Genomic DNA, 56,017 nt, shown 5'->3' with positions numbered 1-56,017 from the left:
AGCAGTCGTCGAGCTTGTCGAAAATGCCGCGCGGTTCGCCGGTGCCGGGAAAGCGGGCAAAGCGAGTGCCGCCCGTTCCAACACCCCACGAGGGTACAGCGACGAAGAATTCCGATACCTTCGCGGTGACCGTCTCGATGTCGATGCCGCGGCGGGCCAGATTGGCGCCGAGCGCCTCATAGTCTGATTTCAGCGCATCAGCGCGCTTGTCGTTTTCCTGCGCAATGACATCCTGCGCGATCTTGGACTCGGCCATGAAATTCCTCCCGAGAATGTGGATGGGATACGGCGGGCAAGGCGCCCGCCGCCTAACTCAACTTAGCGCGGGAAGCTCTGCGCGTTGCCGGCATCGACGTTGATGATGTTGCCGGTGGACTTGGCCGAAAGATCGGACGCCAGGAAGTAGATCGCCTCTGCGATATCTTCCGGGAAGACGTTGAGCTTCAGCATCGAGCGCTTGCGGTAGTGCTCCTCCAGCTCGTTGATTTCGATCTTCGACGACGCTGCACGCTGTTCGCGCCACTCACCGCTCCAGATCTTCGAACCGCGCAAAACGGCATCCGGGTTGACGGTGTTGACGCGGATGCCTGCTTCTGCGCCCTCGAGCGCCAGGCAACGGGCCAGATGGATTTCCGCAGCCTTTGCGGTGCAATAGGCTGCCGCGTTCGGCGAAGAGGCGAGACCGTTCTTGGAGGCGACGAACACGACGTTGCCGCCGAGATCCTGCTTGCGGAACAGGCGGAAGGCTTCACGCGATACCAGGAAATATCCGGTGGCCAGAATGTCGATGTTCTTGTTCCACATCGAAAGCTCGGTGGTTTCGATCGGCGCGGACGAAGCGATACCCGCGTTGGAAACGAGGATATCCACACCGCCGAACTCGACACAGGCTTCGGCGAAGGACGAGATCACCGCGTCTTCCTTGGTGACGTCAAGCTTGACGCCGCGAACGGCATCGGTGCCGAACTGCTTGGCAAAATCGGCCTGCGTGCCGTCGAGGGCCGCCTGGTCGATATCAGCCAGAACCACGCAGGCGCCCTCGCCGATCAAGCGGGCCGCTGTTGCGCGGCCGATGCCGCCGGCGCCACCGGTGACGAAGGCAACGCGACCGGCAAGGCTCTTCGGCTTCGGCATGCGCTGCAGCTTGGCCTCCTCGAGCAGCCAGTACTCGATATCGAAGGCTTCCTGTTCAGGCAGGCCCTGATATTCGGAAACGGTCGACGCGCCGCGCATCACGTTGATGGCATTGACGTAGAACTCGCTTGCGATGCGCGCCGTGGCCTTGTCGCGTGCAAAGGAAAGCATGCCGACGCCCGGAACAAGGAAGATGACCGGATTGGCATCACGCATGGCCGGCGAGTTGTCGTGCTTGCAGTCGTTATAGTAACGCGCGTAGTCAGCGCGGTAGTCCTCAAGCGCCTTGTCGAGCGATGCAATGACAGCGTCGACATCCGGCTTTGCCGGATCGAAATCGACGATCAGCGGGCGGATCTTGGTGCGCAGGAAGTGGTCCGGGCAACTCGTGCCAAGCGCACCGAGCGGACGCAGGTTCTTCGAGTTGGCGAATTCGAGCACGGCATCCTGATCGTCGAAATGACCGAGCTTGCGCTCCGCTTTGCCGATACGCCCGCGGATCTCAGGCATCAGGCGTGCGGCGATGGCGCGACGCTCTTCCAACGGCAGGCTCTGCGTGGCGACGCCGCCGAAGATTGTCTTGCCTTCGGTCTGTTCTGCAAACCAGGTAATTGCCTTGTTGATGACGGCAAGCGTCAGTTCATAGCAGGTCTTGGCATCGTCTGCCCAGGTGAAGAGACCGTGGCTTTCGAGGACGACGCCCTTGGCATTCGGATTTGCCTTGACAAAGGCCTCGAGGTCGAGGCCGAGCTGGAAGCCTGGTCGGCGCCACGGCAGCCAGCCAATCGCGTCGCCGAAGATCTGCCTGGTCAGTTCCTTGGAATTCTTGGAGGCGGCGATCGCGATGATCGCATCCGGGTGCATGTGGTCGACATGGGTGAAAGGCACGAAACCATGTAAAGGGGTGTCGATCGAGGCGGCACGGCTGTTAAGATTGTAGGTGCAGTGCGGCAGGAAGCCGACCATGCGGTCTTCGTCTTCGACGCCCTTGTAGATCCCCTTCAGGGAATCGAGCTTGTCTTGGTAGAGCGTCGCAAAGCCGTCGAGCTTGATGGTCCCGACGTCGCCGCCGGAACCCTTTACCCACAGGATCTTGACCTTCTCGCCGGTCAGCGGATCGGTTTCCGTGACCTTGGCAGAGGTGTTGCCGCCGCCATAGTTGGTGATGCGCTTGTCGGCGCCGAGCAAGTTCGAGCGATACAGCAGCTTGCCGGGCTCATCGAGGCCAGCAGCGTAAGCATCGTCCCAACGGTTATCAAGAAGCCGGACGGTTGCCGCCATGTCATCCTCCCATAAAGAAATTTCTTGAAGACGCGAAACGAAAACCGCGTCTCTTGCGCTGACGGTATCGCTCATCAAAATACGCGTTGTCAATCAAAAACGATCAAACTCGCTTATTGTGCAGTGCAATATGCAAATTCTTGATCGTTTTTGATTGACACATTCTCACAACTGCGAAATAAGCAAGCTAGGAGGAACCCCATGCACGAACGCGAACGCCATCGCATCATATTGAGCGCCGTTCAGGAAAAGTCGGTCGTCACTGTTCAGGATATTTCCGAATTGACCGAGGCTTCCGAGGCGACGATCCGGCGTGATATCGCGGCCCTTCATGTGCAGGGGAAGATCCGGCGTGTCCGGGGCGGCGCCGAGGCGGTTCACCCGCCGCAGCTCGGCAATCTCGCCGGACGGCCCTTCCGGGTTTCGGAATCAGTCAATATCGATAAAAAGCGCTCGATCGCGCGGGCAGCCGTCGACCTGTGCGATCCAGGCGATGCCATCATCATCAATGGTGGGACGACCACCTTCCAAATGGTGCATTTCATGGCCGCCCATCGCATGCAGGTCATGACCAACTCGTTTGCCATCGCCGAGCATCTGGTCAAGCACTCGAAGAATACCGTAACGGTCCCCGGCGGCGTGATTTATCGCGAGCAGAGCCTGATCCTGTCGCCCTTCGACAATGACGCGATCCGCAATTTTTACGCCCGCCGCTTCTTCATCGGCGCCCAGGGCGTCGGTCCGCTGGGCATCATGGAAGCCGACGCCCAAATCATTCAAAGCGAACAGAAGCTCATGCACCAGGCCGATGAGTTGGTCGTCATGGTCGATTCCAGCAAGTTTCACCGCCGGTCGAGCCTCATTCTGTGCCGGCTCGACCGCGTTTCGACGATCATCACCGACGACGGCATTCCAGAGGAGTCGGTGCGAATGATCGAAGATGCGGGCATCAAGCTCGTCATTGCGAGCGTCGCAGTCTCGCAATCGAAGGAGGATTCCTCGTCCGTCGCATGAGTAGCGCCGGCAGGATGTAGTCAAGTCTTATCAACGTGGGAGGAAAGCATGAAACTTGCAAAGACACTCGCAATCGGCGTGGCGTTTGCCGTCGCCATGATGGCCGGCGCCGCAAGCGCCAAGGACGTCAAGATTGGTCTCGTGGTAAAGTCGCTCGGAAACGGTTTCTTCGAAGCCGCCAACAAGGGCGCGCAGGAAGCAGCCAAGGAACTCGGCGGCGTGGAAGTGATCTACACCGGCCCGACCTCGACGACGGCCGAAGGCCAGATCGAAGTCATCAACTCGCTGATCGCTCAAGGTGTTGACGCCATCGCCATCTCCGCCAACGATCCGGATGCTGTTATCCCGGCGCTGAAGAAGGCCAAGCAACGCGGCATCAAGGTCATCTCCTGGGATTCTGGCGTCAACAAGGACGGCCGCATCCTGCAGCTGAACCCGTCGTCCAACGAACTGATCGGCAAGATGTGCCTGACGCTCGCCAAGGACCACCTCGAAGGCGGCAAGGGCGACTTTGCAATCCTGTCGGCCACGACGACCTCGACCAACCAGAACATCTGGATCGACCAGATGAAAAAGCAGCTCAAGGACTTCCCCGGCCTCAACCTCGTCACCACGGTTTACGGCGACGACCTTTCGGACAAGTCCTATCGTGAGGCCGAAGCCCTTTTGAAGTCGAACCCGAACGTCAAGGTCATCGTTGCTCCGACGACGGTCGGTGTTCTGGCCGCTTCCAAGGTTGTCGAAGACAAGGGCCTCGTCGGTAAGGTCTACGTGACGGGCCTCGGCCTGCCCTCGGAGATGGCTGGTGCGATCAAGTCGGGTGCGACGAAGGAATTCGCCATCTGGAACCCGATCGACCTCGGCTACTCCGCAACGCAGATCGCCTATCACCTCGTCAAGGGTGACGCGACCGGCAAGCCGGGCACCGAAATCGAGGCCGGCCGCATGGGTAAGATCAAGATCGGCGACAACGGCGAAGCTGCAATGGCAGATCCCTTCGTCTACAATGCGTCGAACATCGACCAGTTCTCGAAGGTCTTCTGAGCCTGATCTCGCTCCAGAAACAGAACCCGGCGGCTAAAGCCGCCGGGACCTCCCAATTCGACACCGGTAACCGCTGATGAACACTGCCCTTCAACAACCCGTCGCAGGCTTCAAGACCGCCGACGCCGCCATTCTGGAAATGCGTGGCATTTCGCAGATCTTCCCCGGCGTGAAGGCGCTCGATAATGTCAGCATCGCGCTCTATCCTGGCAAAGTGACCGCCCTGATCGGCGAAAATGGCGCCGGCAAATCGACGCTTGTCAAGATCCTGACCGGTATCTATCGGCCGAACGAAGGCGAGATCATCGTCGACGGTAAACTGATAACCTTCGCCAATGCGCAGGCTGCCATCGACGTCGGCGTCACGGCCATCCATCAGGAAACCGTGCTTTTTGATGAACTGACGGTTGGCGAAAACATTTTCCTTGGCCATGCACCGCGCACGAGATTTCGTACGATCGACTGGAAATTGATGAACAGTCGCTCGAAGGAATTGCTGCATTCGCTTGAAAGCAATATCGATCCGACGATCCGCCTCAAGGATCTCTCGATTGCTCAGCGCCATCTCGTCGCCATCGCCCGCGCGCTCTCCATCGAAGCGCGCATCGTCATCATGGACGAGCCGACCGCAGCACTTTCGCGCAAGGAAATCGACGATCTCTTTCGTATCGTCGAGGGCCTGAAGGCACAGGGCAAGGCGATCCTTTTTATCAGCCACAAGTTTGACGAGCTTTACGAGATCGCCGACAACTTCGTGGTTTTCCGCGACGGTCGTGCGGTTGGCCACGGCCAACTCAAGGAGACACCACAAGACGACATCGTCCGGCTCATGGTCGGCCGCGATGTGGAAAATGCATTCCCGAAGATCGACGTGGCCATCGGCGGCCCGGTGCTTCAGGTCGAGAAATACTGTCACCGGACCGAGTTTCGCGACATCTCGTTCACCCTTCGCAAGGGTGAGATCCTCGGTGTTTACGGACTGATCGGCGCCGGTCGCTCCGAGCTCTGCCAGTCACTCTTCGGCATCACCAAGCCTGCATCCGGCAAGTTGAGGCTGGAAGGTCAAGAGCTTGCAATCCACTCCCCGCTCGACGCTATCGGCGCCGGGATCGTCTACGTGCCCGAAGAGCGCGGCCGCCACGGCTTGGCTCTGCCGATGCCGATCTACCAGAACATGACGCTGCCCTCGCTCGCACGCACATCGCGCAAGGGCTTCCTGAAGGCGGCCAATGAATTTGCCCTGGCGCGCAAATATGCCGAGCGCCTCGATCTGCGCGCCGCAGCACTCTCCGTTCCCGTCGGGACGTTGTCGGGCGGCAACCAGCAGAAAGTCGTTATCGGCAAATGGCTGGCAACGAAGCCCAAGGTGATCATTCTCGATGAACCGACCAAGGGCATCGACATCGGGTCTAAGGCCGCCGTGCACGGGTTCATCAGCGAACTCGCAGCCGAGGGTCTATCGATCATCATGATCTCGTCGGAGCTGCCCGAGATCATCGGAATGTCCGACCGGGTCCTCGTGATGAAGGAGGGCCTGATGGCCGGCCTCTTCGAACGCAAGGATCTGACCCCGGAAACGCTGGTTCGCGCCGCAACGGGAAATGCTTGAGGTAATCGGAATGTCCAGACTCCTGAAAAAACGCGAAACCCTGCTCTTCGTCATTATCGCGGTCATGGTCGCGATCTTCGCAACACGAGCCCAGGATTTCGCGACACCCGGCAACCTGGCTGCGATCTTCAACGACACGTCGATCCTGATCATCCTCGCACTCGCCCAGATGACCGTTATTCTGACCAAGTCGATCGACCTGTCCGTTGCTGCAAACCTTGCCTTTACCGGAATGGCGATTGCAATGATGAATGCCGCCTACCCGGACTTGCCTCTTATCGTGCTCATCCTTGCGGCAATCCTGATCGGCGCCTTTCTCGGCGCGATCAACGGATTTCTCGTCTGGGCGCTAGAGATCCCACCGATCGTTGTCACGCTCGGAACCCTGACCATCTATCGAGGCATGGCCTTCGTGCTGTCGGGCGGTGAGTGGGTGAACGCCCATCAGATGACGCCGATCTTCCTCAATGTTCCGCGCACAGTCATCCTCGGCATGCCAGTCCTCAGTTGGGCTGCGATCATCATCGTCGCGATAATCTACATGCTCTTGAAGTATACCCAGTTCGGTCGCTCGACCTACGCTGCCGGGGGCAATGCGACGGCCGCCGTGTATGCCGGCATCGATGTCGGCTGGACGAAGTTCCTCGCCTTCGTGTTGTCAGGTGCACTTGCCGGTCTCGCAAGCTATCTTTGGGTCTCGCGCTACGCCGTCGCCTATGTTGATATCGCCAGCGGATTTGAACTGGACAGCGTGGCTGCCTGCGTCATCGGCGGCATCTCGATTGCCGGTGGCGTCGGCTCCGTCATCGGGACGGTGCTTGGCGCCCTCTTTTTGGGCGTCATCAAGAATGCTTTGCCCGTCATCGGGATTTCGCCTTTCACGCAGATGGCGATCTCGGGCACCGTCATCATTCTCGCCGTCGTCTTCAACGCAAGGCGCGAGCGCAATCGCGGCCGCATCATCCTGCGCGACAAGGCCGCAGCAGAGAGCCCAGCAGAGGTGGCAGCATGAGCACCGTCGTTTCCACCCCGAGCGAAAAGCGCGTCATCCCCGATCGTCTCGGCACGCCGTTCAAGCGCATCATGTCGAGCTGGGAAGTCCTGCTCTTCGGTGTCGCCGTCCTGATCTTCATTTTCAATTCGCTGGCATCACCCTACTTCCTTGATGCCTGGAACCTGTCGGACGCGACCTTTAACTTTACCGAAAAGGCAATGATCGCCTTTGCCATGGCGCTGCTCGTCATTGCTGGCGAGATCGACCTTTCGGTTGCCGCCATCATCGCCCTTGCCTCGACAGCTATGGGAGCGGCAGCGCAAGTCGGTGTGGGGGCGCCCGGCCTCGTGCTGATCGGCATCGGCGTCGGCCTGCTCTGCGGCATGTTCAACGGTTTCCTAGTCTCCGTCATGAAGCTGCCGTCGATCGTCGTCACGATCGGCACGATGAGCCTGTTCCGCGGCATCTCCTACATCGTCCTCGGCGACCAGGCCTATGGCGGCTATCCGGAGGATTTTGCCTTTTTCGGCCAAGGCTATGTGTTCTGGGTTTTCTCTTTCGAATTCGTGCTCTTCATCGCGCTGGCGATCGCATTTGCAATCCTGCTGCATGCCACGAATTTCGGCCGGCAGGTCTACACGATCGGCAACAATGACTTCGCGGCCCGCTTCTCGGGGATTCCCGTCGAGCGCGTGAAATTCATTCTCTTCGTCCTGACCGGCGTCATGAGTGGTGTCGCTGCCGTTTGCCTGACCTCGCGCCTCGGCTCCACCCGCCCATCGATCGCGCAGGGATGGGAGCTCGAAGTCGTCACGATGGTCGTCCTCGGCGGCGTCTCGATCCTCGGCGGCTCCGGCAAGATTGGCGGCGTCGTCATCGCCGCCTTCGTCATGGGCCTCGTCACCTTCGGCCTCGGACTTCTCAACGTGCCGGGCATCGTCATGTCGATCTTCATCGGTCTGCTGCTCATTATCACGATCGCCATCCCGATTATCGCGCGCCGCATCAAAGCCCTGAGCTCGAAATGAACGGGTACCAAATGACGCTCGAAAAACACGCCTTCAAGATGACGCTCAACCCAGGCATGGAAGCCGAGTACAGGAAGCGGCATGACGAAATCTGGCCGGAACTGGTCGAGCTGCTGCACCAATCTGGCGCCAGCGACTACTCGATTCATCTCGACCGGGAAACGAACACGCTGTTCGGCGTTCTGACACGTCCCGCCGATCATACGATGGCAAGCCTGCCCGATCATCCTGTCATGAAGAAGTGGTGGGCGCATATGGCAGACATCATGGCAACCAACCCGGACAATTCTCCCGTCCAGAGTGACCTCGTCACCGTCTTTCATATGCCATGACGCCGAACTACAGCCGCATCGCCGTTCTCGATATCGGCAAGACCAATGCCAAAGTGGTGATCCTGGACAGCGTGACGGGCGTCGAGGTCGCAGTGGCGAGGACCCCGAACACGGTCCTGAAGGACGGTTTCTATCCACACTACGACATCGATAATCTCTGGTCCTTCACGTTGGACGCCCTTCGCTCCTTCGCCAAGGAGCCCGGTTTCGACGCCATCTCGATCACCACCCATGGGGCGTCGGCGGCGCTTCTCGATAGGGCTGGCAATTTGGTCATGCCGGTGCTCGACTACGAGCACGAATATCCCGCCCACATTCGCGATGCCTATGCGCGACTGCGCCCCCCCTTCGAGGAAACCTTTTCGCCGCACCAGAACATGGGCCTGAATATCGGTGCGCAGCTGCACTACCAGAAGACCGCCTTCCCCGCTGACTTTGCCAAGGTGGTAACGATCCTCACCTATCCGCAATACTGGACGGCGCGACTGACCGGTATCGTTTCGAACGAGGTAACCTCGCTCGGCTGCCACACCGACCTCTGGAACCCGCGTGACGGCCGCTACTCCTCGCTTGTCGACACACTTGGCGTCCGCGATCTCATGGCGCCGATCCGCTCCGCCTTCGATCCGCTCGGGCCGGTTCTGCCAGACATCGCCGAAGCGATCGGTTTCACCCGTGAGATCCCTGTCTATTGTGGCATTCACGATTCCAACGCGTCGCTTCTGCCACATCTGATCGATCGCACAGCACCGTTTGCCGTTGTCTCGACAGGCACGTGGGTGATCAATTTCGGGGTCGGTGGAGACCTCGATCATCTCGATCCCAAGCGCGACACACTTGCCAATGTCGATGCCTATGGGCGTGCCGTTCCCTCCTCCCGTTTCATGGGCGGACGCGAATTTGAAGTAGTCTCCGGCGAGATCGGACATGTTGACAAGGAAGTGGTTGCCACAGCAATCGAGCAGGTCATCGTGAAAGGCCTGATGCTGCTTCCGAATGTTGTGCCCGGCTCCGGACCGTTCCCCGGCAAAAGCGCCCGCTGGGTCAACACGCAGGGCGCGACGGCTGAAGAGCGTTACGCGGCGCTGTGCCTCTATCTCGCATTGATGAACCAGGCCTGCCTCGATCTGATCGGTGCGCAAGGCCCGGTAATCGTCGAAGGCCCTTTTGCACTCAACGATTCCTACCTAATGCTGCTTGCGGCGCTCACCAGCCGTGATGTCATCGCCACCCCCGGATCGACCGGCACGAGCCAGGGCGCCGCGCTGCTGAGCGGCATCCAACCGCCTGCCGCCAGCGAGCGTCACATAGCTCCGAGCACCATCCCCGGGCTCGACGCCTACCGCCAGGCTTGGCATGCAGCGATTGCATAGCAATCTTTCCATCAAGGCCCCTCGCCCCATCTTAGGGTTAGCGATAGGCTCGCGACTCAAAGCAAAATGGAGGAGACCTCATGGCAGCTTCAGCCGCCGCCCCCTTTGATCCGCGTGCACTAGCCGCAAAACTACACGGCCTGCGCCGTTCGCAAAGCCAGGCGCCGACGGCGGAATTTGCCCTGCCTGCCGATCTCAGGCACGCAATGGACGCGCAGAATTTTCTTGCCGCTGATGAGGCCATTGCGAGCAACGCCTGGAAGGTAACCGTCTCGCCCGATGGGCAGGCGGTGACAGCGCCCCTGCATCCCTTCGTGCAAGCGGAATCTGGAGCACAGATTCCCTGGCAGCGGGGCACCAAGTTGGAGGCGGAAATCGCCGTGCGCCTCGGTCGGGACCTGCCGGTCCGCCGCGAGGGCAGCTATAGCCGCGCCGACATCGTCGATGCGATCGAAGCGGTTCACCTCGGTGCGGAACTTCTAGCCAGTGCCATCGAGGAGAGCGGCAAGATCTCCTTCCTCCTGTTCCTGGCTGATCGGCTTGGGAACAGCGGATATGTGCTCGGTCCCCGTGTGGAAAAGCCGGCCGTCGACACGGCAAGCGGCACGCCTCTCAAGGTGACGTTCAACGGCAAGCCGATCTACGACGCGCCCGCTCAGCATCCGAAGGGAGACGTACTGACGTGGCTTTTGGAGTATGCCAACGATGGTATGCGACCGAATACGTCGCTCAAGGCCGGCGCCCTTGTCACAACAGGCACGCTCTGTGGCGCGATCGAACTCGTCACGCCTGGAGACATTGAAATCGTCCTTGGCGGATCTACCTGTCTGCGCCTGGCACTCGTCTGATACTGCATGTAGGAAACCACGCAATATGTCCCAACGCCAAAATCTGTCCCAAATACATAATAGGGATGTATTCCTATTATGACGTAAACCACTCGCCGGCAAGCTCTTCGTCGGCGTCGTAAGGGCCGCCGTTATTCCACAGTTCGCCACCCTCACGGCCGTTGTAAGAGGTCTCGTGAACGGGGTCTCGATAATTCGAGTGAAGCCACTGAGCCATAGCCTCAACTTTTCGAGCACGGGACAAGCGCCGAAACTGCGATGGTGTGAAGCGTTCTTCGCGAAGACCCGACGCCAACGGTAGCCTTCATCGATGCGCGAGCAGGCCGTGTAGTGCAGGCAATCGAAACAGCAATGATACTCGGATTGTCTGGACACAGAAGGATCGCCGCTGCGGCTTCCCGCGTCCTTATCTTGGCGTTCGGGAATATAGGGAGCGTTTCAGGCCCCCAGCGGATGGGTAACCGCGACAGCGCTGGTCCTCAGTCAACCAAGCGCCATCGCGTTAGGCTGGACTGCTCGCAGGTCAAACCGCGGCTGTCGCTTTCCGACGAGCGGACACCGCCAACCAGATTGCGGAGATCAAGAAATAGAAAGCACCAAATCCCGCATATGGGGTGATGTCGAGAATTGACGGCGGCGTTCCACCGAGCGATTGGGTGATCATGAAACCGCCAGCCAGGCAGGACTGGCCTCCGCTTAGAATCATGGCCCACTGCGCACCATGGTCGCGCCGCCGGCTGACACCGGTCATCAGTTGGAGTACGCCGGACAGAATCGCCCAAACACCAAACACGGCCAAGACGGCAAAGGTGCTTTTCGTAGCGGCCAAGATCACAGCAGCCGTCGTAACCGTGCTGACGAAGATATTGAGGGTTTGCGAGCTGTTTGCTTTGAAGCCGCCGTTCGAGCGGGCATCGACGACGTTCGCGACGGCGTCCCACGCAGGATAGATTACAAGTAGGACAGAAGTCAGAATCGGGTTGGAGGCGGAGAGAATGGCGACAGCTACCCAAACGATCGAGAAGGCTGCTCGCACGTAGTAGTAGGATCGCAGCCAGTTGGACTGCGCGGATTTTTGGTTGGTCATAGCTCGCTCCGTTTCATTTGCCTACCTTCTAGTAGGTATGTCTGCATGCACTGTCAAGCGATCCCAGCTTTTGGGAAACTTGACAGCCTTCCTATCAATAGGTAGGTGGGGATATGGAGACAATACCTTCGACTTCGAACAAGATCTTGGACATCGCGCAATCCCTCATCGTAAGGGGCGGCTACAATGGCTTTAGCTACGCCGATATCGCGGGTGCCGTTGGAATCCGGAAGGCAAGCATCCATCATCATTTCCCAACCAAGAACGAACTAGTCGTGGTTCTCGTCGATCGATACCGTATGCAAGCTTCAGAAGGCCTCAAGGCTCTGGACGAAAGCTTGCCGAACCCACTAGAGCGACTGAATGCGTATCTCAGCTACTGGCAGCAATGCATCCAGGACGCATCGGCACCAATTTGCGTGTGCGCGATGCTCGCCGGCGAGATGGCGATATTGCCAGAGGAGATAGCCTCAAGAGTGCGTGGGCATTTCCAGAGGTTGGCTCTTTGGTTGAGTGCCGTTTTGAAGTCAGGGGCAGACCAGGGCGTATTCCAGCTTACCAAAAAGCCCGATGACGAAGCCCAATTATTCATGGCGACAGTTCACGGGGCGATGTTGACAGCGCGGGCGCTGGACGATCCCAAGCTGTTCAACGTTATCACGAAACCTTTGCTCGATAGGCTGAAGGCGGTTTGACGTCGGTCGGTATTCGTGAGGGTCTCGACGCCAATCCTCTGCCCGCAGCGCGGTAGCCAGACGGTTAGCGCCATCTATAGGGTCCGACACATTCGCGACGGGGGCCGTAGTAGGGCTGGAAAGTATTGTCGAATGCCCTGTACGTACGATAGCGCCCATAGCACCAACTCACATGGCTGCCACCTTCATAGGCGACCGACGGTTCATACTCGCGATACGGCCGATAATAGCTATATTGCCGACGCTGATATCCGTAAGAAGAGTCGTAATATGCGGCACGGTATGGACCGTAGTGCGGCGGCGTTAACGCGCCGCCTACAATCACACCGTAACCGCCGTAGGAGCCGCCGTCCCGGTCACGCCACTGCACGGGTTCCGCTTGCTGGGGCGGGTTGATCTCGGGCGGGGTAATTGCCGGAAACGCGTGAGCTGACCCAATGGTGAGACCGCTTATGATCAGGTCCAACGCTACCAAGACTAGCTTAACCATGACTGATCTTCTTTTGCTCTCCAGGTGGGAAATAAAGGGCGCTTTTCAGCAGCGCCGCGATCGCGCTCGGCCTGGGCAAGTCGCTTCTTCAGGTCGTCTTGGGAGGTCCCACTCGATTGATCACCGGCCACCACGCTTCTCCTACGCTTGGTGAAAGGTAGCATGATGAAACTATTCCGTCAGCCTAATACCCTGATGTCCACATTGGGCCGGCCGGGGGAAGGGCTTCGCATCGGAATGTCTCCGTCGGTCCGTCAAAGCTGTTGACTAGAACGCCAGCTGGATCTTCATCGACCTGCTGCGATCTCCGGCGGCTTCAAATGCGGCGACAGCGTCTTTCAAGGGGTAAATGCCGCTCAAGAGAGGAGAGAGATCAACCCGTCGTCGGTTGATCAAGTCGACGGCAACACCGAATTCCTCATGGAAGCGGAAGGTGCCCTTCATCTCGATCTCCTTGGCAACAACCATGTTCTGCGGGATCGAGACATCTCCACCGAGCCCGAGCTGAACCAATATCGAGCGAGGCTTGAGGACCTCAAGGCCGGAGCGGACTGCACTGGCGTTGCCGGACGCCTCGAAGTGGATATCGAAGTAGCACTTGTTGGCAGCGTAGCTTGCGAGCTCTTCCGACGCGGTTGCGACGTTGATGGTGCGATCGGCCCCCACCTCGCCCGCTTTGCGAAGCACGGCGTCCATGACGTCGGTGGCGACGATTTCGCGCGCTCCGTTAGCGCGTGCGGCGATGATGGCGAGAGCCCCAATCGGGCCGCAGCCGGTAACCAGTACACGCTTGCCGGCGAGCGAACCGGCGCGAACAACCGCGTGCAAAGTGACCGCCAACGGCTCGGCAAAGGCCGCTTCGTTGATCGAGACCTCATCGCCAACCTTGTGGCACTGCCACGCCTCGGCCACGAGCCGCTGGCGGAAGGCGCCCTGGATGTGCGGCATCGGCATCGCGCTGCCGTAGAAGCGCATGTTGAGACAGTGATTTTGCTGTCCATGCAGGCAGTAGTCACAGGCATTGCACGGGCGGCTGGGGGAGACGGCGACGCGATCGCCGATCGCCAGATCCGACACCCCCTCGCCGACAGTCTTGACAGTCCCCGCGACCTCGTGACCGAGGATCATCGGCTCGCGCACACGCACCGTGCCGAAACCACCATGATGATAGTAGTGCAGGTCGGACCCGCAGATGCCCCCAGCCTCGATGGCAACCTCGACCTGCCCCCGGCCGACAGCCTCCGGCTCTCGATCTTCGATGCGCAGATCCTTGGCGGCATGGATTACGACGGCTTTCATTCGGTCACCTCAAACGACGGGGGTCAAAAGCGGCGCATTGGAAAAGTGCGCGGCGAGATTGTTACGGACAAGCTGTCCCATGGCCTTGCGGGTTTCGACAGTACCGGACGCATGGTGCGGCTGAAGTAGGACATTGTCGAGGGCAAGGAACCGCGGGTTGAGCTTCGGCTCCCCCTCGAAGACGTCGAGGGCGGCCGATCCGAGCACGCCCGTTTCAAGCGCGTCGAGCAGGGCGTCTTCATCGATGTTGGATGCCCGAGAGATGTTGATCAACATTCCCTCCGCACCGAGGGCTTTAATGACGTCGCGCGAGACGATGTGCCGGGTGGCGGCTGAGGCGGAAAGCGTGACGAACAGGAAGTCCGAGCGCTCAGCGAGCGCCACCGGGTCGGCGATATAGGTCATGCCGTCGGCATAGGACTTTTCGGTTACGTCGCTATAGGCAATATCCATGTCGAAGCCACGAAGGCGCTTGGCGACCTCGAAGCCGATACGACCAAGTCCGAGAACGCCGGCCTTGCGGCCCCACACACGCCGGCGCAGGGGATAGAGGCCTTTGGCTGCCCAGCTTCCATCCTTGACCCAGCGCTCCGCCCCAATCATCCCACGTGATTGCGTCAGCATCATCGCGATACCGAGATCGGCCACGTCGTTGGTCAAGACGTCGGGTGTGTTCGTGACCCTGATGCCCTTCTCGCGGCAGGCAGCCAGATCGACAGCATCGTAGCCGACGCCGTAGACGGAGACGACCTCGAGCTTCGGAAGGTTGCCGATCAAGGATGCCGGAGCACCGAGTTCACCGCGCGTCGCCACGGCACGGATGTTCCCGCCATGATTCCGAAAAAATGCGACTGTATCAGATGCTTCGTAGAGTTTATGAACGTGATAGGTCTTTTCCAGCTCCACCATGTCCCATTCCGGGTACGGTCCGACCAGGAGGATTTCGGGTTTCAATATTCTGTCCTCCATTACCTCGATTGCATGCGTTGGCGGGTCGCCATGAACGCGAGTTTTGTCATTGCCAGGGAGACGATCCGCTCCAGCGGTTGGTCGATCTCGATCGTCACGACATCCCCTTCCCTGGTCGGCAGCTCCAGGGTGGCAAGCTGACTGTCCAACAGGGAGGGCGGCATGTAGTGACCCTTGCGGCTGTTCATCCGGGACGCCAGTGTCGTTCTCGTCCCCTGCAGGAATACGAAGGTGATCGGCTTGCCAGCCCTGTCTCTGAAAAGATCGCGGTAGGACTTCTTCAAGGCCGAGCACGAGATCACGGTGTCATCTGCGGCTGCAAGCTCGGCCGCCAGCGTCTCCAGCCACGGCCAACGGTCGTCATCCGACAAAGCGACGCCCGCGGTCATTTTCTCGACATTGGCCGCCGGGTGCCGGCTATCGCCCTCGATGAACCTGTGGCCGAGATAGGAGGCGATCAATTTGCCGACCGAGGTCTTGCCGCAACCCGATACGCCCATGACCACGACCGGCCCAATATGACGAGATAAACTAGAGGCAGGTGGTGATGCCGCCGTCGACATAGAGAGTGTGTCCGTTGACAAAGGATGATCCCTTTCCGGAAAGGAAAACCGCTGCACCGATCAGCTCGTCGACGTCGCCCCAGCGGGCGGCCGGCGTGCGCTTCTCAAGCCAGGAGGAGAATTCCGCGTTATCGACGAGGGCCTGATTGAGCGGTGTCTTGAAGTAGCCCGGTGCAATCGCGTTGATCTGGATGCCGTACTTCGCCCAATCGGCGCACATGCCGCGGGTCAGGTTCTTCACCGCGCCCTTGGTGGCCGTGTAGGGCGCGATACCCGGGCGGGCGAGCTCGCTCTGCACCGAGGCGATGTTGATGATTTTCCCCGCACCGCGCTTGATCATGTGGCGGGCGACGGCCTGGCCGACATAAAAGACGCTGGAGACGTTGGTCTTCAGCAACTGCTCCCAGCGCTCGGCTGGGAAGTCCTCCAGCGGTGTGCGGAACTGCATGCCGGCATTGTTGACGAGAATATCGATTGGACCAATGGCGGCCTCGATTTCGTCGACGCCGCGTTTGACCGCAGAAGCGTCGGTAACGTCAAATACGCCCACAGCAACATCGTAACCAGCACCTCGCAGCGCTCTTGCGGTCGCCTCCAGTTTTGACGTATCGCGCCCATTCAGCACGACGGATGCGCCATGCTGGGCAAGCCCGCTTGCGAGCGCCAAACCGATACCTTGCGACGAGCCCGTCACCAGTGCGCGCCTGCCGCTAAGATCGAAAAGCGGAAAACTCATTGTGTTACTCTCCTTCGTCATATGCAGCCGTCGCCCGGACGAGCTGGCGGGCCGTGACGCTCAATCCTCGACGACAAGGCCCTTCGCCCTGAGTACACCTTCTAGGTTGCTGACTTCGACGACCGACTTCCCGGATTTGTAGGCGGCAATGTAGCCCACCTCCGCGTCTTCCCGTGCCTGCGCCAACTTGGCAACTTCGCGTGCTTCAGACTTTCGGACAACGACCAGCCCATCGGCGTCGCCAACAATGATATCACCGGGATAGATCATCTCGTCGCCAACCATGACAGGATCGTTCGTGGCGCCGAGGGTCTCCTTTACGGTGCCCTTGATACAGACGCTGAGAGAAAACACCGGAAAGCCAAGCTCTCGAAGCTGCAGAGAGTCGCGCACGCCGGTATCCGTGACGAGGCCACCAATTCCCTTGGCGAGACATGCATTTGCCAATACGTCTCCGAACGAGCCTGCTTCTTCATACTCGCCCGCCGACACCACAATGATGTCGCCCGGCTGAGCGTAGTTGATCGCCACCTGCAGCATAATGTTGTCGCGAGGTGCGCACTTGACCGTGAAAGCCGGACCGCACAGCTTCATACGGTAGTCTATCGGCTTCAGCCGCGATGAAAGCGCCCCTCTGCGCCCCTGAGCTTCGTGCAAAGTTGCGGGTGAAAACCTTGAGATCGCAGCAATCTCTTCTTTCGTCGGTCGATCGATCTTTTGTTTGAGCTTGATCATTGGATTCCTCCTGGGGCGTGTGCGCCTTGCATGCTTGTCATATTAGAGGCTTCAGCACAGAGGCTTCAGCCATCAAAGGCCATAAATGTGGGGCATGTTGATGCGGCCCGTTCATTGGCGAGCCGCATCGCGTATCCTCCTGGGACATAGAAGTTTAGGGGATCGGCTCGAACTTCAGTTCACCGATCGGCACGACCTTGTCTTTCCGAGTCATCTTGTACTCAGTGTTCGGGCCGAGCCACTTGTCCCAGATCTGATTGATCTCGCCGGAGGTGTCGAGCTTGACGAGGATCTCGTTGATCTTCGTTGTCAGGGCCGGCTCGTCCTTCTTCATACCAACCCCAATCGGTTGATAGAGCATCGGCTCCTCGATCATGCGCATCTCTGCGCCCTTCGTCTTTGACTCATTGACGATCTTCGTGGTCGTCATCGTATTCGCCACAAGTCCGCGCGCCTTGCCCTGCTGGACGGCAAGATAGGCCGACCCCGTGTCCTGGAACGTCAATGCATCGGACTTGTTCTTACGGATCGCAAGTTCTGACGTCGACCCCTTCGTCGACGCAAGACGCTTGCCCTCGAAGTCGGCCTTCTTCTGACCGGGATCGTTTGCCTTGACGATCAGCATTTCCTTGGCGAGGTAGTAGGGGTCACTGAATTGGATCTGTTCGGCACGGCCTAGGGTGTAGGCAAGGTTTGCGACGGCGATGTCGACGTGACCGAGCTTGACTTCCGGGACTCGTGCTTCGACCGAGACTGGCTTGATCTCTGCATTCACGCCGAGCTCGCGTGCGATTGCACGGCACAGATCGACGTCAAAGCCAACCATTTCTCGGGTCTTTGGGTCCGGCGAAGCGAATGGGGGCACGTCGGCGAAAGTTCCGCAACGCAGAGTCTTGGCTGCCGTAATGTCGGCGAGTTCGTCGGCGTTCGCGTATCCGGCGAGTGCCCCCGCCGCAACAGCCGCTATTACCGCAATTGACCTCATTTTCATTTTTGTATTCTCCTCGGGTGGTTGAGCTGGAATTAGTGCCGCAAGTCGCTCAGGAAGCGCTTTGCCCGACCGGTCTGCGGGTTTGAGAAAAAGTCTTCCGGTGGCGCGGTTTCGATGATTTGGCCGTCATCGATGAACCAGACGCGATCTGCGACGTCGCGGGCAAAGCCCATTTCGTGCGTCACGCACATCATGGTCATGCCGTCAGAGGCAAGGCTCTTCATGACGGCGAGCACCTCCCCGACCATCTCCGGGTCAAGCGCGCTCGTCGGCTCGTCGAAAAGCATGACCGGCGGCTCCATTGCCAGCGCCCTGGCGATAGCGACGCGCTGCTGTTGACCACCCGACAATTGGCCGGGGAACATCTGTGCCTTGTCGGCAAGACCCACACGCTCAAGCAGTTGGGTTGCTTTGCGATAGGCCTCCTCCCGAGCGACCCCCTTCACCCTGATTGGCGACATCGCGATATTGTCGATCGCAGACAGATGCGGGAACAGATTGAAGCTCTGGAACACGAAGCCAATGCGGCTGCGAAGCCGGTTGAGTTCCCTCGCCGCCATCTGGCGGTGGATATTGTTGCCCTCGCACGTGATCGAGCCGCTTTGGATCTCCTCGAGCCGGTTCACCGTGCGTATAAGCGTCGACTTGCCCGACCCCGACGGACCGCAGATGACGACGACCTCTCCTCGGCCGACCTCAGCATTGATCCCCTTGAGGACTTCGTACGTGCCATAGTTCTTCCGGACCTCCGAGAGTTGGATCATGGACGAGTTTCTGGACTGCGCAGGAGTGTTCATGACGGCTGATCCGTAAGTGCTTCGAGTTTGAGAACGTTGGCGCCAATCGGTATGTTGGCCCCGGCGCGTTTGCGGGTAATGTGACGCTCGGTCATTGTGGCCACCAGGGTGAGCGACCAGCAGATGGCGTAGTAGACGGCGGCGAGGATGAAGAAGACCTGGAACGGCTGCGTCAGAAGCTGATTGTTGATCTGGCTTGCCGCGAAGGTCAGATCGGGAACATTGATCACGTATCCGAGCGTCGTATCCTTGATCGTCGAAACAAAGACAGAGATGATGCTCGGGATAACGTTATAGAGGGCTTGCGGTAGAATGACGTAACGCATGGCGCTGAGGTTGCTATGGCCAAGTGCCCGAGCAGCTTCCATCTGGCCCTGCCCGAGCGCGACGATACCACCTCTGACCACTTCGCTCAGAAATGCACCCTGATACACGACCAGCGTGACGAGCATTGTCATGAAGGCGGGAACACTTGCCCCCGTCAAAAGGGGAACGAGGAAGTAGCCCCACAGGATGAGCATCAGGAGCGGCACGCCGCGCGTGAAATAGACCAACGCGGTAACGGGCCAGCTCAGGATCGGCAACTTCGACAGTCGAGCGAGAGCCAGAAAGATGCTGACTGGAAAAGCGAGTGCGATCGCAGACACGGATAGCAGGATCGTCGCCGCCAGTCCGCCAAGCGGACCGTTCGGATACTGGCCGATGAGAAGCAGGAGCCAGTAGTCCTGGACAATCTTGATGATGTCGCCGATCATACGCGTGCGCTCCTTACCGGACTTGCCCTCGACGTCAGATAGGCACCAAAGCCCATGATGATCAGCGAGAATGAGAGATACAGGACGGAAGCGAGAAGGTAGCTTTCAAACGTGCGGAAGGTCAGGTTCTCGATTTCCTTGACCGCGTAGGTGAGCTCGGCAACGCCGATCGCTATCGCCAAACTGCTGTTCTTGAACAGAGACACGCTGTGGTTGATAAGCGAGGGAAGTGCGTTTCGGACGCCCTGTGGCACCATGACAAACCGCATCGCGGAAATATATCCATGGCCCAAAGCCCGGGCGGCTTCCATTTGCCCTGGATTGACAGCACGCAGGCCAGAGCGAAGATCCTCGCTAAAATAGGCTGCCTGACAAAGGCCAAGGCCGATAACCGCAAAGATCGCCTCCGCATTATGGTCGGTCAGCCAATACATGACTGTTTCCGGCATCAGCGTGAAAATGCCGAAGTACCAGAGCATGAGCTGAACGAGGGTCGGAACGTTGCGGTGATAGGATACGTAGGCAGTGACGACCGCATTCCCGATCGGCCCGGGTGAATAGCGCAAGGCAAGAAGGATAAGCGCCAGCGTCATTGCCAGAAGCCATGATCCGATGGCAACGATGAACGTCATTTGAACGCCGTGGATCAACATCCATCGGTATTCGGGATTGCCCAAAATTGCGAAGAGATCGAAGTTAGCCACGGCCTTCAGTCCCGGAGTACGGATGTTGTGGTTTTGCCGTCTGCAGCCCGCCCATCACCTGGAGAGTAGGCGTTATCTCCATGTGTCCGATGTTGACGGCAACAGGCGCTGCGATGACGAATGCAATCGCGTCGGCAATGTCCTTGGCCTCAGGCAGTTCAAATCCATCGAGAAACCGTTCGCGGATCTCAGGCGTATCACCGTGGACATGGGCAAAGATATCGGTGGCGACGCGGCCGGGGCAGATTTCGGTTACCCGAACGCGCTTGCCAAACACGTCGATGCGAAGTTGGTTCGACAACATGCTCACGCCGGCCTTGGTGGCATGGTATGAGGAATTGCCGCCGAAATTGTACGCGCCAGCGATCGAGGAAATATTGATAACGTGCCCGCGGTCCCTTTCGACCATACCCGGCACAACCAGCCGGCAAAGATGCAGAACAGCGCGAAGGTTGACGTCGACGAGGAGGTCGATGTCGCCATCGTCAGCCTCAAGGAACTTCTTCGGCTTGTCGACGCCAGCATTGTTCACGAGGACGTCAAATTGAACGCGTGTTGTGAGAGCAGAAAGCGCCGCGCGGTCCGTCACATCGATTTTGTGAGCGATGCAGCCGGTGCGATCGGCAACTTCTTTCAGCGCATCTTCGCTACGTGCAATCGCGTGAACTTCTAGTCCTTCGGCGCAGAGACGTTCGACAGTAGCAGCACCAATGCCAGAGGACGCGCCGGTAACAAGTGCAGTTTTGTAATCGGAAAATGACATCGAAAGCTCCTTTTGAATGGAAGGTAGCGAACCTTTTCAGCGGGCGATAATGCTGAATATCTTTGGAGGGATAAGCCTGTCTTATGAAGGTCAAGGCCTCCCTGCCGTCTGCCCAGATTATTGTTTTTGGTTCAATAGCTTATATGAAACTGCCAATTCACGTTTCGAGGTAGCGCTGCGCGAATTTAGACATCGAGGCCGGTCATTCGGGCCTATGGCGAACGTCATCAGGGCTCGTTTGGCGCGCTCAAAACTCTTTCAAATTCGGTGCCTTCCCCCTATGGTCGCGAGCAAGAATGGGAACAGCTGCTATAAATGGATACTCGCCGTCTCAAGTCGTTCATCACCATTGTTGATATGGGAAGCATCACGCGCGCGGCAGACATACTGCATATCGCGCAACCGGCACTTAGCCAGCAGTTAGCGGCGCTCGAAGAGCACTTTCAGGAAAAGCTGCTGACACGAAGCCAACAGGGTGTGATCCTGACCGACGCTGGTCGCGCGCTCTATCGCCATGCCCAGATCATTCTGCGCCAGATGGACCAGGCATATGCAGATGTGCGTGCCGGTGGAGCGATCTTGTCCGGTCGCGTATCGGTCGGTCTGGCTCCGTTCAGCAGCGCAGCAACCCTTTCGCTTCAACTGCTGGAGGAAGCGAAGCTGCGATATCCGCAGATTCTGCTGCATGTCACCGAGAGCGTGAGCCAGCCGTATAGCCAGATGATTATGAATGGTCGCTTGGAGATGGCTCTGATCCACGGCGCTGGACCAATCAAAGGCGTGAAATTCCAGCCTCTACTAACTGAGGAGTTCGTTTTTGTTGCCAACGAATCCCTTGGCATTTCACGCGAGGAACCGCCAATTGCGGTCGCAAATCTGGAAACAATTCCTTTTGTCGTACCGCCCGCATACAACTTTGTTCGACGCGCGATCGACGTGGCATTTGGCAGGAGCAGGACAAACCTGAACGTTGTTGCAGAAGTCGAGGCGGTCAAAACCCTGGGACGTGCAGTTGACGCCGGGCTTGGTGCAACGATCGTGCCGAAGGCGATCGCAAATCGCATTGTGGCCGAGGCGACGCAACCGATGGTGGTTCGGCGCATTTCCAGTCCGAAGATCGAAGAAACGCTTTCGCTCTGCCTCTCCGACACAACGCCGCTGTCGGAACCGGCGCTCGCGATCACTCAGTTGCTCGTTGAGCTCACCGAAACCCTCAAGACAGTCGAACTCCCCACCTAAGGGAATTCGGGCAACATTGCTGCCGCCCAAATCGTTCTCTTTGACCTGCTTTGACGCATTACGTCATCGACGAGCAGAATTCGGCGATGCGGGTGCAACCTTCATCAAGGGCCTCCAAGCTTGTTGCATAAGACAGCCTGAAGAACGGGCTCATGCCGTAGGCCGCCCCTTGCACGGTCGCAACGTGGTGCTCCTCAATAAGCGCCATCACAAAGTCGGTATCGTTGTTGATCAGCCGGCCGCCCTTGGTTGTTTTTCCAATAAGGCCAGCGATGTTCGGAAAAATATAGAACGCACCCTCGGGCTTGTGTGTCTGCACACCCGGTACTTCTGCCAAGCGGCCAAGGACAAAATCGCGCCGCTTCTTATAGATTGATGCACGCTCCTTCAGAATGTCCTGGGGGCCATCCAAGACGGCAACCCCTGCAGCCTGGGTGATCGTCGAGACGCCTGCCGTGTTCTGCGTGTTGACGTTGCTGATGGCCTTCATCAGATCACGTGGCCCACCGCAATATCCCAGGCGCCAGCCGGTCATTGCGTACGCTTTTGATGCGCCGTTGACAGTCAAGACACGGTCGTACAGGCGAGGCTCTACCTCTGCGATCGTGCAGAACTCAAAGTCATCATAGATGAGATGCTCGTACATATCGTCCGTCATGATCCAGACATGCGGATAGCGCAGCATTACGTCCGCGATGGTCTTCATTTCTTCGCGAGAACACGCAGCTCCCGTTGGGTTGTTGGGGAAGTTGAGCAGCAGCCATTTGGTCCGGGGCGTAATTGCAGCTTCGAGGTCTTCGGGGCTTATCTTGAACCCGTTGCTCTGTGGGCAGTTGACCGGTACGGGCACTGCGCCGGCAAATTTTGCGATGTCGGCGTAACTTATCCAGGACGGTGAAGGAATGACGATCTCGTCACCCGGATTGCAGGTGGCGAGGATCGCGTTGAAGATCACCTGTTTTCCACCGTTGCCGACAAGGATCTGGTCCAAATCATAGTGCAGATTGTTCTCGCGTTTGAACTTTCGCTGGATGGCTGCCTTAAGCGCCGGCGTCCCATCGACCGGTGGATATTTCGTATCACCGGCCAACGCAGCTGCATGCGCCGCCCCGATAGCGTGCGCGGGCGTTGGAAAGTCGGGTTCGCCGGACGAAAGCCCGATGACCTTGGTTCCCTTTGTAGCGAGATCACGAGCACGTTGTGTCATCGCGACTGACGCAGACACTGTCACGTTCTGAAGGCGATCGGCTATGGCTGGCATCTATTCAATCCTTTGTCGTTACCAAATTTCGAGAGCCCACTGCGCAAAAAACGGGGAGGCGGCGCGTAAATTGCCGTTTGCCATGCGGCCCCTTTCATGTCGAATTGCGTGCAAGGTAGGGGTAAAGTTGGGGTAATTTCCAATACTGGATTGGTTTGACGCCATAACGGAAACCAATGGAGGCGGCGTGCGACGAGCCGATGGAGCGCCGATCCAGGAATGCCTGGCTGCGCACGCGTTTTTCAGGCTTCAAGACCTCGGCGAAGCCTCAGCGACGCTGCCTCCGAACAGAGATTAGCCGAGGACCTCGTTTGCAGGAGCAATCCTCCCGCCCGCACTTTCGACTTCACTTCTGACGATCTTAGCCAATTCCAACGATCCCGGTGTATCGCTATGCACCAAAATCGACCTTGCCCGAACAGGCAAGCGAACCCCCTCGATCGTCGTTACGGTGCCTGTTTCCATAAACTGGCGGACGCGAGCGCGGACGCTCGCTTCATCCTTGATGACCGAGTTTGCGACGGCACGACTGACAAGCTGACCGGCCACGTCATAGGCGCGGTCGGCAAGGAAGAGTGTCAGGGTGCGCAGTCCGTTCGATTGCGCTGCCCGCTCGAGCTCGGTGTCGGGCATCGCGAAGACAATGAGGTCGGCGTCAACGCTCCTGATCGCTCGCATGATGCTCGTCGCCAGCTCAGGATCGCGATTGATCATGCTACCCATGGCTGCGTGGAAACTGATGTGGCTCAATTTTACCCCCTCGCCGCGCGCGACAGACGCCAAAGCGCCCAACTGGTAGAGCACCTGTTGCTTCATATCGTCCGCGTCGGTCGGGATTTCGCGGCGACCAAAACCCACCCGGTCCGCCAATCCCGGATGCGCACCGACACCCACACCGCGTGCCTTTGCGAGGCGAACCATCCGCGCCATTGTTTTCGGATCGCCGGCATGGAATCCGCAGGCGACATTTGCGGAAGAAACCACATCCATTAGCGCTTCGTCATCGCAAAGCCGATATGGTCCGAACCCCTCACCCATGTCAGAGTTCAAATCGATCTTCATCTTGAAGTCCTCGCTGCAATTGATGTCTATCGCCGTGTTAGGTTGATCAGCGCCGCGGCAACCACCGGAGCGATTTTCGTGACTTGGTTGAGGTAGCCCTCAAGCGCGTGCTCAGCAGCCAGTGCCTCTTCAACAGTCGATCGCACGAACCGTATGCGGCTTCCAATTCTCGCTTGCGCGAGCCGCCAGATGTCGACTTCGATGACGCCGGCTATCTTGGGATAACCTCCAGCAGTGTTTGCGTCGCTCATCTGCACGATGGGTTCACCTCCCGGAGGTACCTGGACCACGCCTGGAACAACCCCATGAGATCTCATCTCGATTGGACTGTCGGGCTTTAACGGGTCGCCAGACAGGCGATATCCGGTGCGATCGCTTTGAGACGTGATCTTCCAGGCCTGGGTCCAGAATCGTTCGCAGTCTTGACCGAACAGATCGTGTTCGCCCGCCGGGATGGCACGCAACAACAGTTGTCCATCCTCGTCGACGGGGAAAAATTCCGCCAAGGCTTTCGCAGGGGGCATCACCCCAAAGCCTCCAAGCGGAATGTGAGGAACCTCGGTGGGAACGACGGAGATATGATCACCGTTCTCCAGGAAACGACCTGCAAATCCTCCGAAGGCGCCCCGCAACGAGGTGCTTCGGGAACCCATGACGACGGGGACGTCTATGCCGCCAGCGACAGACAAGTAGGCGCGTGCGTTGCGCAACGGCATCGAAAGTTCCAACGTCTGGCCGCGGTTGGCTTGCTGCACCCACCATGGTGGCAAGTCGATGCCGTCCAACGTTGCACGGCAGTCGGCACCAGTGATTGCAAAAACCGTCGGCCGATCGAAAGAGATCTTGAATGGAAACGTCTGGATTTCAATGGACGCAGCACTCTCGGCGTTGCCGACGAGCAGGTTCCCAATCCTGGTTGCCACCGGGTCCATGGCACCACTTGCCGTTACGCCAATGTTGCGAAAACCAAAACGACCAAGATCCTGAACAGTATTCAACGGGCCTGTTATGAGAACGTTGATCACAGTTCGATCCTTTCCGGAACAAAGCGAACACGATCGCCCGGCGCCATGATTGCGGGAGATTTTGCCATCGGATCGAAGACGGTAATGTCGGCAAAACCGATCGAATTCCAGCCGTTCGGGCCGGTGAGAACAGCAACCCCGGTCTGCATCCCGCCTATCGTGACCATGCCTTTGAGCATCTTCAACGAAGGCACGGATTTGCGGGGCATGCAGATGCGCGGATCAAGGCCATGCAGGTATCCGAATCCCGGGGCACTTCCCACTGAAAAGACGGTGTAGATCGGCTGCGCGTGGAGCGTGACGATCTCCTTGGCGGAAAGCCCGGAATAGCCGCAGAGCGCAGGAAGATCGATTGCGTGTTCGCCGCCGTAGATGGTCGGAATCTCGATGGTCTTGCCCACCAGGTCGAGTTCGCCGGCACAGTCCCATTCATCCGTGAGGCGTTGAACAACGAGCGCTGGATCGGACGGGGTGTTCTTGAGCACGACCAGGAGATTGGTCATGCCGGGTATGAGCTCGGCAAAATCCTCGCCGTTGGCCAGGGCTTTGCTATAAGCCCATATCCTGCGTTGCGCGGCGAGATCGAAATCGCCTGGCGCTTCGATCAAATAGCTGCGTGTGCCAATACATGAGATCTTGGGGGCGCGCTGGCTGGGCGATCGGGTCGCAGGCGCCGACAACTGTGCGGTTGCGACAATCATATCTATGCCCCCCTGTGGGAAATCAAAACGTCGCCGTAACCAACGAGGCCGCCGCTCTTTTGGTCAAGCTTCGCGGCCTCAGCACGTGCCTCGGCCCGGGCGGCAACAAGAACGGGGCCAACCCGGACAAAGCCGACAAGCTGACCCGCCTCGACACTATCGCCGCTGCTGATCTCGTTAGCCGTGCCGTCTGGGTGACCGGGAAGAAAGACACCAGCGATCGGCGCGCGAGCGATGACGGTTTGCGAGGGAAGCGCTGGCGTGGCCGGCTCGGCTGCTTGCTCTCGGTGTTTTCTAATGCCGCCTGACGACGTAATCTGCACCGAGCCATCGAACGTGGTGATTTCGATCGCCTCGACACCGTTTATCGCCAGGCAATCCGAGATGCTTTCCAGCGTCTCCAGTTCGCTGAAGGCAGAAATTCTGCACTGTTTAACGCGCGAGTTCACGAGGCTGCCCTCCGTTCGGCAAGCCATTTTTCCAAATGGTGAATGTCAGTTCCGCCGCTGCTGAATGAATGATCCTCAAAAATCTCACGGTGCAAGGCGATGTTCGTGGAAATGCCGTCAACCCGCATCTCCGACAACGCAACGCGCATGCGGGTGATCGCCTGGTCTCTTGTCGGCGCATGCACAACGAGTTTCGCGATCATGGAATCGTATTGTGGCGGTACCTTGTATCCGGGCCGGACATGCGTATCGACGCGAACGCCTGGCCCGCCCGGCAAGGAAATCGCCGAAATGAGCCCCGGCGAGGCCGCGAAGGTGAATGGATCTTCGGCATTGATGCGGCATTCGAATGAGTGGCCAAAACAGCCAACATCGGCCTGCGACAGCTCCAATTGGTATCCCTGTGCCACGCGCAATTGCTCACGCACGATATCTATGCCTGATGTCATCTCGGTGACGGGATGCTCGACCTGAAGGCGCGTATTCATCTCGATGAAATAGAATTCTTTGTCTTCATAGAGGAACTCGAAGGTTCCAACGCCGCGATAGCCAATCTGCCTGCAGGCGGCCACGCACCGTTCTCCAATTCTTGCAACCACATCAACCGGTATTAACGGGGCCGGAGCCTCTTCGACCACTTTCTGATGGCGACGCTGCATCGAGCAGTCGCGAGCGCCAAGCCAAATTCCCTGGCCATAATTGTCGCAGAGGACCTGGATTTCCACGTGTCTGGGATGCTGCAGGAACTTTTCGATATAAAGCTCTGGCTTGCCGAAGGCGCGCCTTGCTTCCTCGCGTGTCACGATGACCGCGCCGGCAAGCTCATGGGCCGAGGAAACGACGCGCATCCCACGCCCGCCGCCGCCGCCGGCCGCTTTGACAATGACCGGATAACCAATCGTTTCAGCAACGTTCGCGACCTCGGCCAGGTCTTCGCCAAGAGCGGTGTCCGGACCGGGTACACAGGGGACGCCCGCGGCCATCATGGCCTGCTTGGCGGCGATCTTGTCGCCCATCGTTCGAATTTCGCTGGCTCGCGGCCCGATAAAGGTTAATCCCAAGGCTTCCACGGCGTCTGCAAACGCCGCGTTTTCCGACAGGAAGCCATAGCCCGGATGAATTGCGCCGGCGCCCGTCGTGACTGCCGCTGCCAGCACTGCATCCCGATTGAGGTAGCTTTGAGCAGCGGGGCTCGGGCCAATGCAGACGAATTCGTCGGCGGTTTCACGGTACGGTGCGTCACGATCGGCTTCTGAACAGACCATGATTGATCGAAGACCAAGCTGGCGACATGCGCGTTGGATGCGCAGCGCGATCTCGCCACGGTTGGCGATCAACACGGAGTCAAAAAACGGAGCTTTGAGACTAGCAACTGCGCTCATATTACCTGATCTCGAATAGGGGCTGGCCGACATCGACATCGTCCCCATCGGAGACGACGATCTTGGTGATCTCACCCGCATGTGTTGCCGGGATTGTATTGAAAACCTTCATTGCCTCGATGATGCAGAGGCCCTGTCCCTTTTCGACGAGCGTGCCGACCTCGACAAAAGGCGAGGACGACGGGTCGGGGCCACGGTGAAAGACACCAGCCGACGGAGCTCGAACGACATGACCGGTGCCGTCTGCGGGCTGATCCTGCGCCGCAGGGACTGTCCCGCTGGTTTGTTCAGGAGCCTTTGCTCCAGGCGCGGCATCAGCGAACTCGACACGGCGCGGAACGCTCTTGATGATCCGAACGGTTGCGCCGCCTTCCGTGACGCTGAGTTCGGAAACGGTCGACCGCCCGACAAATTCAATCAGCTTTTTGATCTTTTCGAGATCCATATCCCTACACCGACATCGCTCGCTGACCCGTGCAGGAGGTAATTCCGAGACGGGTCATCATTCTGATCGAGAACTACCATGCGATTTGCGGTGATGGGGGCAGACAAAGTTTATATGGACGCCATCTCAGGCGGCCGCTCCTGCAGTCATTGCCGGCGCCAACGCATTCGTCACGCCATTCATTATCGACGTCACGAGGCTTGGATGCATGAGAAAAGGAGCCGATTGGGCAGCCGCATTTTTCCGTACGGTGCCTGCCATTGACACCAGCGGTGCTCCATGTATTCTTTTATAAAAGCGCATATAACATAATTGTGGAACACAAACCGGGAGAAAAGCATGAGAATGAAACTCGCATTCCTTGTCGCCACCGCGTTGGTCGCAACACCTTCCTATCTGCTGGCACAAGAAAAAGGCGGCGTGATCAATGTCGCAACGATCGGCGAGCCACCGACGCTCGATCCGATGACGTCGACGGCCGACCTCGTCGGCATCGTCACGCAGCATATCTTCGAAACGCTCTACACGTTCGACAAGAAGTGGGCCGTGACGCCGCTTCTGGCTGAAAGCCTTCCCGACGTTAGCGCCGACGGCAAGACCTACACGATCAAGCTTCGCACCGGTATCAAGTTCCACGACGGCAGCGACATGACGTCGGAGGATGTCGTCGCTTCGCTCAACAGGTGGGTCAAGCTTGCCTCGCGCGGCAAGCAAGCGGGTGCCTTCATCTTGTCGATCGCCGCTGCCGATCCGGCGACGGTCGTCATCAAGCTGAAGCAGCCCTACGCGCCGCTGGCCTCGCTACTTGCCTTTAACAACTCAGCCGCGATCATCATTCCGGCCGAAAAGCAGGCCGATACGATGACCGACTTCATCGGCACCGGCCCCTATATGCTGAAGGAACGCAAGGCAGATCAATATATCCAGCTTGTCCGCTTCAATGACTACAAGCCGCGCTCCGGCGACAGCGATGGTTACGGCGGTGCCCGCCATCAATATCTCGACGAGATCCGCTTCGTGCCCGTGCCCGACGCAAACACCCGCGTGGAGGCGGCGGTTTCCGGCCAATATGACTACGTCGATTCGCTACCGGTCGAATCCTATGACAAGCTCAAGTCGTCTACCGCGACGCAGCCGCTCGTCCTGAAACCGTTCGGCTATCCGGTCTTTGTCTTCAATACGGCTGCCGGTGTCACCAAGAACGTCGCGATCCGCAAGGCGATCCGTCAGGCGCTCAGCATGGAAGACATGATGGCCGCCGCCTTCGGTGGCACGGATTTCTACGCCCCAGACGGCAACATCTACCCGCGCAACTTCGCCTGGAGCACGGATGCCGGGGTGGCGGGCAACTACAATATTGCGGATCCGGAAGGGGCGGCCACGGCTGCCAAAGACGCCGGCTACACCGGTGAGCCGATCCGCATCCTGACGAGCCGCCAGTACGAATTCCACTACAAGATGGCCCAGGTCGCGGCCGAATACCTCAAGCTTGCCGGCTTCAAAGTCGACCTGCAGGTGGTCGACTGGGCAACGCTGACGCAGCGCCGCACCGACAAGGCGCTCTGGGACATCTACATCAGCCACAGTCCGTTCCTGCCAGAACCAGCACTGATCGGCTCCTTGTCTCCCAGTTCGCCGGGATGGTGGGACACGCCCGAGCGCAAGAGCGTCGTCGATGCCTTCACCACCGAGGTTGAACCAAACAAGCGCATCGAACTCTGGGCCAATGTCCAGAAGGCCATGTATGACGAAGTGCCGTTCATGAAGATCGGCGATTTCAACGCCGTTTCAGCCATCTCGACGAAACTCGAGGGCGTTGATCCCGCTCCCTGGCCATATTTCTGGAACGCGTCGACCAAGAAGTAAGCGCGAGCACTGCGGGTGCCGGTTTGAGGCTGGCATCCGTCCACAATTTCGCCCTGTGTGGATACAGGAGCCGCTTTCCATGATACGCTATATCTTCCAGCGCCTTCTCGGCATGATCGTGGTGATGTTCCTCGTCGTTACGATTGTCTTCGTGATCGTTCGCGTGACGCCGGGCGATCCCGCCGCCGTCATGCTCGGTCCCGATGCGACGGCACAGGACGTTGCTGAACTGCGCGCCCGCCTCGGCCTCGACCAGTCAATCGTCGTCCAGTACTTCTTCTATATTGGACAGCTGCTGAGAGGCGATCTCGGCCAGTCGATCTTCCTTAATATGCCAGTGACGTCAGCGCTTCTCGAGCGCGCGGAGCCAACCGTCTTCCTGACGATCTTCTCGCTGCTGATTGCCAGTGTCATCGCACTGCCGATCGGCATTTATGCTGCCTACAGGCGCGGGTCGTTCGTTGATCAGATGTCGACGACCATCGCCATGCTGGCCGCTAGCATCCCGAGCTTTTGGCTCGGCCTCATTCTCATGCAATTCTTCGCCGTACGGCTGAACATATTTCCCGTCTCGGGCTATGGCGGGCCTGGCGCATCCTTCTTTGAGCGCATGCAACACCTGACATTGCCTGCCTTTGCGCTCGGCCTCGTTTCCTCGGCACTGATCCTACGCTTTACCCGTGCCTCGATGCTTGACGTGCTAGGCGACGACTACATTCGCACGGCACGCGCCAAAGGGCTTGTCGAACACCGTGTCGTCCTCAAGCATGCCCTGAAAAACGCGCTGATCCCGATCCTGACGGTCATCGGCCTGACCGCTGCCGTACTGATCTCCGGCGCCGTCGTAACGGAAACCGTGTTTGGCCTCCCTGGGGTCGGCAATCTGGTCGTCTCTGCTGTATTGCGACGCGACTATCCCGTCATCCAGGGCGCATTGCTCGTCATTGCCGGCCTCTATGTCCTCATCAATTTCGCGATCGACATGCTCTACCTGCTGGTCGATCCAAGGGTGCGCTACTGATGGCCGATATCGTAACCACCACCGATAAACCTACTGCCAGCGAGCGCAGCAAATTTCTTCGCCGCCTGCTGAAACGCAAGACCGTCGCCGCCGGCGTGATCGTGTTGATCATCTTTGTGCTGTTGGCAGCCCTCGCGCCCTGGATCGCGCCGTATTCGCCATCTAAGCTATCGATCGTCAACCGGCTCAAGCCGCCGAGTGAACTGTTCTGGTTCGGCACCGACGAATTCGGCCGTGATGTGTTCTCACGCACCATCTATGCCGGGCGGCTCTCACTGCTGGTGGGCGCTGCCGTCGTCGTGCTCTCCGCATTGATTGGCGTGACGCTCGGCTTGCTTGCCGGCTTCTTTCAGAAGCTCGACACGCCGATTGCCAGGCTGATCGATGCGATGATGGCCTTTCCTGACATTCTCCTGGCGATCGCGCTGGTCGCAGCTCTCGGACCGTCGCTCACAACGGTCATCGTTGCGCTCTCAATCGTCTACTCGCCTCGTCTGGCGCGCATCGTTCGCGCCTCGACGCTGGTGATCCGCGAATTGCCTTACGTCGAGGCGGCGCAAGCACTCGGTATTTCCACCTTCCACATCATGACGCGGCACGTGCTTCGCAATCTGTTGTCGCTGATCCTCGTACAGGGCACCTTCCTGTTTGCCAGCGCCATGCTTGCCGAGGCCGGACTTTCCTTCCTCGGCCTTGGCGTCAGCCCCGAAATCCCGACCTGGGGAACCATGATCGCAGCCGGACGCCAATATATCGGCCAGGCCGACTGGATGACCTATTTCCCGGGCTTTGCCATCATCCTCTCCGTGCTGTCGCTGCAAATGGTCGGCGATGGTCTCAGGGACATGCTCGATCCAAGACTTCGAAAGGACCTCTAGAATGACCGGTGAAAAAGCGGGCAAACCGCTCCTCCTCACCAATGTGAAACCGACGGCGTTTGGCGCGGCAGAGCCTTTCGGCGCGATCGACATCCTCGTCGGCGCCGACGGCAAGATTGCCGCAATCGGTCCTTCCCTGGCCAGCCCTGGCGACGCCGAGCGCATCGACGCAAGGGGCGCCTGGATCTCGCCCGGCTGGGTCGACCTTCACGTGCATATCTGGCACGGCGGCACGGATATCTCCATCCGTCCGTCGGAATGCGGCGCCGAGCGGGGCGTCACGACGCTGGTTGATGCGGGCTCCGCCGGCGAGGCCAACTTCCATGGCTTCCGCGAATACATCATCGAGCCGTCGAGAGAGCGCATCAAAGCCTTCCTGAACCTCGGCTCTATCGGCCTCGTCGCCTGCAACCGCGTCGCCGAACTGCGCGACATTCGCGACATCGATCTCGATCGCATCCTCGAATGCTATGCACAAAACAGCGAACACATTGTTGGCCTTAAGGTGCGCGCGAGCCACGTCATCACCGGCTCCTGGGGCGTCACTCCGGTGAAGCTCGGCAAGAAAATCGCCAAGATCCTGAAAGTGCCGATGATGGTGCATGTCGGCGAACCGCCGGCACTCTATGATGAGGTGCTCGAGATCCTCGGCCCTGGCGATGTCGTCACCCATTGCTTCAATGGCAAGGCCGGTTCAAGCATCATCGAAGACGAGGACCTCTTCAATCTTGCCGAGCGTTGCGCCTCCGAGGGCATCCGTCTTGATATCGGCCACGGCGGCGCGTCCTTCTCCTTCAAGGTAGCAGAGGCAGCCATTGCGCGCGGTCTTCTGCCGTTCTCAATTTCGACCGATCTTCACGGCCATTCGATGAACTTCCCGGTCTGGGACCTGGCGACGACGATGTCGAAGCTGCTATCGGTCGGCATGCCGTTCGACAAGGTCGTGGAGGCCGTCACGCATGCGCCGGCCTCCGTCATCAAGCTGTCGATGGAGAAGCGCCTGACGGTTGGCGAACGGGCCGACTTCACCATCTTCGACCTCGTCGATGCCGATCTCGAGGCCACCGATTCCAACGGCGACGTCTCCCGCCTGCACAAGCTCTTCGAACCGCGCTATGCGGTTATCGGATCGGAAGCGATCACCGCCAGCCGTTACATTCCGCGCGCCCGCAAGCTCGTCCGTCACAGCCACGGCTATTCGTGGCGGTGACCGGCATGTCTAAAACCGCATGATAGGAGCAGACGTGAATACGTCCCCAGCAAAGGCCGCGGCAGCGGTGCAAACACCCTATGAGCGTCTGGCCGCGCTCGGCATTACATTGCCATCGGCGCCGGCGCCCATCGCCAATTTTCTTACCCATGTGCGCGAAGGCAACGTTCTTTATCTATCCGGCCAGGGCCCGCGCGAGGCTGATGGCCATCTCCATTCCGGCAAGGTCGGCAGCGATGTCAGCATCGAAGAGGCCTATCGGCATGCGCGCCTCACCGGCATCAACCTGCTTGCGGTGATGCATGACGCTCTTGGCGACCTCGCCCGCGTGAAGCGCGTGGTCAAGCTGCTCGGCATGGTCAATGCCGTCCCGCAATTCGAAAATCATCCAAGCGTCATCAACGGATGCTCCGACCTCTTTATCGAGGTCTTCGGCGAGGCCGGCCAACATGCCCGCTCCGCCGTCGGCTTCGGTTCCCTGCCCGGCAACATCACCGTCGAGATCGAGGCGATCGTCTCGCTCAACGATTGAGGAGGTCCAGGTCAGTGGTTGCGCCATCCCATCAGCGTCTCGATCCGCTGCGCCGACATCCGAACATGTTCGGTGTAGTGGTGCTCGTCGGAACGCACCTTTTGTTCCGGCAGCACGATCGAAATGGTGGCAACGCACTGGCCGTCCCGGTCGCAAACCGGCGACGCGATGCAGGCAACCGCGTAGTCCGACTCGGCGACCTGGATCGACAACCTCTCCCCGAAAGCTTTCCCAGCCGCGTCGGAAAGGGTGCGCGCGTCGATCAAAGCGCGTCCGGTCGGCGACGTTCGGGCGCAACGCTTGAACAGCTCGATCCGCTCGCTCTCGGGCAGATGGCCGACGAGGAGCCTGCCGGATGCGGTCCAGTTCAACGGCACGCGGGTGCCGACGCGCGAAGCGACCTGGAAATGGCTTGGCCCGTCCGCCATGGCAAGCACCAGCATGTAGTCGCCGTCGCGCCCGCAAACCTGCACTGTTTCCCCGGCCTGCCGGCAAAGATCGTGCATTTCATGGGTGGCCACACTCATGAAATCCAGCGACCGGGCATAAGCGAGACCGTAGTGGTAAAGACGAGACCCAAGCCAGATGGATCCATCCGAATTGCGGGCAAGCATGTTTTTTTCGACCAGATCGTCGATGATAACATAGACGGTGGAAAGCGGCGCCCGGACTGCCTTGGCGATTGCGTATGGACCCGCGGGCGTGCCGGTTTCGTAAAGATAATCAATTACCTGCAAGGCACGATCAATTCCGCTGACGCGAGAGCGGCGCGCGCCCTTGGCCTCGGCTGCGCCGACCGACACGGCCTCTTTGAGGGGTGTTGCGGATGAAGTCTTTGTGTCCAATTCAACGCTCCTCGGCTGATTTCGAGAAGCTATTACATTACTATGGCATAGCTGTCGATGGCAATTCGCAGCCGGCCGTCACTTTGGAGAGATAAAATGTCCGATGATTTCCGTACCAAGATCGGCCTGCGCCCGGTCATCAACGTGTCCGGCACGATGACGAGCCTCGGCGCCTCCATCGTTGTTCCCGAAGCGATCCAGGCGATGGGAGCGATCCTGCCGCAATTCGTCGAGATCAACGACCTACAGCGCAAGGCAAGCAAGGTGATTGCGCGGCTAACCGGCGGTGAAGCCGGCTTTGTCACGGCGTCCTGCTCCGCGGGCATCAGCCTTGCTGTCGCCGGTGCCATCACAGGCAACAACCTGCTCGCCATCGAGAAGCTGCCGGATATGACCCCTGAGAAGAACGAAGTCATCGTGCAAATGGGGCATGTGGTGAGCTATGGCGCGCCGGTGGATCAGGCGATCCGGCTTGCCGGCGGCAAAGTCATGCTGATCGGGCAGGCAACGTCGACGCATCGTTTCCACATGGAGGATGCCATTAGCGACAAGACGGCAGCCGCCGTCTATGTCGTGTCCCATCACGTGGTTGACTATGGCCTGCTGCATCTCACCGAATTCGTCGAAATCGCCCATGCCAAGGGCGTTCCAGTCATCGTCGATGCGGCCTCCGAATACGATCTCAGGCTGTTCTTGGCGCAAGGAGCCGATGTCGCGCTTTATTCCGGCCACAAGTTCCTCGGCGGCCCGACCTCGGGCATCGTTGCGGGCAAGAAGGAGCTGGTGCGCAGCGCCTTCCTGCAGAACATGGGGATTGGCCGCGGCATGAAGGTCGGCAAGGAAAGCGTCTATGGCACCATGGCGGCTCTGGAGGCCTGGGAAAAGCGAGACCATGCAGGCATCCGCGAGCGCGAGAGCGGCTATCTTCATCTGTGGAAAGAAACGCTGGGCGAGCGCCCGGGCATTACGGCGCTGATTGAGCCGGACCCCACCAACAACCCGCTCGAGCGCATGCGGGTGATCGTCTCGCCGCAAGAAGCGCATATCACCGCCTGGGATCTTGCCGCAGCGCTCGGCCGCGGCAATCCGCCGGTCATCGTGCGTGACCACGAGGTGGAGCATCACTATTTCTACCTCGATCCGTGCAACCTCCATCCGGGTCAGGAGAAAATCGTCGCTGCCCGCCTGACAGAAGAGCTCGACAAGGCGCGTGCCTCCAACGAAATCATCGCCACGCCGATCGAAAACCGTAGCAGACACCGCTTTGACGGCATGCTGCGCTGGCCGGACTAAGGGTCACTCAGCGGGAAACGAGAAAAGGAAGGAAACGACTATGAGCGCCACGGAGACAAACACAATCCGGTCCGCCGATCCGGTTTTGTCCGTCCAGAAACTCACCACCTCGTTTCTGGTGGATGGCGACTGGAAGCCCGTCGTACGCGACGTTTCCTTCTCTGTGGGGCCGGGAGAGACTGTCGCGATCGTCGGCGAGAGCGGCTCGGGAAAAAGTGTCACCTCGCTCTCCATCATGCGTCTCTTGCAGCCCGATACGAGCCGTATCGAAGGCAAGATTATGCTGGGTGGTCGCGACCTGTTGTCGCTAGCCGAAGCTGAGATGCGCAAGGTGCGCGGAAACGATGTCTCGATGATCTTTCAGGAACCGATGACGAGCCTCAATCCGCTCTTCTCCATCGGCGACCAGATCTCGGAGGCCTTGCTTTGCCACACGGCAATGTCGAAGGCCGAGGCCAAGGCTGAGACGATCCGGCTGCTGGAAAAGGTCCGCATTCCTTCGGCCGCGTCTCGCTTCGACGAGTATCCGCATCGCTTTTCCGGCGGCATGCGCCAGCGTGTGATGATTGCCATGGCTCTTGCCTCCAAGCCAAAGCTGCTGATCGCGGACGAACCGACGACGGCACTCGACGTGACGATCCAGGGCCAGATCCTCGACCTCATCAAGATGCTGCAGGACGAAGAGGGGACGTCGGTGCTTTTCATTACCCATGACATGGGCGTCGTTGCCGAAATCGCCGACCGCACGGTCGTCATGTATCGCGGCGAGCAGGTGGAGACCGGCGCCACAGGCGACATCTTCCACCGCGGAAAGCACCCCTATACCCGCGCTTTGCTGTCTGCTGTACCGATCCTCGGGTCGATGCAGGGATGCGAGCGGCCATTGCGCTTTCCTGTTGTCAACATCGCGACGGGTGAAGCAGACACGCAAGTGGAGGTGCCCGACACCGTTGCCAAGGACAAGCCCATCCTTGAGGTGAAGGGATTGACCAAGCGGTTTGACATCCATTCGGGGCTGTTTGGACGGTTAAGCGGCCGTGTGCATGCCGTCGAGAACGTCTCCTTCGACCTTTTTGCTGGCGAGACGCTTTCGTTGGTCGGCGAGTCCGGCTGCGGCAAATCAACGACCGGCCGCGCCATCATGCGGTTGATCGAACCGAGTTCGGGAGCCGTCATCGTTGAAGGCCGCGACATGCTCGCGCTCGACAAGCGGGAAATGCGCAACATGCGCAAGTCCATGCAGATGATTTTCCAGGACCCGTTTGCATCGCTCAATCCGCGCATGACGGTCGGCCAGGCGATTGCAGAGCCATATCTCGAGCACAGGATGGGCACGGCCAAAGATGCAAAGGACGTGGTCGCCGACATGCTGGTGAAGGTGGGCCTGACGCCCGACATGGCGAGCCGCTATCCGCATGAATTTTCCGGCGGCCAGCGACAGCGTATCTGTATCGCAAGGGCGCTGGCGCTTCAACCCAAGGTCATCGTCGCTGATGAGAGTGTCTCGGCGCTCGACGTCTCGATCAAGGCGCAGGTCATCAACCTGATGCTCGACCTGCAGCAAAGCCTCGATCTGGCCTTCCTGTTTATCTCCCATGACATGGCTGTCGTCGAGCGCGTCAGCCACCGGGTGGCCGTGATGTATCTTGGCGAGATCGTCGAGATCGGACCTCGTGTGGCCGTCTTCGGCAATCCACAGCACGAATACACCAAAAAGCTTATGGCCGCCGTTCCGGTGCCAGATCCGGACCGGCGCCGCCAGAAACGCATGGCCGCGACCGAGGAGTTGAAAAGTCCGATCCGGCCAGTAGAATACGAGGCGGGACGGCGCGAGTATCGAACTGTTTCGCCTGGACATCTCGTCATAGCCTAGCAGTTTCGGGGTTGATCAGCATTTTTCTCCTCACATGAGGTACCCGCCGGGCGGGTGACCTGGCGGCAAGCACCCAAGACTATCCGGCAAACCCAGCCAGAGCCCTTTAGACATTTCGGTTTGGCTGTTGTGTGAAAGTCTTCCTGGCAAAACTGGCTGAAATCGCCGGGCCTTGCGCATCTTGCTCGCATTTTGGTTAGCGTCTGCATTGAGGGGAACTTTTGAGCATTCTGAGGCATTCTTGAGCATCTTCAAGGAGGACGTCATGAAGTGCTGGCGATACACTGCTGTCACGGCGCTGTTTTGGATGGTGACGGGAGGCGCATATGCCGATGAGGCGCCTTTCCTTCAATCGCTGGCCGGCGATTGGACGGGCGGAGGCATGATGAAGCGCTCCACAACCTCGTCCCCCATCAACCTCAGCTGCAACTTCAAGACCGAGGCGAGTGGCGAGGCGTTTTCGATGAAGGGGATTTGCCGTGGGATGATCGTCGTCACGCGAGCGGTTTCTGCCAACATCAAGGTCAATGGCACGCAATATGCCGGCAGTTACATCGGCCCCTCAGGGGGCGTTTCCGGCCTGCGCGGGACGCGCAGCGGCGACGCTATTAATCTCGCCGTGCGCTGGTCGAGGGTGATCAACGGAGATCGCAGCGCGAACATGACAATCCAGCGCCTGGATGCCGATGCGATCCGTATCCGAACGGTCGATATGGATCCGGCGTCCGGCCAGCAAGTGGTGACAAGCGATCTCAACCTGCGTCGCGACTGACCTTGTTTGACAACCTCTCGTCGCAGCAAGTCGGGCAACCTATATAGAGCCCAAAAGGCTGGCGATTTCCGCCGACTGAACCGGAGACATGTATGAGCCGCGACCCGTACGAGCTTCTCGGCGTGAAAAAGGACGCCACGCAGAAAGACATTCAAAGCGCGTTTCGCAAGCTCGCCAAGAAACTTCACCCCGACCTTAACCCCGGCGACAAGAAGGCAGAGGACCGTTTCAAGGAGATTTCGGCTGCTTATGAGCTGCTGAGCGACGAAGAAAAGCGCGGGCGCTTCGATCGCGGCGAGATCGACATGACGGGCGCCGAGCAGGCGCAACGCCACTATTACCGGGACTATGCCTCGACGGCGGGCGCTGACAATCCTTACCACAACAGCGCCGGTTTTGCCGATTTCGGCGACAGCGACGACATCTTCTCAAGCTTCTTTTCGCGGCGGGCCCGCAGTAGCGAATTCCGGGCACAAGGCCAGGACCGACACTACGCCATGGAGGTCGATTTCCTCGATGCCGTCAACGGCACGAAGACACAGATCCGCTTGCCCGATGGGCCGGCGCTCGATTTGCAGATACCGCCGGGAACGCGTGACGGCCAGACGCTCAGACTTCGAGGCAAGGGCGAGCCCGGTATCGGTGGCGGCCCGTCCGGAGATGCGCTCGTCGAAATTCGCGTGCGCCCGCATCGCTTCTATATCCGTGACGGTGACGATATCCGCTTCGATCTGCCCATTACGCTGCGTGAGGCGGTGCTCGGCGGCAAGGTGCGCGCACCGACGCCGTCGGGTCCCGTCAATCTCACACTGCCGCCGCACTCGAATACAGGAAAGCTCCTGCGGCTGAAGGGCAAGGGCATTCCGAAGAAAGGCGGGGGCGTTGGAGATATCTATATCTCGCTGAAGATCGTGCTGCCGGATGCGCCGGATCAAAAACTCACTGACTTCATGACCGGCTGGACGGCGGGCGATACGCAGGATCCGAGAAAGGGCATGGGAGAATAGCCATGGATGATCTTGAATTCCGCCGTTTTCTGAAGATCGACGTGACGGTGCTTGAGGTCTGGGTCGAGCAGGGATGGTTGCTGCCGCAGAGACGTGACGGCACCCGCGATTTTCGCGATACCGATGTCGCGCGGGCGCAGCTCATCCTCGACCTGACCCGAGACATGGGCGTCAACGACGCCGGCGTCGACCTCATCATGGACCTCGTCGATCAGATTCACGGATTGCGCGGAACGCTTCGCGAATTGCTTACCGCCATGGAGGAGCAGGACGAGGAGGTCAAGCGCAGGCTGCGTGGCAAGCTGGACGATCTCGCCGGCATCCGAGGCCTTTGACCAATCGCCTATTGACTTGTGCTCGCCGGGCCTGGCGATATCATCTCGAAAGACGGACTATCCTCGGGAGGCGAAAATGACCCAGGATCACCATCACGATCCGATCGACTGGCGCGAGCATGGCGTAAAGGTCATTCCGGGCAATTCACTTGACCCCAATACCGCGCAGACGCCCGGAATGGACCGAGCGACGGCGATCAACCATGCACGCGCGGGGGCCGAGAAGATCTGGGCCGGCACCGTCACCATCCACGCGAACGCGAAGACCGGCGCCCATCATCACGGCGATCTCGAAAGTATCATCTATGTCGTGAAGGGAAAGGCGCGCATGCGCTGGGGCGACCATCTCGAATTTACCGCGGAGGCGGGTCCCGGTGATTTCATCTATGTACCGCCTTATGTCCCCCATCAGGAAATCAATGCCAGCCGTGACGAAACTCTCGAATGCGTCGTCGTCCGGTCCGGCCAGGAGCCAGTCGTCGTCAATCTCGATATCGAGCCGGTCGAAAAACCGGAGGACGTGCGGTGGATCGATCCGATCCACCGGTAGCAGAAGCCCTCACGGCGAATCCTTGAGAATGGCCGCAAAGCTTGGATCGAAGGCGCGGCTGATCGGATCGGCGGCCGCGCCAAGTGCGACGGCCCACGGATCAGTCATGCCAAGCTGGAAACGAGGAATGACCCGGTGACGGCGATCGGCGATGGATGGGGAGAGAGGATGCATGGCCTCGACCAGACGTCGCGCCAGGGCCTCAGGCGCACCACCGCAGAGTATGACGGTCTGCGGATCGAAGATCGATTCGATCAGATGCACGCTCCAGCGCAGATCCATCACCGCTTCCTCGATCCAGCTGTTAATTCTCGCATCGTTGTTCAGCGTGAGTTCGTTCACCATCGCATAGACGCCGGGATCTGCCGGATCGATTGCCAGATGCTGGTAGAGTGAGGCGAGTGAGGCGCGATGTTCGAGCGGTGTCGGACTGCCGCTGGCCGAAAGGAGCGCCATGCCGATTTCGCCGGCATTCCCATGCGCACCGCTATAGAGTTCGCCGCCGAGGATCAGGCCGGCACCGATGCCGTAGCCGAGATAGAGGCAGACGGCGTGATCGAGCCCGTGGGCAGCGCCGACCATGCGCTCAGCCGTCGCGCACGCGGCCGCATCGTTTTGCAGACGAACGCCAAGGCCTGTGCCTGTCGCAAGCGTTTCCAGCAGCGGAAATTTTTGCCAGGCCGCCATCATCCAGGGATCGTCGCCGGTCACCTCGACGCCGAAGGGGCCGGGCATTGCCGCGCCCAGACCAACGAGCCGGCCCTCCGATTGGGCAACCAGGCCCGCAAGTTCACGGCGAACCTTGTCAATGAGCTTTAGAATGACCGCTGCCCCACGCGAGGGGCCACCTGGCGGCAGGTTCGCCTCAGCCCGGGTCAGCACATTGCCGACAAGATCGACGGCGATGGCACGGCTCACGTGACGATCAATCTGCAGCCCGATCGCAAACGCCCCCTCCGGCACCAGTCGAAAAGGTGTCGATGGCTGGCCCCTGCCCTTGCGGATGGCCTCCTGCGCTGTGACCAGCCCGTCCTGCTCAAGTTCGTCGATGATATTCGACACGGTCTGCTTGGTGAGCTTCGTGGCGCGCGCCAGATCCGCGCGTGAAAGCGGCCCATTCATCCTCAAGGCGTCCATCATCACCCGCCTGTTGTGGGCGCTGGTGCCTTCGTGATTGGTGCCGCTCTTTGCCCGTATTGGGCGCGTGTCGTTCATCCTGAATTCCCTCTTGACAGCAATAGAATATTGAAGAACAAATAAGTCAAGACAATTGACTTAATAAGGAACCGAAGAGTTCCAGGGAACGCAAAGAGCCAAAAAAAACGGCTCCGTCGACGCTCCGAATCTGGCAGCCCGGCAAGCCGGGTGTCATTTCGACAGCTGACGGCGGCGACAGCCGCCCTCAGGAATTGGGTGAATGTCAAGAAACTGGAGGCTGGAATGTTGAAATCCCTAAACAAGACGCTGCTTGGCGCAGCACTGATCGGCGCATCGTTTGCGCCGCACGCCTTTGCTGAAACGGCGATCAACGCGCTGTTCATGGCGCAGGCGGCCTATAGCGAGGCTGACGTCCGCGCCATGACGGATGCTTTTTCAAAGGCGAACCCCGACGTCAAGGTCAATCTCGAATTCGTTCCCTACGAGGGGCTACATGACAAGACCGTGCTCGCTCAAGGGTCCGGCGGCGGTTATGACGTCGTCCTCTTCGACGTCATCTGGCCGGCCGAATACGCAACCAACAATGTGCTGGTCGACGTCTCCTCGCGCATCACCGATGACATGAAGAAGGGCATTCTGCCCGGCGCATGGACGACGGTTCAGTACGACAGCAAATATTATGGCATGCCGTGGATCCTCGATACCAAGTACCTGTTCTACAACAAGGAAATCCTGGAGAAGGCCGGTATCAAGACCCCGCCGAAGACCTGGGACGAGCTGAGCGAACAGGCAAAGATCATCAAGGACAAGGGCCTGCTGGCGACGCCGATCGCCTGGAGCTGGTCGCAGGCCGAAGCCGTGATCTGCGATTACACGACACTCGTCAGCGCCTATAAGGGCGACTTCCTGAAGGATGGCAAGCCGGACTTCCAGAATGGCGGCGGTCTCGACGCGCTGAACTATATGGTGTCCAGCTACAAATCCGGCCTGACGAACCCGAACTCCAAGGAGTTCCTGGAAGAGGATGTCCGTAAGGTCTTTCAAAACGGCGATGCCGCCTTCGCGCTGAACTGGACCTACATGTACAACATGGCGAACGACCCGAAGGACAGCAAGGTCGCTGGCAAGGTCGGCGTTGTTCCGGCGCCGGGCGTTGCGGGCAAGAGCGAAGCGTCGGCCGTCAACGGCTCGATGGGCCTTGGCATAACCACTGCCAGCAAGCATCCGGATGAGGCTTGGAAGTACATCGCATTCATGACCTCCCAGGCGACCCAGAACCAATACGCCAAGCTCAGCCTGCCGATCTGGGCCTCCTCTTACGAGGATCCGGCGGTGACGAAGGGTCAGGAAGAAATGATAGCAGCGGCCAAGATCGGACTCGCCGCTATGTATCCACGCCCGACCACGCCGAAGTATCAGGAACTCTCGACCGCCCTGCAGCAAGCAATCCAGGAATCCCTGCTCGGCCAGTCCTCGCCGGAAGACGCCCTGAAGTCGGCAGCCGACAACAGCGGTCTTTAAGCGATACAACCGTCCAGGCGGCCCGCGCCGCCTGGCTCCACTGTAACAATCCGATGAATTGAGAGGCGCGCCCCATGTCCGGCACCTGGATGACGACCCGCGCGTGGCTTTTGATGTTGCCGCTGCTTGTCGTGATGATCGCGGTCATCGGATGGCCGCTGGTCGATACGATCGGCCTGTCTTTCACTGACGCCAAGCTTGTCGGCACCGCCGGCAACTTCGTCGGCATCGACAATTACGTGAAGATGATCTCCGGGTCGAATTTTCAGCGAAGCTTGATCACGACCACTTGGTTCGCCGTGATTTCGGTCGCCGCCGAAATGGTGATCGGCGTGCTTGCAGCGCTTCTCCTCAACCAGCAATTTCGCGGCCGCGCGCTGTTGCGTGCCCTGATGATCCTTCCCTGGGCGCTGCCAACGGTCGTCAACGCCACGCTCTGGCGGCTGATCTACAATCCGGAGTACGGCGCGCTTAACGCAGCACTAACGCAAATCGGCCTGATCGACGCCTATCGCTCGTGGCTCGGCGAACCGGGAACGGCACTTGCCGCCCTGATCGTCGCAGACTGCTGGAAGAACTTTCCGCTGGTGGCCTTGATTGCGCTCGCTGCCTTGCAGGCAGTCCCGCGTGACATCACCGCCGCCTCGCTGGTCGATGGCGCGGGCCCCTTCGCCCGCTTTCGCTTCGTGATCCTGCCCTATCTCGCCGGTCCGTTGATGGTGGCGCTGGTGCTGCGCACCATCGAAGCCTTCAAGGTGTTCGACATCATCTGGGTGATGACCCGTGGCGGCCCGGCCAACAGCACAAGAACATTGTCGATCCTCGTCTATCAGGAGGCGTTTTCATTCCAACGTGCGGGCTCCGGCGCCTCGCTGGCACTGATCGTCACATTGCTGGTAACGCTGCTTGCCGTCGCCTATGGCGCGCTGGTGCGCAAGACTGCAGGGAGTGCCGCCTGATGGAACGCAAGAGCGCGATCTTTTCAGCCTTCGTCTATGTCTGCGCCCTGTTGCTTGCCGCCATCATCTTGGCGCCGATACTGTGGCTGTTCGTCATGAGCATCTCGCCGGCGGCCGATCTTGCCGCAAAGCCGCTGCCATGGTGGCCGCAGTCGGCTGATTTCTCGCGTTACGGCGTTCTGCTGTCGACCATCGAAAACAGCGCGGGTGCCGCCTTCACCTCGTCGCTCAGAAACAGCATCGAGGTTGCCGGAATGGCGACGATCGCCGCGATCGCGCTTGCCATACCGGCGGGTTGGGCTGTGTCGCGCACCCCTTCGGTCGGCTGGTCGCTGTCGATGGTGGTTTCGACCTACATGCTGCCCCCGGTCGCGCTTTCCGTGCCGCTCTACATGGGCCTGTCGTATCTCGGCATGTTGAACAACGTCTTCGGCCTTGCACTGGTTTATCTGACGATCCTCGCGCCCTTCACCACGTGGCTCATGAAATCAGGCTTCGATTCCATACCGAAAGAGATTGAAGCTGCCGCGATGATCGATGGCGCAGGCCTGTTCCAGACCTGGAAGATCATCACTCTGCCGCTCGCAATGCCGGTCGTTGCGACCTCGGCGCTGTTTGCCTTCCTGCTGGGGTGGGACGAATTTTTCTACGCGCTGCTCTTCACCTCCGATCAGCGCGCCAAGACACTCACGGTTGCCATTGCCGATCTGGCCGGCGGCCGTGTGTCCGATTACGGATTGATCGCAACCGCCGGTGTGCTCGCCGCCCTGCCGCCGGTGCTCATCGGTCTCGTCATGCAACGCGCCCTGATTTCCGGGTTGACCAGCGGCGGCGTGAAGGGATGACAAGCACCATGGAAGCGACACGACCAACCGGCCTGATTGCAATCGATCGCGAGATGGCGCGTCAGCATGCGGATGCGCTGGCGTCCTACGATGGCGCAAAGCTAACGGCTCGGGACATCGCCGCCTCGCTGAAGAAGAACGGCAGCCTCCTTCTCCTCGGCATGGGCGGATCTCATGCCGTCGGTCGCGCAGTCGAGCCGCTCTACCGCGCACTCGGCATCGACGCGATCGCTCTACCCCTTTCTGAACAGCTGGGGCAACCGCTATTGCTCGACGGCAGAACCGTCATCATTACCTCTCAATCGGGCGAAAGCGCCGAAGTCGTGCGTTTTTTCACCGAGACCGGAGGCGGCGCTGACACGTTCGGCCTGACGCTGGAGGCAGGATCATTTCTCGCGCGCATGGCACCTTCCCTCGGCGGTGCTGGAGGCTCAGAGTTGGCGTTTGCAGCGACCCGCAGCCTGACAGTCTCCTTTGCCCTGCATCTGGCGGTGCTGGCGGCCCTTGGCGACGATCCGGCCGCCGCGCTTGCCGCTCTGACGTCGCCCGAGCGAGCGGACATCGATGCCGCCCTTGCAGCTTTGGATGGCGTGGCGACCGTCGTCACGTCGGGACGGCGCCTGCAGGGCCTTGCCGAGGCGCTGGCACTTGGCCTGACGGAACTCGCCCGTCTCCCCTGCTTTTCGCTCGAGGGCGGGCAGTTGCGGCATGGACCCATGGAAATGCTCGGCCCGGCGATCGGCGTCATCCTTTTCCGAGGCCACGACCGCACTGCAAGCTTGGTCACCGCCATGGCGGTATCGGCGGTCGAAACCGGCGCTCCGGTCATCATCTTCGATGCATCTGGCGAAGAGCCTGTTGCTGGCGCCGTTACCATCGGCTTCAGGCCGGCTTCCGGTCTTGCCGCGATCTTCGCGATGCTGCCTGTCGCACAGCGGTTGATGATTGCCTTTGCCGATGCGCGGGTTGACAACGCCGGTACGCCGGTGCGTTCGACAAAGATCACCCGGAGCGAATGATGCGTCCTCTTGCTGTCATCGGAAACGTCAATATCGACCTTATTCTCGGTCCCGCAGCCCCCTGGCCGAAGGCCGGCACCGAGATCATCGTCGATCATGACGAATTGCGCGTGGGCGGAGCGGCCGGCAACAGCGCGCTCGCCTGGAATGGTCTCGGCGTCGAGTTCGAGATCGCGGCCAATGTCGGTAACGATCAGTTCGGCCGCTGGCTGAGCGAGGCCTTCGCAAAGCGCTCCGCGAAATGGCCGGTACGCGCCGAGCAAACGACGCTTTCTGTCGGCATCACGCATCCCGATGGCGAGCGCACCTTCTTTACCACGCGTGGCCATCTACCTCGATTCAGCCTGGCCGATGTGCTCGCCGTTCTCGACGGCGCCAAGCTTTCAGGCGGCTATGCGTTGCTGTGCGGCTCGTTCCTGACGGACGATCTCACGCGCCAATACGATGCTTTCTTCAACTGGGCTGATCAGCACAAGATCGCGGTCGCGCTCGATACCGGCTGGCCGCTCGACGGCTGGACGAGCGACAATTGCGATGCCACGCGACGTTGGCTGTCGCGCTGCGCAATCGCGCTTCTCAACGAAGTGGAGTCCACCACGCTTGCTGGCCTCGACGATCCGGTCGAAGCGGCAATCGAAATCCGATCGCATATGCCGGACGGCGCGATCGTCGTCGTCAAGCGCGGACCAGATGGGGCGCTGGCGATCGGCGCGGACGGGCAAAACATCTCGGTTACGGCCCCCTCGGTCAAGGTCGTCGATACGATCGGCGCCGGAGACGTCTTCAATGCGGGCTTTCTTGCAGCGTTGGCGCAAGAAAGATCTCTCGCTGACTGCCTGGCGGCGGGAACCGAGGTCGCCTCGCGGGCCATTTCCACGCTTCCCCGCAACTACGGCGGTCAATCAATGTCGGAGGAAACCGCTCCATGAGTGCGCTTGAAATCGTCAATATCCGCAAGACATACGGCGACGTCGAAACCCTGAAGGGCATCGACATTGCGCTCGAAAGCGGCGAATTTCTCGTGCTGCTCGGCTCCTCGGGCTGTGGCAAGTCGACCCTGCTCAATATCATCGCAGGTTTGGCCGAAGCCACCAGCGGCGACGTGCGCATCGGCGCGCGCTCGGTCCTTGGCGTGCATCCGAAGGATCGCGATATCGCCATGGTCTTCCAGTCCTATGCGCTTTATCCGAACCTGACTGTCCACCGCAATATCGGCTTCGGCCTTGAAATGCGCAAGGTTCCAGCCGTCGCGCGTGACCAGGCCGTACGCGATGCCGCCAAGCTGCTCCAGATCGAAAGCCTGCTGGAACGCAAGCCAAGCCAGCTGTCCGGCGGTCAACGCCAGCGCGTTGCGATCGGCCGGGCTCTGGTGCGCAAGCCGGAGGTCTTCCTGTTCGATGAACCACTGTCCAATCTCGATGCTAAATTACGCATGGAGATGCGCACCGAACTCAAGCGCCTGCATCAGATGCTCAAGACCACGGTCGTCTACGTAACGCACGACCAGATCGAGGCCATGACGCTTGCCACCCGCATCGCGGTCATGCGCGACGGGCGGATCGAACAGCTTGGCACCCCATCAGAGATTTACGACCGGCCCGCAACCCTCTACGTCGCCACCTTTGTCGGTGCCCCGCCAATGAACCTTCTAAAGACTACGGCTCGCGGCAGCGAACTTCAGATCGACGGCAGCGAGACCATGCTGCCCCTGCCGGAGGGATTTGAAATCCGGCCCAAGGATGGCCAGAAGCTGATTGCAGGCATACGGCCCGAGGCACTTCGACTTGGCTCGTCCGGCCTCACGATTCCGGTGACGTGCGAGGTTGCCGAATTGACTGGCCCCGAGCTTGTCGTCACCGCTTTCGTCGGCACGCAGCGCCTGACGGCCTGCCTGCCGTCGCGCACGGCATTGGAGAATGGCCAGCAGCTGATGCTTTCCTTTGATCGGGAGGCAATCCACCTCTTCGACGCAGAAACCGGATTGCGCTGCAACTAGCGGATCGTCACGCCGATTTGCGGCCAGCGACAAATCGGTTCATGGCCTCGAAAGAGAACGCGCCAATCGGCAAGCTGGTTTGCCCCTCAAGCGCCAGGTCGGCGAGAATTTCGCCGACGACGCTCGTGAACTTGAAGCCATGCCCGGAACAGGGCGATGCGACGACGACGTTCTTATGGCCAGGAGCTAGGTCGAGCAGGAAATCCTCGCTCGGCAGCATCGTATAGCGGCACGTCACGGCATTGACCCGCAGCCCTGCGGCGGCAGGCACGCGCTTGGAAATAAAGCCATCGAGCAGGGCCGTGTCCGCATCGTTGACCGGAGGGTTGGGTTGGTTGGGATCGATCGGCTCGCGGAAATGCGCATGCCGGCCGACTTTGACGCCGTCGGCACCGATCGCCGGAAAGCCGAAATACGAGCCCTCTGTGCCCTCATCCCGGAGGAAGCACGGCATGCGTTGCGGTTCGGTGGCAAAGCCGTCGCGCGGCTGATACCAGGCAACGACCTGGCGGATTGGCACTGCATGCTCTCTCAATTGCGGAACGAGCTCAGCGATCCATGAACCGGTGGCAACCACGACCTTCCTGGCGCGGTAGTGGCCGTCAGCCGAGCGGATCGTCACACCACCGTCGCCGGGCTCGATCGCTATCACCCGTTCGCCGAAATGAAGGACGGCTCCGTCCTGAGCCGCAAGTTTGAGATAGCCCATGACAGCCGCTTCGGGCCTCAGATAACCGCCCTGAGGATCGAGCACGGCGATGTCTTCTTCATCCAGTTGGAAGGCAGGGAACCGACGCGCCATGTCCGCCCTATCGAGGACCTCGTGCGCCAACCCGTGCATCTTGCAGGACGCGCGCGTTCCCGCAACGATCTTGCTGCTCTCGGCGCCAATCTGGAGGACGCCGGTAATGGTCAAAATGTCTGTACGAAGCCGGGCCTCCAGATCGCGCCAATTGCGATAGGCGCGCCGTAAAAGCGGCACATAGGATGGATCTTCGAAATAGCCGAGCCGGATCAGGCGGCTGTCCCCATGCGAGGAGCTGAGCGCGTGGGCGGGGAAATAAGCGTCGATGCCAATCGTTCTGGCGCCGCGCGCTGCGAGAAAGGAAAGTGCCGCACTTCCCATGGCCCCGAGGCCGATAACGGCAACGTCGAATTCAGCTGTCATTTCTGTTTCCTCAGCTCGCGGCCGGCGGCGCTTCTTCCCGGATCATGGTGCGGACCGCTTCCATATCGCCGGCAAGCGGACGATCGTCGCCATAATGCGGAACGACCTGGCGTACGGCATGGTGGATCGCATCCGTCCCCTTGGCGCGCGCCGCCGTTGACGCAAGGAAGTCATGCGCTTGGGCGGCCGCCATTAACTCGATTGCAACGATATATTCCGCGTTGTCGATCACCGACAGAAGCTTGTTTGCCGCAGCCGTCGGGTGCGCAAGAAAATCCTCCTGGAGACCGGAGGTCAGGCCGCCGTCGGTGGAAGCGGGTGCGGCCAGCCTGCGGTTCTCGTTGCTGAGCGCAGCCGCGGTATATTGCGCGATCATGAAGCCGGAATTGCTGCCGGCGTCGCTCGCCAGGAACGGCGGCAGGCCGCTGACCAGCGGATTGACGAGCCGGTCCATGCGACGCTCGCTCATGGCAGATATCTGCGTGATGGCGATCGCCAGGCTGTCCGATGCCTGAGCAAGCGCGGGCGCCACGGCATGGGCCTCTGATGAGACAATCGGATTTTCGGGCGTCCCTGAGACGGCCGGATTATCCGTGACGGAGGCAAGTTCGCGATCGACAACGTCAGACGCATTGTCAAAGACGTCGCGAGCCGCACCATGGGCATGCGGGATCGAGCGTAGGCTGAGTGCATCCTGCGTGCGCTTTCCGAGCGCTGCTGCGACCAGACCGCTGCCAAAAAGGCGTCGTCTCAACGACGCCCCAACATGCGCGATGCCGCGCGACGGACGAAGCGCCAGGACGGCTTCGTCGAAGGCCGCCATCTGGCACCCGGATGCCTCCAGCGTCAGCGCCGCGACCGCATCCGCCCAGTCGAGCAGATCGCTCGCGCGCGCCAATGCGACGCTGGCTAGACCGGTTGCACAGGCCGTACCGTTGACGAGGCTCAATCCCTCCTTCGCGCCGAGCACGAGCGGTGCAAGGCCGACGGCGCTCAGCGCCTCGCGGCCGTTCATGCGCTTGCCCGCCACCTGCGCGCTTCCCTCGCCGATGAGGACGAGCGCGGAATGGGCATTGTGCGTGAGATAACCGGCTGAGCCTTTTGACGGGATATCCGGCACGCAGTCGTGCTCCAGAAATGTGATCAAATGGCGGACGATATCGGCCCGCACACCGGAATGGCCGTGGGCAAAATTGGCGATTTGCGCCGCGATGATCGCGCGGACCTCGCGCGCCGCCAACAGCTCCCCAACGCCGCAGGCGTGGCTGAGGATGATGTTGCGTGACAGCCGGCTCTGCGATTGGCGGTCAACCACCGTATCGGACAGCGCCCCAACGCCGGTATTGATGCCATAGGCGCGCACGCCTATCTCGACGATGCGTTCGACGATATGACTGGCATTGTCGACCCGGGCCCAAGCAGCAGACGAAAGCGCAAGCGTCTCGCCCGCTGCGACGCGTGCCACGTCGCGCCAGCCGATCCGTGTGTCGATGGTGACCGTCATTGCCCGCTTCCGAAATGCCCGATGAATTGGCGGAAGGCGGGCGACGCGCCGCCGCCGAACATCTCGTCCGGCGTGCCGCTGCTTTCGACCAGGCCTTCCTTCATGAAGACAACGCGGTTGGAGACATTGCGGGCAAAGCTCATCTCATGCGTAACGACCAGCATGGTCATCCCCTCCTCGGCAAGCGCGCGCATGACACGCAGCACTTCACCGACGAGTTCCGGGTCGAGCGCCGAGGTCGGTTCGTCGAAGAGCATGACTTTCGGTCTCATCGCCAGCGCCCGGGCGATCGCGGCGCGCTGCTGCTGACCACCCGACAGATGCGCAGGATAGGCATGGCGCTTGTCAGCGATGCCGACCTTTTCAAGCAGCACCTCGGCCTCGGCGATGCACTCAGCGCGCGGGCGCTTCAGGACGTGGACCGGCCCCTCGATGACGTTCTGGAGGATCGTCATGTGCGACCAGAGGTTGAACGACTGGAAGACCATGCCCAATTCCGAGCGAATGTGGTCGACCTGTTTCTGGCTGGCAGGCCGGCTTGTGCCGCCCTTGTGTATCATGCGGATCTGCTCGCCATCCACCCAGATCTCGCCGTCGCTTGCCGTCTCCAGCAGGTTGATACAGCGCAGGAAAGTGGACTTGCCGGAGCCGGAGGCTCCAAGCAGCGAGATGACGTCGCCATCCTGGGCATCGAGAGAGATGCCGCGCAGGACCTCGTGCGTGCCGAAGCTCTTGCGGATGTTGCGGACGGAAAGTCGGGTAACGCCTGGCATGAAAGCTCCAATCGTGTCCGTTCAGCTCTCAGGCTTTCAACGCCGGCGGAATCGCGCGGCGGTGTCGCGAGAGCGAATATTCGAGCAGGGACATCGCCTGCAGAATGATGAAGTTGAGAACAAGGTAGATGATGGCCGCACAGAGGAATATCTCCATCGTGCGGTAGGTCTGCGAGATCAGCCGCTGCGCCACGCCGGTCACTTCCCATACGGTCACCAGGCTCGCGAGCGCCGTCGATTTCATCATCAGGACGATCTCGGTGGAATATGCCGGCAGCGCGTGGCGGAAGGCGATCGGCGCCAGGATGCGACGCACGAGAAGAGCACCCGACATGCCGATCGAACGCGCCGCCTCGATCTCGCGCGGAGAGACGGCGCGAATGCCGCCGCGGAAAATCTCGGCCGTATAGCCGGCCGTGCAGAGCGCCAGGGAAAGAACGGCGCAAACGAACGGTTCGCGCAAGAACGTCCAGAGGAACGAGTAGCGGATGAAGCCGAACTGACCGAGCCCGTAAAAAACAAGGAACATCTGGATCAGAAGCGGCGAGCCGCGAAAGATGAAGATGTATCCCTTGGCAATGGCTGCAAGTAGCGGATTGCCACCGACGCGCATCCAGACAATCAGGAGTGCCAGAATACCGCCGGAGACGATCGAGACGGAAAACAGCGCCAAGGTCATCGGGACGGCCTTGAGCAGCGTGGTCATCGTCTGGGTGAGAAAAGCGAAATCCATCGGACTACCTCACGCCTTTCCCATGGCCGCTGTCGGCATGCTACGATTGGCCCGCCGCTCGGCGCCGTTGAAGATGCGGTCGGAAAGGCTCGTCAGGATGAGATAGAGAGCGCCGCCAACGATGAAGAACAGGAAATACTGTCGCGTGGAACCGGCCGCGACCTGGCTGGTGCGCATCAGCTCCGCCAGGCCCGTCACCGAGATCAGCGCCGAATCCTTGAGGCTGAGCTGCCAGACGTTGCCAAGGCCGGGGATTGCGAAACGCAGCACCTGCGGGATGATAATTCGGCGAAACCGCAGGCCACGATGCATGCCGATGGCCGATGCCGCCTCCAGTTCGCCCTTGGAAATGGCAAGGTATGCCCCGCGGAAAACTTCCGCCTGGTAGGCGCCGGAGATGATGCCGACGGCCAGTGCACCGGCGAGGAAGGAGGGTAGCCCGAGGAAGCCCTCGTAGCCCATCGCCTTGCCGATCGAGGTGACCGCGGAGGACCCCCCGAAATAGATGAGATAGATGATGAGCAATTCCGGCACGCCGCGAAAGACGGTCGTGTAGACGTTACCGAGTGCGACAAGGGACGTCTTGCCAGAGAGCTTTGCAGCAGAGATTATCGCACCAAGCACAGCGCCGATCGCAAGCGCACTTGCCGTCACGCAGAGCGTCATCAGTGCGGCCAGCAGAAGCAGTGCGCCCCATCCGGTCGAGCCGAATCCAATCAGTTCCAGTGTTGCCATATCACATCCCCCGCGCCCGCCGCTGTTTCGGCGGTGTCAGAATAGCATGCGGCCCCCGGCATTGAAGCCGGAGACCGGGACTTCCGGCCTGCGCCGGAAATCAGTTCTGCGGGCTGACGTCGACCTTGAACCACTTCATCGACAGATTCTTCACGGTGCCGTCGGCGAGCGCGGACTTGATCGCTTCGTTGAACTTGTCACGAAGATCCGTGTCTGCCTGGCGGACGCCGAGGCCTTCACCCTCGCCCCAGATCGGGCCGACAATTTCAGGGCCGGTAAAGGCCAGGCTGTCGTTTGCGGACTGGAAGGCATTGGCAAAATAGACGGCATCGTCAAAGCCGAGGTCGATGCGTCCGTTCTGCAGATCGAGATCGCGGTCGGCGCCGGTCTTATACTCTCGAATCTCGGCAATGTCGCCGAAATTGTCGTAGACGAACTTCGCATAAACGGTCGCTGCCTGAATGCCGATCGTCTTGCCCTTGAAGGCTTCCTTCAGCGCATCGACTTCCTTAACGCCGGTCTGACCGGGCGTCATCTTGATCGTCGCGCCGGTGCCGGCTGCGTTTGCAAGCGGACTATCCTTGGCGGTTGCGAAAGCTGCAGGCGTGGCAGCGTAGGGAATGGTAAATCCGATGACCTTCTTGCGGTCCTCGGTGATCGACAGGGCATCCATGATGACGTCGAACTTGCCCGCATTGAGCGCCGGGATCATGCCGTCCCAGTCGGAAGCGACGAGCTTGCATTCGATCTTGGCGCGTTCGCACAGAACCTTGGCAAGCTCGGGCTCGAAGCCGCCGAGCGTGCCGTCGGCATTGGTCATATTCCATGGCGCATAAGCGCCCTCAAGCGTAATCGTGGCAGTCTTCCAGTCCTTGGCGGCAACGGGCGCGGCAAAGGCCGAAAGCGCAAAAGCGCTGGAAAGAAGAAGCGCGCTGAATTTCATCGGTTGGATCTCCTCTGAAGTGACAATTGACTTGCAGTTCGACACCGGTCTTCGCCGGCTTGCTCGATGCCGGCCTTTTACTTGGCCGATCTTTCGAGAGGTTGTATAGGGTACCATATGAGATATTTTGTGTTATGCAAGAGGAAAGTCGATTTATCGAGCGGATTCCGCTGTTGCAAAAGGAATGAGCAATGAAGCGCCCAAGCGAGATGAAGCGGGACAACGATACCGCACCGCTCTATGCCGGTGTCAAGCAGATGATTCTCGACCGCATCCATAGCGGCGAGTGGCCCCCGAAGCATCGTGTGCCTTCTGAAAACGAACTGGTGAGCGAACTTGGCGTCAGCAAGATGACCGCCAATCGTGCGCTGCGTGAACTTGCAACCGAGGGCGAACTGGTCCGCATCCAGGGCGTCGGCTCCTTTGTCGCGGAACGCAAGGGTTATTCGGCTCTGTTCGAGGTGCGCAACATCGCCGAAGAGATTGCCGAACGCGGCCACGCCCATGAGGCCCGCGTCGTGGTTCTCGCCCAGGAAACAGCGTCTCCCGAAACGGCTGACGCGCTCGAACTCGATATCGGCGCGCCTGTGTTTCACTCCTTGATCGTGCACAGCGAAAATGGCGTGCCGGTGCAGATCGAGGACCGTTTCGTCAATCCGTTGGCAGCCCCCGACTATCTCGCGCAAGACTTCGCCTCGCTGACACCGAACGCCTATCTGACGGCTGCTGCCCCGCTCAGTGGGTCGGAACATATCGTCGAGGCAGCAATGCCGCAGTCCTGGGAATGCAAACTGCTGACAATCCTCAAGAGCGAGCCCTGCCTGGCGATACGCCGCCGCACCTGGTCGGGCCGGCGCGTGGTCTCCACGGCCCGCCTCATCTACCCCGGCAACCGCTATCGGCTCGAGGCGCGCACCGGCAAGATGTTCGAGCAATAGCCATTAGGTTGTATATGGAACATCCGGCCAGCACTCGTGCGCATGTCAAGGCAATCCGCGGATAGCCAATCGCAATGGCCCTGCGCAACTCCAGCAGAGCCTCATAGTCCGCGTCCGAGACGGTGGAAGAGCCTGAAAGCGAAAGCGTTGGCGGACGCTCGCCAAGGAGGGCTCGGCGATCGCAGCCTGAAGCGCCTCGTAAGACCGTCGTCTAATAGCGAGATTTGCAAGCGCCTTTTAGGTGCGGGAGGTTGTTTGCCGGGAGCATGGTCGTCTACGCGGTCGACATAGGTCGCCGCATTATGGTATTTCGCGGGACAGTCCTTCCAATGTATGTCTCGCACGCTCCGAACAAACTCGCGGTGCAACGGTCTTAACGGAATGGACCAGCCTCGGTCCCGGCAGGGACGCCTCTTCACGCCGTGGGCGCTACAGAGCTGGAAAGTTAGGTGGCGGCTGTCGCCCTGTTGAAGAGCTCACCGGAGCGAAGCATCGCATGCATGATGACGGCGAGTTTGCGGGCGACAGCGACAGCGGAACGTTTGAAGCCGATCTTCTCGCGTAGTTTTATGCCCCAACTGCGCAAATCGCTGTCCGCCCGGCTGCGTGTCAGGATCACGACCGCGGCTTCATAGAGAAGGGAACGCACATGGGTGTCTCCACGTCGGGAGATATGGCCATCATAGTCTACCTCGCCGGACTGATAGCGCCGCGTCGTCAACCCCAGCCAGGCGCCCA

General features: G+C 59.8%; 58 protein-coding genes (1 of these 58 cut by a window edge). 28 read left to right on the top strand and 30 right to left on the bottom strand.

The features are described from left to right. A protein-coding gene (gene rhaI, locus BSG20_RS22445) for an L-rhamnose catabolism isomerase (RefSeq protein ID WP_072378465.1) crosses the window boundary here: on the bottom strand, nt 1-256 show its start. 1,037 nt of this gene lie to the left of the window's left edge; only the first 256 of its 1,293 coding nucleotides appear in the window; the start codon lies at nt 254-256; the stop codon falls past the left edge of the window. Nucleotides 257-318: 62 nt separating this feature from the next. Beyond that, a complete protein-coding gene (locus tag BSG20_RS22440; RefSeq protein WP_072378466.1) occupies nt 319-2,415 on the bottom strand; it encodes a bifunctional rhamnulose-1-phosphate aldolase/short-chain dehydrogenase in 2,097 nt (698 codons plus the stop codon). A gap of 201 nt (nt 2,416-2,616) precedes the next feature. Between BSG20_RS22440 and BSG20_RS22435 the strand changes: the two genes are divergently transcribed. From BSG20_RS22435 to BSG20_RS22400, 8 genes are all read left to right on the top strand, one after another. Then, nucleotides 2,617-3,429, top strand: a complete 813-nt coding sequence (locus BSG20_RS22435; protein WP_037123224.1) for a DeoR/GlpR family DNA-binding transcription regulator — start codon at nt 2,617-2,619, stop codon at nt 3,427-3,429. A gap of 48 nt (nt 3,430-3,477) precedes the next feature. Next, nucleotides 3,478-4,473, top strand: coding sequence for a rhamnose ABC transporter substrate-binding protein (rhaS, locus tag BSG20_RS22430; protein WP_072378467.1), 996 nt, complete (start codon nt 3,478-3,480; stop codon nt 4,471-4,473). A 76-nt stretch (nt 4,474-4,549) separates the two neighbouring features. After that, nucleotides 4,550-6,082: a sugar ABC transporter ATP-binding protein gene (locus BSG20_RS22425; protein WP_072378468.1), complete on the top strand. Its 1,533-nt coding sequence runs from the start codon at nt 4,550-4,552 to the stop codon at nt 6,080-6,082. Nucleotides 6,083-6,092: 10 nt separating this feature from the next. Then, nucleotides 6,093-7,094 carry an ABC transporter permease gene (locus BSG20_RS22420; protein WP_072378518.1) on the top strand — a complete coding sequence of 334 codons (1,002 nt, stop codon included), beginning with the start codon at nt 6,093-6,095 and terminating at the stop codon, nt 7,092-7,094. Next, on the top strand, nt 7,091-8,104 hold the full coding sequence (locus BSG20_RS22415) for an ABC transporter permease (protein WP_072378469.1): 1,014 nt from the start codon (nt 7,091-7,093) through the stop codon (nt 8,102-8,104). Before BSG20_RS22420 ends, BSG20_RS22415 begins: the two co-directional genes overlap by 4 nt. 11 nt (nt 8,105-8,115) lie before the next feature. After that, nucleotides 8,116-8,436 (top strand): L-rhamnose mutarotase, encoded by a 321-nt coding sequence (gene rhaM / locus BSG20_RS22410; protein WP_072378520.1) that lies wholly within the window; start codon nt 8,116-8,118, stop codon nt 8,434-8,436. Further along, on the top strand, nt 8,433-9,809 hold the full coding sequence (locus tag BSG20_RS22405) for an FGGY-family carbohydrate kinase (RefSeq protein WP_072378470.1): 1,377 nt from the start codon (nt 8,433-8,435) through the stop codon (nt 9,807-9,809). Before rhaM ends, BSG20_RS22405 begins: the two co-directional genes overlap by 4 nt. A gap of 80 nt (nt 9,810-9,889) precedes the next feature. Beyond that, nucleotides 9,890-10,657 carry a fumarylacetoacetate hydrolase family protein gene (locus BSG20_RS22400; protein WP_072378471.1) on the top strand — a complete coding sequence of 256 codons (768 nt, stop codon included), beginning with the start codon at nt 9,890-9,892 and terminating at the stop codon, nt 10,655-10,657. 523 nt (nt 10,658-11,180) lie between these two features. Here BSG20_RS22400 and BSG20_RS22395 read toward each other — a convergent pair. Beyond that, nucleotides 11,181-11,744: a DUF308 domain-containing protein gene (locus tag BSG20_RS22395; protein WP_072378472.1), complete on the bottom strand. Its 564-nt coding sequence runs from the start codon at nt 11,742-11,744 to the stop codon at nt 11,181-11,183. A 113-nt stretch (nt 11,745-11,857) separates the two neighbouring features. Here BSG20_RS22395 and BSG20_RS22390 point away from each other — a divergent pair, with 113 nt between their 5' ends. Next, nucleotides 11,858-12,439, top strand: coding sequence for a TetR/AcrR family transcriptional regulator (locus tag BSG20_RS22390; RefSeq protein WP_072378473.1), 582 nt, complete (start codon nt 11,858-11,860; stop codon nt 12,437-12,439). A gap of 64 nt (nt 12,440-12,503) precedes the next feature. Here the strand turns inward: BSG20_RS22390 and BSG20_RS22385 are convergent, their stop codons facing one another. From BSG20_RS22385 to BSG20_RS22335, 11 genes are all read right to left on the bottom strand, one after another. Continuing rightward, nucleotides 12,504-12,929, bottom strand: coding sequence for a BA14K family protein (locus tag BSG20_RS22385; RefSeq protein ID WP_072378474.1), 426 nt, complete (start codon nt 12,927-12,929; stop codon nt 12,504-12,506). 267 nt (nt 12,930-13,196) lie between these two features. Continuing rightward, nucleotides 13,197-14,228 (bottom strand): L-idonate 5-dehydrogenase, encoded by a 1,032-nt coding sequence (locus BSG20_RS22380; RefSeq protein ID WP_072378475.1) that lies wholly within the window; start codon nt 14,226-14,228, stop codon nt 13,197-13,199. Nucleotides 14,229-14,237: 9 nt separating this feature from the next. Beyond that, nucleotides 14,238-15,185, bottom strand: coding sequence for a 2-hydroxyacid dehydrogenase (locus tag BSG20_RS22375; protein ID WP_072378522.1), 948 nt, complete (start codon nt 15,183-15,185; stop codon nt 14,238-14,240). A gap of 11 nt (nt 15,186-15,196) precedes the next feature. After that, complete coding sequence (locus tag BSG20_RS22370) at nt 15,197-15,697, bottom strand: gluconokinase (protein ID WP_244541381.1); 501 nt, start codon at nt 15,695-15,697, stop codon at nt 15,197-15,199. Between the two features lie 31 nt (nt 15,698-15,728). Continuing rightward, nucleotides 15,729-16,496 carry an SDR family oxidoreductase gene (locus tag BSG20_RS22365; protein ID WP_072378477.1) on the bottom strand — a complete coding sequence of 256 codons (768 nt, stop codon included), beginning with the start codon at nt 16,494-16,496 and terminating at the stop codon, nt 15,729-15,731. A gap of 60 nt (nt 16,497-16,556) precedes the next feature. Continuing rightward, nucleotides 16,557-17,231, bottom strand: a complete 675-nt coding sequence (locus BSG20_RS22360; protein ID WP_072378478.1) for a 4-carboxy-4-hydroxy-2-oxoadipate aldolase/oxaloacetate decarboxylase — start codon at nt 17,229-17,231, stop codon at nt 16,557-16,559. A 154-nt stretch (nt 17,232-17,385) separates the two neighbouring features. After that, entirely contained in the window at nt 17,386-18,222 is an 837-nt protein-coding gene (locus tag BSG20_RS22355; protein ID WP_072378479.1) for an ABC transporter substrate-binding protein, read from the bottom strand. 32 nt (nt 18,223-18,254) lie between these two features. Beyond that, the gene (locus BSG20_RS22350; protein WP_047517698.1) at nt 18,255-19,019 is read right to left on the bottom strand and encodes an amino acid ABC transporter ATP-binding protein; all 765 of its coding nucleotides are present in this window, start codon (nt 19,017-19,019) and stop codon (nt 18,255-18,257) included. Beyond that, nucleotides 19,016-19,774, bottom strand: coding sequence for an amino acid ABC transporter permease (locus BSG20_RS22345; protein WP_072378480.1), 759 nt, complete (start codon nt 19,772-19,774; stop codon nt 19,016-19,018). Before BSG20_RS22345 ends, BSG20_RS22350 begins: the two co-directional genes overlap by 4 nt. Continuing rightward, on the bottom strand, nt 19,771-20,478 hold the full coding sequence (locus tag BSG20_RS22340) for an amino acid ABC transporter permease (protein ID WP_072378481.1): 708 nt from the start codon (nt 20,476-20,478) through the stop codon (nt 19,771-19,773). The genes BSG20_RS22345 and BSG20_RS22340 overlap by 4 nt, the downstream gene beginning before the upstream one ends. After that, entirely contained in the window at nt 20,471-21,241 is a 771-nt protein-coding gene (locus BSG20_RS22335; RefSeq protein ID WP_072378482.1) for an SDR family oxidoreductase, read from the bottom strand. The genes BSG20_RS22340 and BSG20_RS22335 overlap by 8 nt, the downstream gene beginning before the upstream one ends. 315 nt (nt 21,242-21,556) lie before the next feature. Between BSG20_RS22335 and BSG20_RS22330 the strand changes: the two genes are divergently transcribed. Continuing rightward, nucleotides 21,557-22,480 (top strand): LysR substrate-binding domain-containing protein, encoded by a 924-nt coding sequence (locus BSG20_RS22330; RefSeq protein WP_072378483.1) that lies wholly within the window; start codon nt 21,557-21,559, stop codon nt 22,478-22,480. A gap of 58 nt (nt 22,481-22,538) precedes the next feature. Here BSG20_RS22330 and BSG20_RS22325 read toward each other — a convergent pair whose 3' ends face one another. The 7 genes from BSG20_RS22325 to accB all read right to left on the bottom strand — a co-directional run bounded on the left by BSG20_RS22325 (nt 22,539) and on the right by accB (nt 28,805). Further along, complete coding sequence (locus tag BSG20_RS22325) at nt 22,539-23,741, bottom strand: pyridoxal phosphate-dependent aminotransferase (RefSeq protein WP_072378484.1); 1,203 nt, start codon at nt 23,739-23,741, stop codon at nt 22,539-22,541. A gap of 294 nt (nt 23,742-24,035) precedes the next feature. After that, complete coding sequence (locus BSG20_RS22320; protein WP_072378485.1) at nt 24,036-24,803, bottom strand: LamB/YcsF family protein; 768 nt, start codon at nt 24,801-24,803, stop codon at nt 24,036-24,038. Between the two features lie 26 nt (nt 24,804-24,829). Beyond that, entirely contained in the window at nt 24,830-25,828 is a 999-nt protein-coding gene (locus BSG20_RS22315) for a 5-oxoprolinase subunit C family protein (RefSeq protein WP_072378486.1), read from the bottom strand. Further along, complete coding sequence (gene pxpB, locus BSG20_RS22310; protein ID WP_072378487.1) at nt 25,825-26,529, bottom strand: 5-oxoprolinase subunit PxpB; 705 nt, start codon at nt 26,527-26,529, stop codon at nt 25,825-25,827. Before pxpB ends, BSG20_RS22315 begins: the two co-directional genes overlap by 4 nt. Before the next feature lie 2 nt (nt 26,530-26,531). Beyond that, nucleotides 26,532-26,978, bottom strand: a complete 447-nt coding sequence (locus BSG20_RS22305; protein WP_143147515.1) for a hypothetical protein — start codon at nt 26,976-26,978, stop codon at nt 26,532-26,534. Beyond that, the gene (gene accC, locus BSG20_RS22300; RefSeq protein WP_072378489.1) at nt 26,975-28,360 is read right to left on the bottom strand and encodes an acetyl-CoA carboxylase biotin carboxylase subunit; all 1,386 of its coding nucleotides are present in this window, start codon (nt 28,358-28,360) and stop codon (nt 26,975-26,977) included. The genes BSG20_RS22305 and accC overlap by 4 nt, the downstream gene beginning before the upstream one ends. A gap of 1 nt (nt 28,361) precedes the next feature. After that, complete coding sequence (gene accB / locus BSG20_RS22295) at nt 28,362-28,805, bottom strand: acetyl-CoA carboxylase biotin carboxyl carrier protein (RefSeq protein WP_072378490.1); 444 nt, start codon at nt 28,803-28,805, stop codon at nt 28,362-28,364. A gap of 339 nt (nt 28,806-29,144) precedes the next feature. Here accB and BSG20_RS22290 point away from each other — a divergent pair, with 339 nt between their 5' ends. The 5 genes from BSG20_RS22290 (at nt 29,145) to BSG20_RS22270 (ending at nt 34,312) form a co-directional block, all read left to right on the top strand. After that, a complete protein-coding gene (locus tag BSG20_RS22290) occupies nt 29,145-30,671 on the top strand; it encodes an ABC transporter substrate-binding protein (RefSeq protein ID WP_072378491.1) in 1,527 nt (508 codons plus the stop codon). Nucleotides 30,672-30,750: 79 nt separating this feature from the next. After that, complete coding sequence (locus BSG20_RS22285; protein WP_072378492.1) at nt 30,751-31,692, top strand: ABC transporter permease; 942 nt, start codon at nt 30,751-30,753, stop codon at nt 31,690-31,692. Next, nucleotides 31,692-32,570, top strand: a complete 879-nt coding sequence (locus BSG20_RS22280; RefSeq protein ID WP_072378493.1) for an ABC transporter permease — start codon at nt 31,692-31,694, stop codon at nt 32,568-32,570. Before BSG20_RS22285 ends, BSG20_RS22280 begins: the two co-directional genes overlap by 1 nt. Before the next feature lies 1 nt (nt 32,571). Next, nucleotides 32,572-33,780 carry an amidohydrolase/deacetylase family metallohydrolase gene (locus BSG20_RS22275; protein WP_072378494.1) on the top strand — a complete coding sequence of 403 codons (1,209 nt, stop codon included), beginning with the start codon at nt 32,572-32,574 and terminating at the stop codon, nt 33,778-33,780. A gap of 19 nt (nt 33,781-33,799) precedes the next feature. Further along, the gene (locus tag BSG20_RS22270) at nt 33,800-34,312 is read left to right on the top strand and encodes a RidA family protein (RefSeq protein WP_072378495.1); all 513 of its coding nucleotides are present in this window, start codon (nt 33,800-33,802) and stop codon (nt 34,310-34,312) included. Nucleotides 34,313-34,323: 11 nt separating this feature from the next. Here the strand turns inward: BSG20_RS22270 and BSG20_RS22265 are convergent, their stop codons facing one another. Then, a complete protein-coding gene (locus BSG20_RS22265) occupies nt 34,324-35,157 on the bottom strand; it encodes an IclR family transcriptional regulator (RefSeq protein WP_093041373.1) in 834 nt (277 codons plus the stop codon). Nucleotides 35,158-35,253: 96 nt separating this feature from the next. Here BSG20_RS22265 and BSG20_RS22260 point away from each other — a divergent pair, with 96 nt between their 5' ends. The 6 genes from BSG20_RS22260 (at nt 35,254) to BSG20_RS22235 (ending at nt 40,987) form a co-directional block, all read left to right on the top strand. Next, nucleotides 35,254-36,450, top strand: coding sequence for an aminotransferase class V-fold PLP-dependent enzyme (locus tag BSG20_RS22260; protein WP_072378496.1), 1,197 nt, complete (start codon nt 35,254-35,256; stop codon nt 36,448-36,450). A gap of 40 nt (nt 36,451-36,490) precedes the next feature. Continuing rightward, nucleotides 36,491-38,323 carry an ABC transporter ATP-binding protein gene (locus tag BSG20_RS22255; RefSeq protein WP_072378497.1) on the top strand — a complete coding sequence of 611 codons (1,833 nt, stop codon included), beginning with the start codon at nt 36,491-36,493 and terminating at the stop codon, nt 38,321-38,323. 265 nt (nt 38,324-38,588) lie between these two features. Next, nucleotides 38,589-39,095: a hypothetical protein gene (locus BSG20_RS22250; protein WP_072378527.1), complete on the top strand. Its 507-nt coding sequence runs from the start codon at nt 38,589-38,591 to the stop codon at nt 39,093-39,095. Nucleotides 39,096-39,187: 92 nt separating this feature from the next. After that, nucleotides 39,188-40,102 carry a DnaJ C-terminal domain-containing protein gene (locus BSG20_RS22245; RefSeq protein WP_072378498.1) on the top strand — a complete coding sequence of 305 codons (915 nt, stop codon included), beginning with the start codon at nt 39,188-39,190 and terminating at the stop codon, nt 40,100-40,102. Nucleotides 40,103-40,104: 2 nt separating this feature from the next. Further along, nucleotides 40,105-40,437 (top strand): chaperone modulator CbpM, encoded by a 333-nt coding sequence (locus BSG20_RS22240; RefSeq protein WP_072378499.1) that lies wholly within the window; start codon nt 40,105-40,107, stop codon nt 40,435-40,437. Between the two features lie 76 nt (nt 40,438-40,513). Further along, complete coding sequence (locus BSG20_RS22235; protein ID WP_072378500.1) at nt 40,514-40,987, top strand: cupin domain-containing protein; 474 nt, start codon at nt 40,514-40,516, stop codon at nt 40,985-40,987. A gap of 9 nt (nt 40,988-40,996) precedes the next feature. Here the strand turns inward: BSG20_RS22235 and BSG20_RS22230 are convergent, their stop codons facing one another. Beyond that, nucleotides 40,997-42,202 (bottom strand): ROK family transcriptional regulator, encoded by a 1,206-nt coding sequence (locus tag BSG20_RS22230; RefSeq protein ID WP_072378501.1) that lies wholly within the window; start codon nt 42,200-42,202, stop codon nt 40,997-40,999. A 225-nt stretch (nt 42,203-42,427) separates the two neighbouring features. Between BSG20_RS22230 and BSG20_RS22225 the strand changes: the two genes are divergently transcribed. The 6 genes from BSG20_RS22225 to BSG20_RS22200 all read left to right on the top strand — a co-directional run bounded on the left by BSG20_RS22225 (nt 42,428) and on the right by BSG20_RS22200 (nt 48,485). Beyond that, complete coding sequence (locus tag BSG20_RS22225; RefSeq protein ID WP_072378502.1) at nt 42,428-43,666, top strand: extracellular solute-binding protein; 1,239 nt, start codon at nt 42,428-42,430, stop codon at nt 43,664-43,666. A 74-nt stretch (nt 43,667-43,740) separates the two neighbouring features. Further along, the gene (locus BSG20_RS22220) at nt 43,741-44,625 is read left to right on the top strand and encodes a carbohydrate ABC transporter permease (protein WP_072378503.1); all 885 of its coding nucleotides are present in this window, start codon (nt 43,741-43,743) and stop codon (nt 44,623-44,625) included. Then, the gene (locus tag BSG20_RS22215) at nt 44,625-45,470 is read left to right on the top strand and encodes a carbohydrate ABC transporter permease (RefSeq protein ID WP_072378504.1); all 846 of its coding nucleotides are present in this window, start codon (nt 44,625-44,627) and stop codon (nt 45,468-45,470) included. Before BSG20_RS22220 ends, BSG20_RS22215 begins: the two co-directional genes overlap by 1 nt. Further along, nucleotides 45,467-46,489 carry an SIS domain-containing protein gene (locus BSG20_RS22210; RefSeq protein WP_072378505.1) on the top strand — a complete coding sequence of 341 codons (1,023 nt, stop codon included), beginning with the start codon at nt 45,467-45,469 and terminating at the stop codon, nt 46,487-46,489. The genes BSG20_RS22215 and BSG20_RS22210 overlap by 4 nt, the downstream gene beginning before the upstream one ends. Continuing rightward, nucleotides 46,489-47,418 carry a PfkB family carbohydrate kinase gene (locus tag BSG20_RS22205; RefSeq protein ID WP_072378506.1) on the top strand — a complete coding sequence of 310 codons (930 nt, stop codon included), beginning with the start codon at nt 46,489-46,491 and terminating at the stop codon, nt 47,416-47,418. The genes BSG20_RS22210 and BSG20_RS22205 overlap by 1 nt, the downstream gene beginning before the upstream one ends. Beyond that, the gene (locus BSG20_RS22200; protein ID WP_072378507.1) at nt 47,415-48,485 is read left to right on the top strand and encodes an ABC transporter ATP-binding protein; all 1,071 of its coding nucleotides are present in this window, start codon (nt 47,415-47,417) and stop codon (nt 48,483-48,485) included. Before BSG20_RS22205 ends, BSG20_RS22200 begins: the two co-directional genes overlap by 4 nt. Nucleotides 48,486-48,492: 7 nt before the next feature. Here the strand turns inward: BSG20_RS22200 and solA are convergent, their stop codons facing one another. The 6 genes from solA to BSG20_RS22170 all read right to left on the bottom strand — a co-directional run bounded on the left by solA (nt 48,493) and on the right by BSG20_RS22170 (nt 54,341). Further along, nucleotides 48,493-49,653 carry an N-methyl-L-tryptophan oxidase gene (solA, locus tag BSG20_RS22195; protein WP_072378508.1) on the bottom strand — a complete coding sequence of 387 codons (1,161 nt, stop codon included), beginning with the start codon at nt 49,651-49,653 and terminating at the stop codon, nt 48,493-48,495. Between the two features lie 10 nt (nt 49,654-49,663). Further along, entirely contained in the window at nt 49,664-51,157 is a 1,494-nt protein-coding gene (locus tag BSG20_RS22190; RefSeq protein ID WP_072378509.1) for an HAL/PAL/TAL family ammonia-lyase, read from the bottom strand. After that, nucleotides 51,154-51,930 carry an ABC transporter ATP-binding protein gene (locus tag BSG20_RS22185; RefSeq protein WP_072378510.1) on the bottom strand — a complete coding sequence of 259 codons (777 nt, stop codon included), beginning with the start codon at nt 51,928-51,930 and terminating at the stop codon, nt 51,154-51,156. The genes BSG20_RS22190 and BSG20_RS22185 overlap by 4 nt, the downstream gene beginning before the upstream one ends. A 28-nt stretch (nt 51,931-51,958) precedes the next feature. Continuing rightward, entirely contained in the window at nt 51,959-52,663 is a 705-nt protein-coding gene (locus BSG20_RS22180) for an ABC transporter permease (RefSeq protein ID WP_072378511.1), read from the bottom strand. 9 nt (nt 52,664-52,672) lie between these two features. Beyond that, a complete protein-coding gene (locus tag BSG20_RS22175; protein WP_037121137.1) occupies nt 52,673-53,398 on the bottom strand; it encodes an ABC transporter permease in 726 nt (241 codons plus the stop codon). A gap of 100 nt (nt 53,399-53,498) precedes the next feature. After that, nucleotides 53,499-54,341, bottom strand: coding sequence for a transporter substrate-binding domain-containing protein (locus BSG20_RS22170; protein WP_024317200.1), 843 nt, complete (start codon nt 54,339-54,341; stop codon nt 53,499-53,501). Nucleotides 54,342-54,532: 191 nt separating this feature from the next. On the opposite strand from BSG20_RS22170, the gene hutC reads away from it, so the two are divergent. After that, a complete protein-coding gene (gene hutC / locus BSG20_RS22165; RefSeq protein WP_072378512.1) occupies nt 54,533-55,279 on the top strand; it encodes a histidine utilization repressor in 747 nt (248 codons plus the stop codon). A 445-nt stretch (nt 55,280-55,724) separates the two neighbouring features. Here hutC and BSG20_RS22160 read toward each other — a convergent pair. Then, nucleotides 55,725-56,017 (bottom strand): transposase (locus tag BSG20_RS22160; protein ID WP_143147514.1); only part of this gene is annotated, 293 nt, incomplete at its 5' end.

It is taken from the genome of Rhizobium tibeticum (assembly GCF_900110205.1).
GTDB classification, from domain to species: domain Bacteria; phylum Pseudomonadota; class Alphaproteobacteria; order Rhizobiales; family Rhizobiaceae; genus Rhizobium; species Rhizobium tibeticum.
Note: the sequence above shows the minus strand (reverse complement) of the source record. Positions and strands in the feature narration are given on the sequence as shown.

Excerpts from the sequence above, each read along its gene's own strand:
- BSG20_RS22440 (WP_072378466.1), bottom strand. The coding sequence starts at position 2,415 with ATGGCGGCAACCGTCCGGCTTCTTGATAACCGTTGGGACGATGCTTAC.
- BSG20_RS22435 (WP_037123224.1), top strand. The coding sequence starts at position 2,617 with ATGCACGAACGCGAACGCCATCGCATCATATTGAGCGCCGTTCAGGAA.
- rhaS (WP_072378467.1), top strand. The coding sequence starts at position 3,478 with ATGAAACTTGCAAAGACACTCGCAATCGGCGTGGCGTTTGCCGTCGCC.
- BSG20_RS22425 (WP_072378468.1), top strand. The coding sequence starts at position 4,550 with ATGAACACTGCCCTTCAACAACCCGTCGCAGGCTTCAAGACCGCCGAC.
- BSG20_RS22420 (WP_072378518.1), top strand. The coding sequence starts at position 6,093 with ATGTCCAGACTCCTGAAAAAACGCGAAACCCTGCTCTTCGTCATTATC.
- BSG20_RS22415 (WP_072378469.1), top strand. The coding sequence starts at position 7,091 with ATGAGCACCGTCGTTTCCACCCCGAGCGAAAAGCGCGTCATCCCCGAT.
- rhaM (WP_072378520.1), top strand. The coding sequence starts at position 8,116 with ATGACGCTCGAAAAACACGCCTTCAAGATGACGCTCAACCCAGGCATG.
- BSG20_RS22405 (WP_072378470.1), top strand. The coding sequence starts at position 8,433 with ATGACGCCGAACTACAGCCGCATCGCCGTTCTCGATATCGGCAAGACC.
- BSG20_RS22400 (WP_072378471.1), top strand. The coding sequence starts at position 9,890 with ATGGCAGCTTCAGCCGCCGCCCCCTTTGATCCGCGTGCACTAGCCGCA.
- BSG20_RS22395 (WP_072378472.1), bottom strand. The coding sequence starts at position 11,744 with ATGACCAACCAAAAATCCGCGCAGTCCAACTGGCTGCGATCCTACTAC.
- BSG20_RS22390 (WP_072378473.1), top strand. The coding sequence starts at position 11,858 with ATGGAGACAATACCTTCGACTTCGAACAAGATCTTGGACATCGCGCAA.
- BSG20_RS22385 (WP_072378474.1), bottom strand. The coding sequence starts at position 12,929 with ATGGTTAAGCTAGTCTTGGTAGCGTTGGACCTGATCATAAGCGGTCTC.
- BSG20_RS22380 (WP_072378475.1), bottom strand. The coding sequence starts at position 14,228 with ATGAAAGCCGTCGTAATCCATGCCGCCAAGGATCTGCGCATCGAAGAT.
- BSG20_RS22370 (WP_244541381.1), bottom strand. The coding sequence starts at position 15,697 with ATGGGCGTATCGGGTTGCGGCAAGACCTCGGTCGGCAAATTGATCGCC.
- BSG20_RS22365 (WP_072378477.1), bottom strand. The coding sequence starts at position 16,496 with ATGAGTTTTCCGCTTTTCGATCTTAGCGGCAGGCGCGCACTGGTGACG.
- BSG20_RS22360 (WP_072378478.1), bottom strand. The coding sequence starts at position 17,231 with ATGATCAAGCTCAAACAAAAGATCGATCGACCGACGAAAGAAGAGATT.
- BSG20_RS22355 (WP_072378479.1), bottom strand. The coding sequence starts at position 18,222 with ATGAAAATGAGGTCAATTGCGGTAATAGCGGCTGTTGCGGCGGGGGCA.
- BSG20_RS22350 (WP_047517698.1), bottom strand. The coding sequence starts at position 19,019 with ATGAACACTCCTGCGCAGTCCAGAAACTCGTCCATGATCCAACTCTCG.
- BSG20_RS22345 (WP_072378480.1), bottom strand. The coding sequence starts at position 19,774 with ATGATCGGCGACATCATCAAGATTGTCCAGGACTACTGGCTCCTGCTT.
- BSG20_RS22335 (WP_072378482.1), bottom strand. The coding sequence starts at position 21,241 with ATGTCATTTTCCGATTACAAAACTGCACTTGTTACCGGCGCGTCCTCT.
- BSG20_RS22330 (WP_072378483.1), top strand. The coding sequence starts at position 21,557 with ATGGATACTCGCCGTCTCAAGTCGTTCATCACCATTGTTGATATGGGA.
- BSG20_RS22325 (WP_072378484.1), bottom strand. The coding sequence starts at position 23,741 with ATGCCAGCCATAGCCGATCGCCTTCAGAACGTGACAGTGTCTGCGTCA.
- BSG20_RS22320 (WP_072378485.1), bottom strand. The coding sequence starts at position 24,803 with ATGAAGATCGATTTGAACTCTGACATGGGTGAGGGGTTCGGACCATAT.
- pxpB (WP_072378487.1), bottom strand. The coding sequence starts at position 26,529 with ATGATTGTCGCAACCGCACAGTTGTCGGCGCCTGCGACCCGATCGCCC.
- accC (WP_072378489.1), bottom strand. The coding sequence starts at position 28,360 with ATGAGCGCAGTTGCTAGTCTCAAAGCTCCGTTTTTTGACTCCGTGTTG.
- accB (WP_072378490.1), bottom strand. The coding sequence starts at position 28,805 with ATGGATCTCGAAAAGATCAAAAAGCTGATTGAATTTGTCGGGCGGTCG.
- BSG20_RS22290 (WP_072378491.1), top strand. The coding sequence starts at position 29,145 with ATGAGAATGAAACTCGCATTCCTTGTCGCCACCGCGTTGGTCGCAACA.
- BSG20_RS22285 (WP_072378492.1), top strand. The coding sequence starts at position 30,751 with ATGATACGCTATATCTTCCAGCGCCTTCTCGGCATGATCGTGGTGATG.
- BSG20_RS22280 (WP_072378493.1), top strand. The coding sequence starts at position 31,692 with ATGGCCGATATCGTAACCACCACCGATAAACCTACTGCCAGCGAGCGC.
- BSG20_RS22275 (WP_072378494.1), top strand. The coding sequence starts at position 32,572 with ATGACCGGTGAAAAAGCGGGCAAACCGCTCCTCCTCACCAATGTGAAA.
- BSG20_RS22270 (WP_072378495.1), top strand. The coding sequence starts at position 33,800 with ATGATAGGAGCAGACGTGAATACGTCCCCAGCAAAGGCCGCGGCAGCG.
- BSG20_RS22260 (WP_072378496.1), top strand. The coding sequence starts at position 35,254 with ATGTCCGATGATTTCCGTACCAAGATCGGCCTGCGCCCGGTCATCAAC.
- BSG20_RS22255 (WP_072378497.1), top strand. The coding sequence starts at position 36,491 with ATGAGCGCCACGGAGACAAACACAATCCGGTCCGCCGATCCGGTTTTG.
- BSG20_RS22250 (WP_072378527.1), top strand. The coding sequence starts at position 38,589 with ATGAAGTGCTGGCGATACACTGCTGTCACGGCGCTGTTTTGGATGGTG.
- BSG20_RS22245 (WP_072378498.1), top strand. The coding sequence starts at position 39,188 with ATGAGCCGCGACCCGTACGAGCTTCTCGGCGTGAAAAAGGACGCCACG.
- BSG20_RS22240 (WP_072378499.1), top strand. The coding sequence starts at position 40,105 with ATGGATGATCTTGAATTCCGCCGTTTTCTGAAGATCGACGTGACGGTG.
- BSG20_RS22235 (WP_072378500.1), top strand. The coding sequence starts at position 40,514 with ATGACCCAGGATCACCATCACGATCCGATCGACTGGCGCGAGCATGGC.
- BSG20_RS22230 (WP_072378501.1), bottom strand. The coding sequence starts at position 42,202 with ATGAACGACACGCGCCCAATACGGGCAAAGAGCGGCACCAATCACGAA.
- BSG20_RS22225 (WP_072378502.1), top strand. The coding sequence starts at position 42,428 with ATGTTGAAATCCCTAAACAAGACGCTGCTTGGCGCAGCACTGATCGGC.
- BSG20_RS22220 (WP_072378503.1), top strand. The coding sequence starts at position 43,741 with ATGTCCGGCACCTGGATGACGACCCGCGCGTGGCTTTTGATGTTGCCG.
- BSG20_RS22215 (WP_072378504.1), top strand. The coding sequence starts at position 44,625 with ATGGAACGCAAGAGCGCGATCTTTTCAGCCTTCGTCTATGTCTGCGCC.
- BSG20_RS22210 (WP_072378505.1), top strand. The coding sequence starts at position 45,467 with ATGACAAGCACCATGGAAGCGACACGACCAACCGGCCTGATTGCAATC.
- BSG20_RS22205 (WP_072378506.1), top strand. The coding sequence starts at position 46,489 with ATGCGTCCTCTTGCTGTCATCGGAAACGTCAATATCGACCTTATTCTC.
- BSG20_RS22200 (WP_072378507.1), top strand. The coding sequence starts at position 47,415 with ATGAGTGCGCTTGAAATCGTCAATATCCGCAAGACATACGGCGACGTC.
- solA (WP_072378508.1), bottom strand. The coding sequence starts at position 49,653 with ATGACAGCTGAATTCGACGTTGCCGTTATCGGCCTCGGGGCCATGGGA.
- BSG20_RS22190 (WP_072378509.1), bottom strand. The coding sequence starts at position 51,157 with ATGACGGTCACCATCGACACACGGATCGGCTGGCGCGACGTGGCACGC.
- BSG20_RS22185 (WP_072378510.1), bottom strand. The coding sequence starts at position 51,930 with ATGCCAGGCGTTACCCGACTTTCCGTCCGCAACATCCGCAAGAGCTTC.
- BSG20_RS22180 (WP_072378511.1), bottom strand. The coding sequence starts at position 52,663 with ATGGATTTCGCTTTTCTCACCCAGACGATGACCACGCTGCTCAAGGCC.
- BSG20_RS22175 (WP_037121137.1), bottom strand. The coding sequence starts at position 53,398 with ATGGCAACACTGGAACTGATTGGATTCGGCTCGACCGGATGGGGCGCA.
- BSG20_RS22170 (WP_024317200.1), bottom strand. The coding sequence starts at position 54,341 with ATGAAATTCAGCGCGCTTCTTCTTTCCAGCGCTTTTGCGCTTTCGGCC.
- hutC (WP_072378512.1), top strand. The coding sequence starts at position 54,533 with ATGAAGCGCCCAAGCGAGATGAAGCGGGACAACGATACCGCACCGCTC.